The organism is Serratia sp. HMSC15F11, assembly GCF_001808215.1.
Classification (GTDB): Bacteria; Pseudomonadota; Gammaproteobacteria; order Enterobacterales; family Enterobacteriaceae; genus Serratia; species Serratia nevei.
In genome coordinates, this window is the sequence record NZ_KV792405.1 from 1 (window position 1) to 56,378 (window position 56,378).

54 protein-coding genes and 1 riboswitch (1 of these 55 running past the window's edge) are annotated in these 56,378 nt (G+C 60.1%); of the genes, 28 read left to right on the top strand and 26 right to left on the bottom strand.

Going from position 1 to position 56,378, the window contains the following annotated elements; translation table 11 throughout:
- Positions 1-77 precede the first annotated feature (77 nt).
- Both murI and btuB read right to left on the bottom strand, forming a co-directional pair.
- On the bottom strand, positions 78-941 hold the full coding sequence (gene murI, locus HMPREF3138_RS06100) for a glutamate racemase (RefSeq protein ID WP_025921004.1): 864 nt from the start codon (positions 939-941) through the stop codon (positions 78-80).
- A complete protein-coding gene (gene btuB / locus HMPREF3138_RS06105) occupies positions 886-2,763 on the bottom strand; it encodes a TonB-dependent vitamin B12 receptor BtuB (protein ID WP_038872712.1) in 1,878 nt (625 codons plus the stop codon). Before btuB ends, murI begins: the two co-directional genes overlap by 56 nt.
- A gap of 68 nt (positions 2,764-2,831) precedes the next feature.
- A riboswitch (cobalamin riboswitch) is annotated at positions 2,832-3,044 on the bottom strand.
- 122 nt (positions 3,045-3,166) lie between these two features.
- Here btuB and trmA point away from each other — a divergent pair.
- A complete protein-coding gene (gene trmA, locus HMPREF3138_RS06110; protein ID WP_038872710.1) occupies positions 3,167-4,270 on the top strand; it encodes a tRNA (uridine(54)-C5)-methyltransferase TrmA in 1,104 nt (367 codons plus the stop codon).
- A gap of 34 nt (positions 4,271-4,304) precedes the next feature.
- Here the strand turns inward: trmA and HMPREF3138_RS06115 are convergent, their stop codons facing one another.
- Together HMPREF3138_RS06115 and fabR are read right to left on the bottom strand one after the other, a co-directional pair.
- The gene (locus HMPREF3138_RS06115) at positions 4,305-4,676 is read right to left on the bottom strand and encodes a YijD family membrane protein (RefSeq protein WP_025304650.1); all 372 of its coding nucleotides are present in this window, start codon (positions 4,674-4,676) and stop codon (positions 4,305-4,307) included.
- A gap of 14 nt (positions 4,677-4,690) precedes the next feature.
- Entirely contained in the window at positions 4,691-5,323 is a 633-nt protein-coding gene (fabR, locus tag HMPREF3138_RS06120; protein WP_004931044.1) for an HTH-type transcriptional repressor FabR, read from the bottom strand.
- A gap of 218 nt (positions 5,324-5,541) precedes the next feature.
- Here fabR and sthA point away from each other — a divergent pair, with 218 nt between their 5' ends.
- The gene (gene sthA / locus HMPREF3138_RS06125) at positions 5,542-6,939 is read left to right on the top strand and encodes a Si-specific NAD(P)(+) transhydrogenase (RefSeq protein ID WP_004931047.1); all 1,398 of its coding nucleotides are present in this window, start codon (positions 5,542-5,544) and stop codon (positions 6,937-6,939) included.
- Here sthA and oxyR read toward each other — a convergent pair.
- On the bottom strand, positions 6,922-7,839 hold the full coding sequence (gene oxyR, locus HMPREF3138_RS06130) for a DNA-binding transcriptional regulator OxyR (protein ID WP_038872705.1): 918 nt from the start codon (positions 7,837-7,839) through the stop codon (positions 6,922-6,924). The two genes, sthA and oxyR, sit on opposite strands and share 18 nt — an antisense overlap.
- 151 nt (positions 7,840-7,990) lie before the next feature.
- On the opposite strand from oxyR, the gene HMPREF3138_RS06135 reads away from it, so the two are divergent.
- The 3 genes from HMPREF3138_RS06135 (at position 7,991) to HMPREF3138_RS06145 (ending at position 10,981) form a co-directional block, all read left to right on the top strand.
- Positions 7,991-8,722, top strand: coding sequence for a glutathione peroxidase (locus tag HMPREF3138_RS06135; RefSeq protein WP_019452251.1), 732 nt, complete (start codon positions 7,991-7,993; stop codon positions 8,720-8,722).
- Between the two features lie 72 nt (positions 8,723-8,794).
- Entirely contained in the window at positions 8,795-10,243 is a 1,449-nt protein-coding gene (locus tag HMPREF3138_RS06140; protein WP_038872702.1) for a dihydrolipoyl dehydrogenase, read from the top strand.
- A gap of 411 nt (positions 10,244-10,654) precedes the next feature.
- The gene (locus HMPREF3138_RS06145; protein WP_038872699.1) at positions 10,655-10,981 is read left to right on the top strand and encodes a type II toxin-antitoxin system HicB family antitoxin; all 327 of its coding nucleotides are present in this window, start codon (positions 10,655-10,657) and stop codon (positions 10,979-10,981) included.
- A 36-nt stretch (positions 10,982-11,017) separates the two neighbouring features.
- Here HMPREF3138_RS06145 and argH read toward each other — a convergent pair whose 3' ends face one another.
- The 4 genes from argH to argC all read right to left on the bottom strand — a co-directional run bounded on the left by argH (position 11,018) and on the right by argC (position 15,504).
- On the bottom strand, positions 11,018-12,391 hold the full coding sequence (gene argH, locus HMPREF3138_RS06150; RefSeq protein ID WP_038872696.1) for an argininosuccinate lyase: 1,374 nt from the start codon (positions 12,389-12,391) through the stop codon (positions 11,018-11,020).
- Between the two features lie 68 nt (positions 12,392-12,459).
- A complete protein-coding gene (locus tag HMPREF3138_RS06155) occupies positions 12,460-13,680 on the bottom strand; it encodes an argininosuccinate synthase (protein ID WP_019452247.1) in 1,221 nt (406 codons plus the stop codon).
- A 25-nt stretch (positions 13,681-13,705) separates the two neighbouring features.
- Positions 13,706-14,479 carry an acetylglutamate kinase gene (gene argB / locus HMPREF3138_RS06160; RefSeq protein ID WP_038872691.1) on the bottom strand — a complete coding sequence of 258 codons (774 nt, stop codon included), beginning with the start codon at positions 14,477-14,479 and terminating at the stop codon, positions 13,706-13,708.
- A gap of 20 nt (positions 14,480-14,499) precedes the next feature.
- Positions 14,500-15,504 carry an N-acetyl-gamma-glutamyl-phosphate reductase gene (gene argC / locus HMPREF3138_RS06165; RefSeq protein WP_038872689.1) on the bottom strand — a complete coding sequence of 335 codons (1,005 nt, stop codon included), beginning with the start codon at positions 15,502-15,504 and terminating at the stop codon, positions 14,500-14,502.
- Positions 15,505-15,720: 216 nt separating this feature from the next.
- Between argC and argE the strand changes: the two genes are divergently transcribed.
- Together argE and ppc are read left to right on the top strand one after the other, a co-directional pair.
- Positions 15,721-16,866, top strand: a complete 1,146-nt coding sequence (gene argE, locus HMPREF3138_RS06170) for an acetylornithine deacetylase (protein WP_015379410.1) — start codon at positions 15,721-15,723, stop codon at positions 16,864-16,866.
- Positions 16,867-17,124: 258 nt separating this feature from the next.
- Positions 17,125-19,761 (top strand): phosphoenolpyruvate carboxylase, encoded by a 2,637-nt coding sequence (ppc, locus tag HMPREF3138_RS06175; protein ID WP_038872687.1) that lies wholly within the window; start codon positions 17,125-17,127, stop codon positions 19,759-19,761.
- Positions 19,762-19,873: 112 nt separating this feature from the next.
- Here ppc and metF read toward each other — a convergent pair whose 3' ends face one another.
- The 3 genes from metF to metB all read right to left on the bottom strand — a co-directional run bounded on the left by metF (position 19,874) and on the right by metB (position 24,597).
- Positions 19,874-20,770 carry a methylenetetrahydrofolate reductase gene (gene metF, locus HMPREF3138_RS06180; RefSeq protein ID WP_033645217.1) on the bottom strand — a complete coding sequence of 299 codons (897 nt, stop codon included), beginning with the start codon at positions 20,768-20,770 and terminating at the stop codon, positions 19,874-19,876.
- 228 nt (positions 20,771-20,998) lie between these two features.
- A complete protein-coding gene (locus HMPREF3138_RS06185; RefSeq protein WP_038872682.1) occupies positions 20,999-23,434 on the bottom strand; it encodes a bifunctional aspartate kinase/homoserine dehydrogenase II in 2,436 nt (811 codons plus the stop codon).
- 2 nt (positions 23,435-23,436) lie between these two features.
- Complete coding sequence (gene metB, locus HMPREF3138_RS06190) at positions 23,437-24,597, bottom strand: cystathionine gamma-synthase (RefSeq protein WP_038872679.1); 1,161 nt, start codon at positions 24,595-24,597, stop codon at positions 23,437-23,439.
- Between the two features lie 304 nt (positions 24,598-24,901).
- On the opposite strand from metB, the gene metJ reads away from it, so the two are divergent.
- Complete coding sequence (metJ, locus tag HMPREF3138_RS06195; protein WP_004931076.1) at positions 24,902-25,219, top strand: met regulon transcriptional regulator MetJ; 318 nt, start codon at positions 24,902-24,904, stop codon at positions 25,217-25,219.
- A 77-nt stretch (positions 25,220-25,296) separates the two neighbouring features.
- Here the strand turns inward: metJ and rpmE are convergent, their stop codons facing one another.
- On the bottom strand, positions 25,297-25,512 hold the full coding sequence (rpmE, locus tag HMPREF3138_RS25180) for a 50S ribosomal protein L31 (protein WP_004931078.1): 216 nt from the start codon (positions 25,510-25,512) through the stop codon (positions 25,297-25,299).
- Between the two features lie 199 nt (positions 25,513-25,711).
- On the opposite strand from rpmE, the gene priA reads away from it, so the two are divergent.
- The 7 genes from priA to rraA all read left to right on the top strand — a co-directional run bounded on the left by priA (position 25,712) and on the right by rraA (position 33,783).
- Positions 25,712-27,907, top strand: a complete 2,196-nt coding sequence (priA, locus tag HMPREF3138_RS06200; protein WP_038872724.1) for a primosomal protein N' — start codon at positions 25,712-25,714, stop codon at positions 27,905-27,907.
- Positions 27,908-28,198: 291 nt separating this feature from the next.
- Positions 28,199-29,227, top strand: coding sequence for a DNA-binding transcriptional regulator CytR (gene cytR / locus HMPREF3138_RS06205; protein WP_038872675.1), 1,029 nt, complete (start codon positions 28,199-28,201; stop codon positions 29,225-29,227).
- A 65-nt stretch (positions 29,228-29,292) separates the two neighbouring features.
- A complete protein-coding gene (gene ftsN, locus HMPREF3138_RS06210) occupies positions 29,293-30,228 on the top strand; it encodes a cell division protein FtsN (protein ID WP_038872673.1) in 936 nt (311 codons plus the stop codon).
- A gap of 102 nt (positions 30,229-30,330) precedes the next feature.
- Entirely contained in the window at positions 30,331-30,861 is a 531-nt protein-coding gene (gene hslV / locus HMPREF3138_RS06215) for an ATP-dependent protease subunit HslV (protein WP_004931085.1), read from the top strand.
- 12 nt (positions 30,862-30,873) lie between these two features.
- Positions 30,874-32,208 carry an HslU--HslV peptidase ATPase subunit gene (hslU, locus tag HMPREF3138_RS06220; protein WP_038872670.1) on the top strand — a complete coding sequence of 445 codons (1,335 nt, stop codon included), beginning with the start codon at positions 30,874-30,876 and terminating at the stop codon, positions 32,206-32,208.
- A 96-nt stretch (positions 32,209-32,304) separates the two neighbouring features.
- Positions 32,305-33,222: a 1,4-dihydroxy-2-naphthoate polyprenyltransferase gene (locus HMPREF3138_RS06225; protein ID WP_038872667.1), complete on the top strand. Its 918-nt coding sequence runs from the start codon at positions 32,305-32,307 to the stop codon at positions 33,220-33,222.
- Between the two features lie 75 nt (positions 33,223-33,297).
- Complete coding sequence (rraA, locus tag HMPREF3138_RS06230; protein WP_038872664.1) at positions 33,298-33,783, top strand: ribonuclease E activity regulator RraA; 486 nt, start codon at positions 33,298-33,300, stop codon at positions 33,781-33,783.
- A 60-nt stretch (positions 33,784-33,843) separates the two neighbouring features.
- On the opposite strand, the gene zapB is transcribed toward rraA, so the two are convergent.
- Positions 33,844-34,083, bottom strand: a complete 240-nt coding sequence (gene zapB, locus HMPREF3138_RS06235) for a septal ring assembly protein ZapB (protein WP_004931092.1) — start codon at positions 34,081-34,083, stop codon at positions 33,844-33,846.
- Between the two features lie 525 nt (positions 34,084-34,608).
- Here zapB and HMPREF3138_RS06240 point away from each other — a divergent pair.
- The 3 genes from HMPREF3138_RS06240 to glpX all read left to right on the top strand — a co-directional run bounded on the left by HMPREF3138_RS06240 (position 34,609) and on the right by glpX (position 38,144).
- A complete protein-coding gene (locus HMPREF3138_RS06240) occupies positions 34,609-35,454 on the top strand; it encodes an MIP/aquaporin family protein (protein ID WP_038872721.1) in 846 nt (281 codons plus the stop codon).
- A gap of 42 nt (positions 35,455-35,496) precedes the next feature.
- Positions 35,497-37,005, top strand: coding sequence for a glycerol kinase GlpK (glpK, locus tag HMPREF3138_RS06245; protein ID WP_038872661.1), 1,509 nt, complete (start codon positions 35,497-35,499; stop codon positions 37,003-37,005).
- 128 nt (positions 37,006-37,133) lie between these two features.
- Positions 37,134-38,144, top strand: coding sequence for a class II fructose-bisphosphatase (glpX, locus tag HMPREF3138_RS06250; RefSeq protein ID WP_038872658.1), 1,011 nt, complete (start codon positions 37,134-37,136; stop codon positions 38,142-38,144).
- Between the two features lie 40 nt (positions 38,145-38,184).
- Here glpX and tehA read toward each other — a convergent pair whose 3' ends face one another.
- Together tehA and emrD are read right to left on the bottom strand one after the other, a co-directional pair.
- Complete coding sequence (tehA, locus tag HMPREF3138_RS06255) at positions 38,185-39,159, bottom strand: dicarboxylate transporter/tellurite-resistance protein TehA (RefSeq protein ID WP_038872655.1); 975 nt, start codon at positions 39,157-39,159, stop codon at positions 38,185-38,187.
- 134 nt (positions 39,160-39,293) lie between these two features.
- Positions 39,294-40,478, bottom strand: a complete 1,185-nt coding sequence (gene emrD, locus HMPREF3138_RS06260) for a multidrug efflux MFS transporter EmrD (protein WP_004931102.1) — start codon at positions 40,476-40,478, stop codon at positions 39,294-39,296.
- A 297-nt stretch (positions 40,479-40,775) separates the two neighbouring features.
- Between emrD and HMPREF3138_RS06265 the strand changes: the two genes are divergently transcribed.
- Both HMPREF3138_RS06265 and fpr read left to right on the top strand, forming a co-directional pair.
- The gene (locus tag HMPREF3138_RS06265; RefSeq protein ID WP_038872652.1) at positions 40,776-41,387 is read left to right on the top strand and encodes a helix-turn-helix transcriptional regulator; all 612 of its coding nucleotides are present in this window, start codon (positions 40,776-40,778) and stop codon (positions 41,385-41,387) included.
- A 3-nt stretch (positions 41,388-41,390) separates the two neighbouring features.
- Positions 41,391-42,137: a ferredoxin--NADP(+) reductase gene (fpr, locus tag HMPREF3138_RS06270; protein WP_038872649.1), complete on the top strand. Its 747-nt coding sequence runs from the start codon at positions 41,391-41,393 to the stop codon at positions 42,135-42,137.
- 11 nt (positions 42,138-42,148) lie between these two features.
- On the opposite strand, the gene HMPREF3138_RS06275 is transcribed toward fpr, so the two are convergent.
- A complete protein-coding gene (locus HMPREF3138_RS06275; RefSeq protein WP_038872646.1) occupies positions 42,149-42,568 on the bottom strand; it encodes a DUF805 domain-containing protein in 420 nt (139 codons plus the stop codon).
- A gap of 199 nt (positions 42,569-42,767) precedes the next feature.
- Here HMPREF3138_RS06275 and HMPREF3138_RS06280 point away from each other — a divergent pair, with 199 nt between their 5' ends.
- Positions 42,768-43,352 (top strand): DUF1454 family protein, encoded by a 585-nt coding sequence (locus tag HMPREF3138_RS06280; protein WP_038872643.1) that lies wholly within the window; start codon positions 42,768-42,770, stop codon positions 43,350-43,352.
- Between the two features lie 128 nt (positions 43,353-43,480).
- Complete coding sequence (gene tpiA / locus HMPREF3138_RS06285) at positions 43,481-44,248, top strand: triose-phosphate isomerase (protein ID WP_004931113.1); 768 nt, start codon at positions 43,481-43,483, stop codon at positions 44,246-44,248.
- Between the two features lie 65 nt (positions 44,249-44,313).
- Here the strand turns inward: tpiA and HMPREF3138_RS06290 are convergent, their stop codons facing one another.
- From HMPREF3138_RS06290 to cpxP, 4 genes are all read right to left on the bottom strand, one after another.
- Complete coding sequence (locus tag HMPREF3138_RS06290; protein ID WP_038872640.1) at positions 44,314-45,303, bottom strand: sulfate ABC transporter substrate-binding protein; 990 nt, start codon at positions 45,301-45,303, stop codon at positions 44,314-44,316.
- A 186-nt stretch (positions 45,304-45,489) separates the two neighbouring features.
- Positions 45,490-46,452, bottom strand: coding sequence for a 6-phosphofructokinase (gene pfkA, locus HMPREF3138_RS06295; protein WP_004931116.1), 963 nt, complete (start codon positions 46,450-46,452; stop codon positions 45,490-45,492).
- Positions 46,453-46,683: 231 nt separating this feature from the next.
- Positions 46,684-47,586, bottom strand: coding sequence for a CDF family cation-efflux transporter FieF (gene fieF, locus HMPREF3138_RS06300; RefSeq protein ID WP_038872638.1), 903 nt, complete (start codon positions 47,584-47,586; stop codon positions 46,684-46,686).
- A 132-nt stretch (positions 47,587-47,718) separates the two neighbouring features.
- Positions 47,719-48,198 carry a cell-envelope stress modulator CpxP gene (gene cpxP / locus HMPREF3138_RS06305; protein ID WP_004931122.1) on the bottom strand — a complete coding sequence of 160 codons (480 nt, stop codon included), beginning with the start codon at positions 48,196-48,198 and terminating at the stop codon, positions 47,719-47,721.
- 148 nt (positions 48,199-48,346) lie between these two features.
- Between cpxP and cpxR the strand changes: the two genes are divergently transcribed.
- The 5 genes from cpxR (at position 48,347) to HMPREF3138_RS06330 (ending at position 52,563) form a co-directional block, all read left to right on the top strand.
- Positions 48,347-49,045: an envelope stress response regulator transcription factor CpxR gene (gene cpxR, locus HMPREF3138_RS06310; protein WP_004931124.1), complete on the top strand. Its 699-nt coding sequence runs from the start codon at positions 48,347-48,349 to the stop codon at positions 49,043-49,045.
- Positions 49,042-50,436 (top strand): envelope stress sensor histidine kinase CpxA, encoded by a 1,395-nt coding sequence (gene cpxA / locus HMPREF3138_RS06315; protein WP_038872635.1) that lies wholly within the window; start codon positions 49,042-49,044, stop codon positions 50,434-50,436. Before cpxR ends, cpxA begins: the two co-directional genes overlap by 4 nt.
- Before the next feature lie 43 nt (positions 50,437-50,479).
- A complete protein-coding gene (gene trmL / locus HMPREF3138_RS06320; protein ID WP_004931130.1) occupies positions 50,480-50,953 on the top strand; it encodes a tRNA (uridine(34)/cytosine(34)/5-carboxymethylaminomethyluridine(34)-2'-O)-methyltransferase TrmL in 474 nt (157 codons plus the stop codon).
- A gap of 61 nt (positions 50,954-51,014) precedes the next feature.
- The gene (locus HMPREF3138_RS06325) at positions 51,015-51,788 is read left to right on the top strand and encodes a CHAD domain-containing protein (protein WP_038872632.1); all 774 of its coding nucleotides are present in this window, start codon (positions 51,015-51,017) and stop codon (positions 51,786-51,788) included.
- Positions 51,789-51,891: 103 nt separating this feature from the next.
- On the top strand, positions 51,892-52,563 hold the full coding sequence (locus HMPREF3138_RS06330) for a DUF3313 domain-containing protein (protein ID WP_038872629.1): 672 nt from the start codon (positions 51,892-51,894) through the stop codon (positions 52,561-52,563).
- A 61-nt stretch (positions 52,564-52,624) separates the two neighbouring features.
- On the opposite strand, the gene cysE is transcribed toward HMPREF3138_RS06330, so the two are convergent.
- From cysE to HMPREF3138_RS06355, 5 genes are all read right to left on the bottom strand, one after another.
- Positions 52,625-53,446, bottom strand: coding sequence for a serine O-acetyltransferase (gene cysE / locus HMPREF3138_RS06335; RefSeq protein ID WP_004931135.1), 822 nt, complete (start codon positions 53,444-53,446; stop codon positions 52,625-52,627).
- 103 nt (positions 53,447-53,549) lie between these two features.
- Positions 53,550-54,569 carry an NAD(P)H-dependent glycerol-3-phosphate dehydrogenase gene (gpsA, locus tag HMPREF3138_RS06340; protein ID WP_038872626.1) on the bottom strand — a complete coding sequence of 340 codons (1,020 nt, stop codon included), beginning with the start codon at positions 54,567-54,569 and terminating at the stop codon, positions 53,550-53,552.
- Positions 54,569-55,039, bottom strand: a complete 471-nt coding sequence (secB, locus tag HMPREF3138_RS06345) for a protein-export chaperone SecB (RefSeq protein ID WP_025304678.1) — start codon at positions 55,037-55,039, stop codon at positions 54,569-54,571. The genes gpsA and secB overlap by 1 nt, the downstream gene beginning before the upstream one ends.
- Before the next feature lie 57 nt (positions 55,040-55,096).
- Complete coding sequence (gene grxC / locus HMPREF3138_RS06350) at positions 55,097-55,345, bottom strand: glutaredoxin 3 (RefSeq protein ID WP_004931142.1); 249 nt, start codon at positions 55,343-55,345, stop codon at positions 55,097-55,099.
- Between the two features lie 28 nt (positions 55,346-55,373).
- On the bottom strand, positions 55,374-55,808 hold the full coding sequence (locus HMPREF3138_RS06355; RefSeq protein ID WP_038872623.1) for a rhodanese-like domain-containing protein: 435 nt from the start codon (positions 55,806-55,808) through the stop codon (positions 55,374-55,376).
- Between the two features lie 297 nt (positions 55,809-56,105).
- Here HMPREF3138_RS06355 and gpmM point away from each other — a divergent pair, with 297 nt between their 5' ends.
- On the top strand, positions 56,106-56,378 hold the beginning of the coding sequence (gene gpmM / locus HMPREF3138_RS06360; RefSeq protein WP_038872619.1) for a 2,3-bisphosphoglycerate-independent phosphoglycerate mutase. 1,272 nt of this gene lie beyond the right edge of the window; the window shows 273 of its 1,545 coding nt (coding positions 1-273); the start codon lies at positions 56,106-56,108; its stop codon lies off the right edge, out of view.

Below are 56,378 nucleotides of genomic sequence, written 5' to 3' on the forward strand. Positions count from 1 at the left end.
TATAGGGAGTTCTCGGCGGGCCGCAACCCCTATTTTCAATATTTTTTCCGACCGTTGAATGTTTAACCAAAACACCGTTAAAGCGGCAGTTTTTTCAACGATTTAAAGCCGTAGCCCTGCAAAACGGGCAATAAAGCGTCAGTATCTTCATTTAACGCCATGCAATACGCCAGATTCTCTTCCTGGCTCGAGACCAGATTTTCCTGCGTCGAGATGAGCCAGGCGGTACGACGGGCAATCGCCGCACCGGAATCCACCAGCCGGGTGCCTTCCGGCAGCACCTGCATCAGCTCTTCAGCTAATAGAGGGAAATGGGTGCAGCCCAGCACGACGGTATCCGGCGGCTCGCGCATGCTCAGCCACGGATGCAGGATCTTCTTCAGCACCGGCAGCGGCACGGCTTCACCGTGCAGCTTGGCCTCCGCCAGCTCCACCAGCTCTGAAGAGCCCAGCAGCTCAATCTTGCAGTCGGTAGCGAAACGGGAAATCAGTTCGTGGGTGTAGCTGCGCTGTACGGTGCCGCGGGTTGCCAACAGGCCGACAATGCCGTTAACGGTAAGACGGGCGGCGGGCTTGATGGCGGGCACCACGCCCACGACCGGGAAACTGAAACGCTCGCGCAGGGCCGGCAAGGAGACGGTGCTGGCAGTGTTACAGGCAATGACGACAATCGCCAGAGGATGCCGCTGCTGCACTGCACCGACAATCTCCAGCACGCGCTCAACGATAAACTCTTCGGACTTCTCACCGTAGGGGAACGCCACGTTGTCGAAAGCGTATATATAGTGGAGATCCGGCAGCAACTGCCGAATCTCCTGATATACCGACAGCCCACCGACGCCGGAATCGAAAACCAGCACCGTCGGGCGAGGTGTGGCGGTGCTGTTAGAAGGTATAGCTTCCAGTGAGGTAGTATTCTCTTCCTGGAGTAGCGTAGCCATAGGCCGTCTCATAATCTTTATCAAACAGGTTGGCAATTCTACCACGAACTGTCAGATGAGATGTGACCGGATACGAAACTGCGAGATCCCACAGGCTCACACCGCCAAGTTTAACCGTCGGGCTTGGATAAACGCCATAATCCTTGTCGTAGCGCTCACCCAGGTATTGATAGGTCACCGCCCAATCAAAGTCGTACAGCTGCCAATCCAGCTCATACTTCACCTGTTGTTTGGCGCGGCGCAGCAGCACTTCGTTGGTTTTAGCATTGCGTGGGTCGACATAATCGTAGCCAATCTGATGCGTCAACGGACCGGTTTCGAAAGAAGCGGTGGCCTCTACGCCCTTAATGGTCGCCTTACCGATATTGTAATAACGGTAACTCACCGGATCGCTGTCAATCAGGTTATCGATGTCATTGCGGTAGCCGGAAACGCGCCAGGTCAGCGGCCCGGTCAAACCTTCGAAGCCGCCTTCCCACTGTTTACTTTCTTCCGGCTTCAAGTTGCTATTGCCATAAGTGGTACTAAACAGCTGGTTCATGTTTGGCGCTTTAAACGCGGTGCCATAGGAAGCGATGAAGCGGTATCCTTCGATGAACTCCCAGGCTGCGCTGGTTTGCCACGTGCCGTGCCAACCGAACTCCGAATTATCGTCGCCGCGCGCGGCGGCCTCAAGCGTCACCGGCCCCACCAGTTGCTGCCCGGTCAGATAGATGCCGGTATTACGCTGGCTTCTCTCACGGCTGACGGACGCGGTGCCCGGTTTGATCTGTTGATCCTGCCAGTCGGCGCCCGCACTGACGGTGCCTTGAGCCACCTTGAAAGTATTGCCCCACTGCAGATTGTATTGCTCAGAATCATCCAGGCTGGAGGAAATCGCATACTGCCCTTTGCGCGGATCGTAATTGTAGTCTTTGCTGTGGCTATAGCTTCCCACTAACTGCGTGGCGTAAATCCCTTCCTGATAGCGCAGCCCGGTGTCCCAAGTTTGACTATACAGTTTGCGCGTATCCGGCAGCCCGGTGATATTGAAATTTTTATCGTAAGAATAAAAGCCGTCGTAGCCCGTACGGTTGTCGTAGCCATATCCACGCACAAAGCCGCTGATTTGCTCGTTGAACCGGTGCTGTACCGCCCCATATAGCGATTTACTCATGAAGCCGTCGCGATCGGGCTGCGGAATGCTGGTGTTGCCTTCAGCCACCACATCATACCCTTTGGTATAAGTGTAATTCCCTGCCACCGTCGCCACGGTGCTGTCGCCCAACGGCTGTTGGGTCGACGCGTCATAGGACTGATAGCCGTTGGAACCGACGCCTGCGGAGAGCGTAGTGCCGTTCTTTTCGCGGGTGGTGATGATGTTGACCACACCACCGATGGCGTCGGAACCGTACACCGCCGAGCGCGGGCCGCGAATGTATTCGACTTTCTGCACCAACGAAATCGGGATTTGGCTGAGATCGGAAGAGCCGCTGACGCCCGCCTGGTTAAGGCGAATGCCGTCGATCAATACCAAGACATGGCTGGAGTTGGTGCCGCGAATAAACAGTGAGCTCTTTTGCCCCAGCCCGCCGTTTTGGCCGATGTCCACGCCCGGCAAACGGCGCATCACGTCGGTCAGGCTCTTGGCCTGCCAACGATCGATATCGTTACGGGTGACGATGGAAGTCGGCGCCAGCACGGAAGAAACCGGCTGCGGGAAGCGGTTGGCGGTCACCACCAGGTTATCGCCACTCGTGGCTGTCGTGTTGTCTTGCGCCCATCCAGAAAAGGCCGTGACGGAGGAGACCACCGCCAGCAGCGTATTTTTTGTAATTGTCATGAGAAAAGCATCCAAACTTAATTGGCGGATGCCGCAGGATCATGGCCGGTAGTTCGCGACGGCCACGGACATTGCGACGTAACACCGGCAGGTCTTCGGGCTTGGGATTTGCGGGCCGCGGGCGCGACCGGCAACGGGCGATGACTTCCCATCCTGCAGTGGACAGTGTCTGCGTCGAAACGCTATCGCCGTGACTTCCCCTTACCGCTGCGCGTCAGCTCCGGATTCACACCGGATTCCCTTTTCACTCGCTGCTTGAGGCCGGACGGCAATGCTACGATCAATGCAAATAGATGTCTAGACTGCCATTAATGTTACAAATAATAAACGCGACAAAACTGGACTTCACGGGCTGATTCCCTACAATCCCCGCTGATCAAATTTGCCTGACGAGAAGAAACACATGACGCCCGAGAATTTGCCTATTGAACGTTACGATGACCAACTGGCGGAGAAAGTCGCCCGCCTGAAGACGTTGATGTCACCGTTCGCGGCGCCCGAGCCGGAAGTGTTCCGCTCGCCAGTCGACCACTACCGCATGCGCGCCGAATTCCGCATCTGGCACGACGCGGACGACATGTACCACATCATGTTCGATCAGCAGACCAAGCAGCGTATTCGCGTCGATCAATTCCCGGCCGCCAGCGAGCTGATCAACCGCCTGATGAGCGCCCTGATCGCCGCGCTGAAACCGGAACCGATCCTGCGTCACAAGCTGTTCCAGATCGATTATCTGTCGACGCAAAGCGGCAAAATCATCGCCTCGCTGCTGTACCACCGCAAGCTGGATGACGTTTGGCAACAGCGCGCCGAGCAGTTGCGCGATGAGCTGCGCGCGCAAGGTTTCGACCTGCAGCTAATCGGCCGGGCGTCGAAGACCAAAATCATGCTCGACCAGGATTATGTTGACGAAGTGCTGCCGGTCGCCGGCCGCGACATGATCTACCGCCAGGTGGAAAACAGCTTTACACAGCCCAACGCGGCCATGAACGTGCAAATGCTGGAATGGGCGCTGGCGGTGACCGCCGGTTCCAAAGGCGATTTGCTGGAGCTGTATTGCGGCAACGGCAACTTCTCGCTGGCGCTGGCGCGCAATTTCGAGCGCGTGCTGGCGACCGAGATCGCCAAACCGTCGGTGGCGGCGGCGCAATACAACATCGCTGCCAACCATATCGACAATGTGCAGATCATCCGCATGGCGGCGGAAGATTTTACCCAGGCGATGAACGGGGTGCGCGAATTCAACCGGTTGAAGGGCATCGATCTGAGCGGTTACAACTGCGAGACGATTTTCGTCGATCCACCGCGCAGCGGGCTGGACGATGAAACGGTGAAGATGGTGCAGGCCTACCCGCGCATTCTGTATATCTCATGCAACCCGGAAACGCTGTGCGCCAACCTTGAAACGCTGCAGGCCACCCACCGGGTCAGCCGTCTGGCGCTGTTCGATCAGTTCCCGTATACCCATCACATGGAATGCGGCGTGTTGCTGGAAAAGCGCTGCTGATACGACAGGGGCGCCATCATGGCGCCCCGTTTCATTACGATTCTTGAGTCGGCGCATCCGGCGCCTTACGCGCCTTCAGTTTCATCCCGATCCACAGCACCAGCGCCACGCAGATCACCGACGGCAGGAAGTTGGAGCCGATCTGCGGGTATTCGGCGCGCACGATGGCGCTGTACAACAGCAGCCCCAGCAGGAAACAGGCCGCCGCCAGCTTCGGCATGCCGTCCGGCATGGCGCGGTTCAGGTAACGCTGATGCAGGCAGTACACCGCCAGCACCAACGCGATCAGCGGGAAGATCGAAAACGGCACCACCGAGCTGAACAGCGCGGCAAAGGAACCGTTGATCGAAAGGCCGGCAATCAACGCCAGCAGTAAGGTGCCATTTTCACGGCCTGGTTTTTCCATCATTTTTTACCTTTTTATACGTGGGACACAGAAGCTTTTTCTTGTTCGCGACGATACCAGTAATACGCCCCTTTGGAGATCATCCGCAGCTGCAGCACCAGCCGTTCTTCCAGCTGCTGCCGCTGCTCGACGTCGATATCCAGCGCTTCCGCGCCGGCGCTGAACACGATGGTGACCATCGCTTCGGCCTGCGCTTCGGTAAAGCTGCGCGGCATGTGATTTTCCAACTCGAGGTAGTCCGCCAGTTCGGCGATGAAATGCTGGATCTCGCGCGCCACCGCCGCACGGAATGCCGCCGACGTGCCGGAACGCTCGCGCAGCAGCAGGCGGAAGGCGTTCGGGTTGTTGCCGATAAACTCCATAAAGGTGGACACCGAGGTGCGGATCACGCTGCCGCCTTTGGCGATGCGTTGGCGCGCCTGGCGCATCAACTGACGCAGCATCAGGCCGCTTTCATCCACCATGGTCAGCCCCAACTCGTCCACATCGCGGAAATGGCGATAAAACGACGTGGGCGCGATGCCCGCCTCGCGTGAAACTTCCCGCAGGCTCAGACTGGCGAAGCTGCGTTCGGCGCTCAGCTGGCTGAAAGCGGCTTCGATCAGGGAACGACGAGTCCGTTCTTTTTGTTGTGCTCTGACGCCCATATGCATATCCGGATAGGTTCCATTCTCTCAGTCTAACGCCCTAGACTCGGCAATATAGCAAATTTTATTGCAACAGCATTTATACTAACGCGCTCTATCACACTTCCGCCCTGAGCCGATTGTGCTTTGCCTCAAAAAGCCTAATGGTGATTGGGTGAGCAGCGCTATGATGTTAAGATACCGTTGTAATCTTGTATAAAAAAACAGGTCTCTCCTACATGCAACAGCACTATCAATTTGATGCCATTGTGATTGGCTCGGGCCCTGGTGGTGAAGGTGCCGCCATGGGGCTGGTGAAACAGGGCGCCCGCGTGGCCGTTATCGAACGGTACAACAACGTAGGCGGCGGATGTACCCACTGGGGCACCATCCCTTCCAAAGCCCTCCGCCACGCCGTCAGCCGCATTATCGAATTCAACCAGAACCCGCTTTACAACAACTCGCGCACGCTCAGCGCGACCTTCCCTGACATTTTACGCCACGCCGATAACGTCATCAGCCAGCAGACCCGCATGCGCCAAGGCTTCTATGAGCGGAACCAGTGCAAACTGTTCGCCGGCGACGCGCGCTTCATCGACGCCAACACCGTCAGCGTCAGCTACATGGACGGCACCCAGGACACCATCCGCGCCGACCACATCGTGATCGCCTGCGGCTCGCGCCCTTACCATCCGGCCAGCGTCGATTTCAATCACCCGCGCATCTACGACAGCGATTCCATTCTCGAGCTGAGCCATGAACCGCGCCACGTGATCATTTACGGCGCCGGGGTGATCGGCTGCGAATACGCGTCTATCTTCCGCGGTCTGAACGTCAAGGTCGATCTGATCAACACCCGCGATCGCCTGCTGGCGTTCCTCGATCAGGAGATGTCGGATTCGCTCTCTTACCACTTCTGGAACAACGGCGTGGTGATCCGCCACAACGAGGAGTTCGAGAAGATTGAAGGTACCGAAGACGGCGTGATCGTGCACCTGAAGTCCGGCAAAAAGGTGAAAGCGGACTGCCTGCTGTACGCCAACGGCCGTACCGGCAACACCGATTCGCTGGGGTTGGAAAACGTCGGCCTGGAATCGGACAGCCGCGGGCTACTGAAGGTGAACAGCATGTACCAAACCGCGCTGTCGCACATCTATGCGGTCGGTGACGTGATCGGCTATCCGAGCCTGGCTTCCGCCGCCTACGATCAGGGCCGCATCGCCGCGCAGGCGATCGCTTCCGGCGAAGCCAGCGGTCACTTAATCGAAGATATCCCGACCGGCATCTACACCATTCCGGAAATCAGCTCCGTCGGCAAAACCGAGCAGGAACTGACGGCGATGAAGGTGCCGTATGAAGTGGGCCGCGCCCAGTTCAAACATCTGGCGCGCGCGCAGATCGCCGGGATGAACGTCGGCAGCCTGAAGATCCTGTTCCATCGCGACACCCTGCAGATCCTCGGGATCCACTGCTTCGGCGAGCGTGCGGCGGAGATCATCCACATCGGTCAGGCGATCATGGAACAGAAAGGTGAAGGCAATACTATCGAGTATTTCGTTAATACGACCTTCAACTATCCGACCATGGCCGAAGCCTACCGGGTGGCGGCGCTTAACGGCTTAAACCGCCTGTTTTAACGCGCTGTCGATGTAGCCCTGCATGTGCTCGCGGATCGCTTCGGCCAACTGCTCATAACGGCTGCGCAATGGGGAACCGGGGCGATATACCAATGCGATGGTGCGCTTCGGTTCCGGCTTGTAGCAATCCAGATAGCAGACGCCGTCGCGTTCGCGCTGCGGCGGCACCGCCAGTGACGGCAGCAGGGTAATACCGCTGCCGGCCGCGACCATATTGCGCAGCGTTTCCAGACTGGTGGCGCGGAAGTGGGTATCCTCGTCCGCGCCCGCCTGGAAGCAGAAGCCCATCGCCTGATCGCGCAGGCAGTGGCCATCCTCCAGCATCAGCAGCTTCTCTCCCGCCAAATCCGGCATCGCCACGCGATCGCGCTGCGCCCACGGGTGATCGGAATACACCGCCAGCTTCATCGGTTCATCGAACAGAGGCACTTCGATAAACGCCTCGGTTTCCTTTACCAATGCCAGAATGGCGCAGTCCAGTTTGCCGCTGTCGAGCTGTGCCAGCAGTTGCTGGGTTTGCGCCTCGTGCAGGTACATTTCCAGTTTCGGGAAGGTTTTGTGCAGCGTCGGGATGATCTGCGGCAGCAGATAAGGCCCCACGGTCGGGATCAGGCCGATGTGCAGCGGCCCGGACATGGCTTCGCCCTGCTGGCTGGCCATCTCCTTCAATACTTTCACTTCGCGCAGCACGGTACGCGCCTGCTCCACCAGCAACAGACCCGCCTGGGTGAACAGCACCTTGCGGCTGGTGCGCTCGAGCAGCATGACGCCCAACTCGTCTTCCAGCTTGCGGATCTGCCCGCTCAGCGTGGGCTGGCTTACATGGCATGAATCGGCCGCACGGCGGAAGTGCCGGTGCTCGGCCAAGGCGACCAGATACTCTAAATCACGAATATTCATTGTTTCCCTCCATTCCATGATAGCTCATGGCGATAGATAAGATAGCAATGAGCGATTAGATCTATCAAGCCCCAGCGACAATAATGTGTCCCAACGAAGCGATATCGCGCTAAATGCTAAAAATTACTTTTCCTAATTAAGGGGTTAATCAATGTTTACCAGTCAAGAAGGCAAGAAAGTTCCTCAGGTTACTTTCCACACCCGTCAGGGCGACCAATGGATTGATGTGACCACTGATGACCTGTTCAAAAACAAAACGGTCATCGTGTTCTCGCTGCCGGGCGCGTTCACGCCGACCTGCTCTTCGAGCCATCTGCCGCGCTACAACGAGCTGTCCAGCGTATTCAAACAGCACGGCGTCGACGGCATTCTGTGCGTCTCGGTGAACGACACCTTCGTGATGAACGCCTGGAAAGCCGATCAGCATGCGGAAAACATCACCTTCGTGCCGGACGGCAACGGTGAATTCACCAAAGGCATGAACATGCTGGTCGAGAAAGCGGATCTGGGCTTTGGCCCACGTTCATGGCGCTACTCGATGCTGGTGCGCGACGGCGTGGTCGAGAAAATGTTCGTCGAACCGAACAAACCGGGCGACCCGTTTGAGGTGTCCGACGCAGACACCATGCTGAAATACCTGGCGCCGGAATTCAAAGTGCAGGAGTCGGTCTCCCTGTTCACCAAACCAGGCTGCCCATTCTGCGCCAAAGCCAAACAGATGCTGCAAGAGCGCGGCATTCAGTATGAAGAGATCGTGCTGGGCAAAGACGCCACCACCGTCAGCCTGCGCGCCGTCAGCGGCCGCGCCACGGTGCCGCAAGTGTTCATCGGCGGCCGTCACATCGGTGGCAGCGACGATCTGGAAACTTTCCTGTCAGCTTAATAAGTAATAACAAAGCCAACGTGAACTTTGGCGGGCTACGGCCCGCCCTTTTTTTACCTTTCAGGAGCGGATATGAAACTGTTGAACGTTGATGTCGCGGTCATCGGCGGCGGCACCGCAGGGCTCGGCGCCTATCGCGCGGCCAAACTGTCTACCCCCAGCGTGGTGATGATCGAAGGCGGGCCTTACGGCACCACCTGTGCGCGCGTTGGCTGTATGCCATCCAAGTTGTTGATCGCCGCTGCCGAAGCGGTGCATCAAATCGAACGCGCGCCGGGCTTTGGCGTGCACCCAACCGGTAAAACCCGCATCGACGGACGCGAAGTGATGGCGCGCGTCAAGCGCGAACGCGATCGCTTCGTCGGCTTCGTGCTGGAAGGCGTGGACGAGATCCCGGCCGGCGACAAAATTCAGGGCTATGCCCGGTTTATCGACGACAACACGCTGCAAGTCGATGAGCATACGCGCATCGTGGCGCAGCGCATCGTGATCGCCACCGGTTCCCGCCCCAGCTGGCCGGCGCCGTGGAGCGAACTGGGCGATCGTCTGATCGTCAATGACGACCTGTTCAACTGGGATGATTTGCCGCAGTCCGTAGCGGTATTCGGCCCCGGCGTCATCGGGCTCGAGCTGGGGCAAGCGCTGCACCGCCTCGGCGTCGACACCAAGGTCTTCGGCATCGGCGGCGCGGTCGGGCCGCTGACCGACAGCGCCGTGCGCGATTACGCTGCGAAGGCGCTGGGGGAAGAGTTCTACCTCGACGCCGACGTGAAGGTAGAGATGATGCAGCGCGAAGGCGACAAGGTGTTTATCCGCTATCGGGATCTGCAGGGCCAACCGCAGGAGATCCTGGTGGACTACGTGCTGGCCGCCACCGGCCGCCGCCCCAATGTCGATCGGCTGGGCCTCGAAAACACCGGCCTGCAGCTCGACGCTCGCGGCGTGCCGCTGGCCGACCGCCTGACGATGCAAACCAGCGTGCCGCATATTTTCATCGCCGGCGACGCCAGCAACCAACTGCCGCTGCTGCATGAGGCCAGCGACCAGGCACGCATCGCCGGTGCCAACGCCGGCAGCTTCCCGGAGATCAATCCGGGCCTGCGACGCAGCGCGATTTCGGTGGTGTTCTCCGATCCGCAGATCGCCATGGTCGGCTCAACCTTCCGCGAGCTGAGCGAGAAGTTCAGCGCCTGCGGCTGCTTTGAAGTGGGCAACGTCTCGTTTGAGAATCAGGGCCGCTCGCGAGTGATGCTGCGCAACAAAGGCATTCTGCACGTCTACGGCGAGCAAGGCACCGGCCGTTTCCTCGGCGCGGAAATGATCGGCCCGGACGCCGAACACATCGCACACCTGCTGGCCTGGGCGCACCAGCAGCAGATGACCGTCGATCAGATGCTGGACATGCCGTTCTATCATCCGGTGATCGAAGAAGGCTTGCGCACCGCGCTGCGCGATCTGCAGGCGAAACTCAAACTCGGCACGGCCGAAATCGAGCGCTGCCAGCGCTGCCCGGGCGAATAACGCCTCCTTCTCCGTTCACACCTACCGGGCCTTCAGGCCCGGTTTTTTTGCGCAGCGCTTTCCACATTTTCCTCCCTCCTCTTGCCTCACGGCCCTTCTGCGCTCATTTTTTATACTTCAACGTTGAAATGATACCAATAATGATACTAAAATGGAGGCGGCATGAACGAGATCAGGGATGACATCGCTGATTTGCAACAGCGGCAGAACAGCATCAAATTCGCCGAGATTAGCGAAAATCTGCGTGCGATGGTTTGGGCCGCCGCGCATAAAACGGTAGCAGCCATCACGTTTATCGCATGCCCTGGTCAGGCGATCCGCGCATCAATATCCAACGCGGCAACAACGGCGCAGCCAAGGCATATCAGGTTAAGCAGGTCATCGCCGCACTGGCCAGAATGGAGGAAGAACATGGAAAAGCATGAACACTATACCTATCGCATCACCTGGTCAGCGGAAGAACGTGAATATGTCGGGCTGTGCGCCGAATTCCCCTCGTTGTCCTGGCTGGCCGCCACGCGTACCGGCGCATTGGAGGGTATCGAGAAAGTGGTGAGCGAAACGATCGCCGATATGCTGACGCAAGGCGAAACGCCGCCGCAGGCGCTGGCGGAAAAGAACTTCAGCGGAAAACTGGTGTTGCGCATGACGCCGGAACAACATCGCCGGCTGGCGATCGGCGCGATGGAGGAAGGCGTGAGCCTGAACCGTTATCTGTGCGCACGCCTGGCGGGGTAAAGGTTCAAGGGCGGCGCCGGGCCGCCCTTGTCGTCGTCAGGCCAAACGCTGTTTCGCTGCGGCGATTGCCGTGGCCACCTGCTGCGGTGCGACGCCGCCTTTGGCCGCACGCTTGTCCAGGCAGGATTGCAACGCCAGGATCGGGTAAACGTCGTCACCGATCGTCGCGCTAAACTGCTGCAAATCCGCCAGCGGCAGCGCTTCCAGCGGTTTACCCTGGCGAATCGCTTCTACCACCGCCTCGCCGACGATGTGGTGCGCTTCGCGGAACGGCACGCCCTTGGCGACCAGGTAATCCGCCAGCTCTGTGGCATTGGCATAGCCCTGTTCCGCCGCTTCCTGACAGCGCGGGCGTTTCACCTGGATGCCGTCCAGCACCAGCGCCGCCATCTGCAGGCAGTCCATCCAGGTGTCGAGCGCGTCAAACAGCCCTTCTTTGTCTTCCTGCATGTCTTTGTTGTACGCCAGCGGCAGGCCTTTCAGCGTCATCATCATACCGGTCAGCGCGCCCTGTACGCGGCCGCATTTGCCGCGGATCAGCTCCAGCGCGTCCGGGTTTTTCTTCTGCGGCATCAGCGAAGAACCGGAGGTCACGCGGTCGGACAGCTCAACAAACGCCGCTTCGCCGCTGTTGAAGAAGATCAGATCTTCGGCGAAGCGCGACAGGTGCACCATGCTGATGGCGGCGTTGGACAGCAGCTCCAGCACGTGATCGCGATCGGATACGCTGTCCAGGCTGTTGCGGGTCGCCGAGGCGAAGCCCAGCCAGCCGGCCAGCTGCTCGCGATCGATAGGATAAGCGGTGCCGGCCAGCGCGCCGCTGCCCAGCGGGCTGACGTCCAGCCGTTTCAGGGTATCCTGCAGACGGCTCTCATCGCGCGCCAGCATCTCGACATAGGCCAGGCACCAGTGCGCGAAAGTCACCGGCTGCGCGCGTTGCAGGTGGGTATACCCCGGCATCACCGCATCCTGGTTGGCTTCGGCGGTCTCCACCAGCGCCTGCTGCAGCTGGACGATCGCCTGATGCAGGTCGCCGATCTGCTGTTTGCACCACAGCTTCAGATCGGTCGCGACCTGATCGTTGCGGCTGCGGCCGGTGTGGAGCTTCTTGCCCAAATCGCCGACCTTCTCGATCAGCTTCTGCTCCACCCAGCTGTGGATGTCTTCGGCATCGCTTTGGACGATCGCCAAAGGATCGGCCTGGACCTCCGTCAGTAGCGCATTCAGCGCCTGCTCCAGCTGCTGTTGCTCCGTTGCCGTCAACACGTTAACGGTCACCAGCGCCTTCGACCAGGCCACCGAGCCCACGATATCCTGCTCCGCCAGGCGATAATCGAACCGCAGCGAATCGTTGAGTTGCTTGAACCGCTGATCCGCCGCCTGAGTGAACCGTCCGCCCCAAAGTGCCATATCTTACTCCTGAATTTTTATGCGAAAGGGCGCAGCATGCTGCGCCCTTGCAGAGTCACGCCAATCGATTATTTATTCTTTTTCTCGTTCAACGCACGGATGCGTGAAGACAGAGAGAACAGGCGAATAAAGCCGCCCGCGTGGCTGTGATCGTAAACTTCGTCTTCGCCGAAAGTGGCGAACTCTTCGGAGTACAGGCTGTTGGCCGATTTCTTCTGGGTCGCCGTCACCTGGCCTTTGTACAGCTGCAGCACGACTTCGCCGTTCACCTCTTCCGCCAGCGCTTCGGCAGAAGCCTGCAGCGAGCGGCGCAGCGGCGCGAACCAGCGGCCGTCGTACACCACATAGGACATCTCCAGGCCCAGCTGCTCGCGCCATTTGAAGCTGTCGCGATCCAGCACCAGCTGTTCGACGGCGCGCAGCGCCGCCACCATGATGGTGCCCCCCGGGGTTTCATAACAGCCGCGGGATTTGATGCCCACCAGGCGGTTTTCCACGATGTCGATACGGCCAACGCCGTGCTTGGCACCCAGCGCGTTCAGGGTTTCCAGGCACTGGTACGGCGACAGCGCTTTACCGTTAACCGCAACAACGCGACCTTTCTCAACGGTAACGGTCACCTGCTCAGGCTGATCCGGCGCTTCCTGTGGATCGACGGTCCATACCCAGCAATCTTTGTTCGGCGCATTCCACGGGCTTTCCAGCACGCCGCCTTCGGTGGAGATGTGCCAGGCGTTTTCATCGCGGCTGTAGATCTTCTCCAACGATGCGGTGGTCGGGATGTTGCGCTCTTTCAGGTAATCCAGCAGCGCTTCACGGGAACGCAGGTTCCACTCACGCCACGGCGCCACCACTTTCAGCTGTGGCGCCAGTGCGGTGTAGGTGGTCTCGAAACGCACCTGGTCGTTGCCTTTGCCGGTCGCACCGTGGCACAGCGCGTCGGCGCCCACTTTCAACGCCAGCTCGACCTGCGCCTTGGCGATGATCGGCCGCGCCATCGACGTGCCCAGCAGGTAGCTGCCTTCGTACAGGGCGCCGGTCTGCAGCACCGGATAAACGTAATCGCGGATAAATTCTTCACGCAGATCCACCACGTGACATTCAGAGGCACCGGACTGCAGGGCTTTTTGCTCCACACCTTCCAGATCGCTGCGCTCCTGACCGATGTCCGCCACGAACGCCACCACTTCACAGCCGCCGTAGTTCTCTTTCAGCCATGGAATGATGGCCGAGGTATCCAGGCCGCCGGAGTACGCCAGAACGATTTTTTTGATGCCTTGGTTTTGCATGATCTATTCCTTTCTAATTCTAAAATTAAGCGAGGATCCGGGTGCCAATCGACACGCCGTTAAACAAAGCAGGAAGCTGATCGGCATGGCGCCAGCTGGCGATATCCACCGGGCGGCCGAGGGTGCGGGCCGCGTCGAGCGCCGCATTCACCTTCACCACCATACCATCGGTGATGATGCCTTGCGCGATCAGTTGTTCCGCTTTTTGCGCCGTCATTTCCGCAATGCGTTGCCCCTTGCCGTCGAGGATGCCACTGACGTCCGACAGCAGGATCAGATCCGCCCCCAGCGTCGCCGCCAGCGCCGTCGCCGCCTGATCGGCGTTCACGTTCATTAACTGCCCTTCGGCGGTGATGCCGATGGAGCTGACCACCGGCAGGTAGCCGGCGCTCAGCAGGGTATTGAGCAGCGCGGGCGAACCGGGCTGCGCGTTGCCGACGTGGCCCAATGCCGGATCGAGCGGGGTCACGACCGCGCTGCCGCCATCCGCCAGGCTCAGGCCGACGGCGTTGATTTGATGTTTAATCGCCCACGCCAGCAGCGTTTTGTTGGCGGTGCCGGCCAGCGCGCCGGTGATGATGTCGATCTGATCGGCCGGCGTGACCCGCAGGCCGTTCTTTTTCACCACCGGCAAAGAGAGCTGCTTCATCAGCTCGTCCACCACGCAGCCGCCGCCGTGCACGATCACCAGCGGGCGCTGATGCTGCTGCCGGTAGCTGTCCAGCGCGGTAAACAGACGCTCCAGCGCTTCTTCACTGTCTAATAACACGCCACCTAACTTGATAATTAACGGGTTCATTGCTGTTTACTCACGCTGGTTTAAAGGAGTGACTGGGTTTCCGGGAAGCCGAAACGGATATTCAGGCATTGCACCGCCTGCGCCGCCGCGCCTTTCAGCAGGTTGTCTTCCACCGCTACGGCGATCAGATGCTCGCCCTGCACCGCAAAACCGATGTCGCAGAACGGCAGCCCCACCACCGCTTTCAGCGCCGGCACGCCCTGGTCGTACAACCGCACCAGCGGCTTGTCGTCATAGGCGGCATGATAGGCGGCGGCGACGTCCTGCGCGGTCACGCCGGCCTTCAGGCGGCAGGTGATGGTTTCAAGGATGCCGCGCGGGAAATTGCCCAGGTGCGGCGTAAAGATGACCGGCACGCCCAGGTGCGCGGCGATCTCCGGCTGGTGCCGATGAGTGAAAATACCGTACGGCTGCAGGCTCACTTCGCAGAAGCTGGTGGTCATACTGGCCTTGCGCCCGGCGCCGCTGACGCCGCTGGTGGCGTTGATCACCGGCCACTGGTCGAGGTTCAGCAGCTGCTTCTCGATCAACGGCTTCAGCGCCAGCTGCGCCGCCGTCGGGTAACAGCCCGGCACGGCAATCAGCTGCGCCTGTTTGATCTTGTCGCTCTGCCACTCCGCCAGGCCGTATACCGCCTGCTCCAGCAGGGCGCCATGCTGATGTGCGAAACCGTAGTACTGGCTATAAAAACCGGCGTCCTGCACGCGGAAGGCGCCCGACAGATCGAACACCACGCAGCCCGCCGCCAGGAAGGCCGGTGCGATATCGTGGCTGACTTCATGGGCGGTGGCGAGGAACACCACGTCGATGCCCTGCGCCGCCTTGGCAACGTCGGTCAACGGCTGCAGCGGCAGATCGACGATGCCTTTCAACTGGGGATGGAGATCGGAAAGTAACTTTCCTGCATCTGCACTTTGCGCTGAAACCGCTAAAGCGGTTATGTTCATGTGTGGGTGGCGATTCAGGTAAGCCGTGAGCTCCGCTCCGGCGTAACCGCTGGCACCAACGATCAGCGTATTCAACATGTGGCCTTTCACCTTCTAAACTGACGTGCGGTCGCTTGCGACCCAGGTAACAGGGCTAGCCAGCGTTGTTGCGCCGTTCACCCACGGAGCCAAGCGTTGATGCTTTTATAAACATCCGGGTATCGGGTTCCCTTACGCGTCGGCTTACTGTATTTTTATTCAAAATAAATGCATGAATATTGATACTATCCTAACCAAAGGCTGTCAACAGTGAAGATGAAATTACCTCCATTTATTGAGCTGTACCGGGCGTTGATCGCCACTCCGTCGATCAGCGCCACCGATGCCGGCCTCGATCAGAGCAATGAGGCGTTAATCAACTTGCTGGCCGGATGGTTTGCCGACCTGGGCTTTCGCGTCGACGTACAGCCGGTGCCGGAGTCGCGCCACAAATTCAACCTGCTGGCCAGCATCGGCGAAGGCAGCGGCGGCCTGCTGCTGGCCGGCCACACTGATACGGTGCCTTACGACGAAGGCCGCTGGACGCGCGATCCCTTCACCCTGACCGAGCACGACAACAAGCTCTACGGGCTGGGCACCGCCGACATGAAAGGCTTCTTCGCCTTTATTCTGGATGCGGTGCGCGATATCGACGCGAGCAAGCTGACCAAGCCGTTGTACATTTTAGCCACCGCAGATGAAGAAACGACGATGGCCGGCGCGCGTTACTTCGCCGCCTCTACCGCCATTCGTCCGGATTTCGCCATCATCGGCGAGCCGACCTCGCTGCAGCCGGTGCGCGCGCACAAGGGCCACATGGCCAATGCCATTCGCATCGTCGGCCAGTCCGGCCATTCCAGCGATCCGGCGCGCGGCGTCAACGCCATCGATCTGATGCACGAATCCATCGGCCGCCTGATGGAGCTGCGCAAAACCCTGCAAGAGCGCTACAACAATCCGGCGTTCGCCGTGCCTTATCCCACCATGAACTTCGGCCATATCAGCGGCGGCGACGCGGCCAACCGCATCTGCGCCTGTTGCGAACTGCACCTGGATATCCGCCCGCTGCCCGGCATGACGCTCGACAACATCAACGAACTGATGCATCAGGCGCTGGAGCCGGTAAGCCAACGCTGGCCGGGCCGCCTGACCATCGAAGAGCTGCACGCGTCGGTGCCGGGCTACGAGTGCCCGACCGACCACCGCATGGTGGCGGTGATCGAGGAGCTGCTGGGCACCCGCACGCAGGTGGTCAACTACTGCACCGAAGCGCCGTTCGTGCAACAGGTATGCCCGACCCTGGTGCTCGGCCCCGGTTCCATCGATCAGGCCCACCAGCCGGACGAATACATCGACACCGCGTTTATCGAACCGACGCGCAAACTGCTGGGCCAGCTGGTCAATCACTTTTGCCGGCAATAAACCCGACATTTAACAGGGGAAATGTTTTATGCTTTCCCCTACCTCAAAATAAGTAGTAAACGGCTAAATAAGCCACGCTGATAACCGACGCGGCGTAATTAAATTTCAGAAAATTCGCCGATTTTGATGTTTTTTTGCTAAAAATAGTGTCAATTGACGATTGGACAGGAACGCGATGTGATCAGGCTGGCGGTCTGCGCCTGACGCGTGAAATTTATTTACAAGATAAAAATCATACAGAACTGGGTCAGGGGTTATATGAACGAACAATATTCGGCAATGCGCAGTAATGTCAGTATGCTCGGCAAATTGCTCGGCGATACCATCAAAGAAGCGCTGGGCGAGCATATTCTCGATCGCGTTGAGACCATCCGTAAGCTTTCCAAATCTTCACGCGCCGGCAACGAAGCGCATCGCCAGGAGCTGCTCTCCACCCTGCAGAACCTGTCCAACGACGAGTTGCTGCCGGTGGCGCGCGCCTTCAGCCAGTTCCTCAACCTGACCAACGTCGCCGAGCAGTACCACAGCATTTCGCCCAACGGCGAAGCCGCCAGCAACCCGGAAGCGCTGGCGCAGCTGTTCAGCCGCCTCAAAGACAAAAAGCTCAGCGACAAAGAGCTGCAGCACGCGGTGTCGCAACTTTCCATCGAGCTGGTGCTGACGGCGCACCCGACGGAGATCACCCGCCGCACCCTGATCCACAAGCTGGTGGAGGTCAACACCTGCCTCAGCCAGCTCGATCACAACGATCTGGCCGACTACGAGCGCAACAAGATCATGCGCCGCCTGCGCCAACTGGTGGCCCAGTCGTGGCACACCGATGAAATTCGCAAACATCGCCCCTCCCCGATCGACGAAGCCAAATGGGGCTTCGCGGTGGTAGAAAACAGCCTGTGGGAAGGCGTGCCGGCGTTCCTGCGCGAGTTCAACGAGCAGTTGGAAAACTCCATCAATTACAGCCTGCCGGCGGAAGCGGTGCCGGTGCGCTTCACCTCCTGGATGGGCGGCGACCGCGACGGCAACCCGAACGTGACCGCCGAAATCACCCGCCATGTGCTGCTGCTCAGCCGCTGGAAAGCCTGCGACCTGTTCACCCGCGATATCCAGGTGCTGGTCTCCGAGCTGTCGATGACCGAATGCACCCCGGAGCTGCGCGCCCGCGCCGGCGGTGACGAGGTGCAGGAACCGTACCGCGAAATCATGAAGCAGCTGCGCAGCCAGCTGATGAGCTCCCAGGCCTATCTGGAAGGCCGCCTGAAGGGCGAACGCGTGCTGAAGCCGCACGACCTGCTGGTGAACAACGAGCAGCTGTGGGAGCCGCTGTATGCCTGCTACCAATCGCTGCAGGCCTGCGGTATGGGCATCATCGCCAACGGTCAGCTGCTGGATACCCTGCGCCGCGTGCGCTGCTTCGGCGTACCGCTGGTGCGCATCGACGTGCGCCAGGAAAGCACCCGCCATACCGAAGCCATCGCCGAGCTGACCCGTTATCTGGGGCTGGGCGACTATGAAAGCTGGTCAGAAGCCGATAAACAGGCGTTCCTGATCCGCGAACTGAACTCCAAACGCCCGCTGGTGCCGCTGAAGTGGCAACCGAGCGCCGACACGCAGGAAGTGCTGGAAACCTGCCGGGTGATCGCCGAAGCGCCGCAGGGCTCGATTGCCGCCTACGTGATTTCGATGGCGCGCACGCCTTCCGACGTGCTGGCGGTACACCTGCTGCTGAAAGAGGCCGGCTGCCCGTTCGCGCTGCCCGTCGCTCCGCTGTTCGAAACCCTCGACGATCTGAACAACGCCGACGACGTGATGACCCAGTTGCTGAACATCGACTGGTATCGCGGCTTTATTCAGGGCAAACAGATGGTAATGATCGGCTACTCCGACTCGGCGAAAGACGCCGGCGTGATGGCCGCTTCCTGGGCACAGTACCGTGCGCAGGACGCCTTGATCAAAACCTGTGAAAAAGCCGGCGTGGCGCTGACGTTGTTCCATGGGCGCGGCGGCTCCATCGGCCGCGGCGGCGCACCGGCGCATGCGGCGCTGCTGTCGCAGCCGCCGGGCAGCCTGAAGGGCGGCCTGCGCGTCACCGAACAGGGCGAGATGATCCGCTTCAAATTCGGCCTGCCTGAAGTCACCATCAGCAGCCTGGCGCTGTATGCCGGGGCGATCCTCGAGGCCAACCTGCTGCCGCCGCCGGAACCGAAGAAAGAATGGCGGGCGTTGATGGACGATCTGTCCGAGACCTCCTGCCGGATGTATCGCGGCTACGTGCGTGAAAACCCGGACTTCGTGCCTTACTTCCGCGCGGCCACGCCGGAGCTGGAGCTGGGTAAACTGCCGCTGGGCTCACGCCCGGCCAAACGCAAGCCGAACGGCGGCGTGGAAAGCCTGCGCGCCATTCCGTGGATCTTCGCCTGGACGCAGAACCGCCTGATGCTGCCGGCCTGGCTCGGCGCCGGCGCCGGATTACAGGAAGCGGTGAAAGCCGGCAAGCAGGCGGAGCTGGAGGCGATGTGTCGCGACTGGCCGTTCTTCTCCACCCGCATCGCCATGCTGGAAATGGTGTTCGCCAAGGCCGACCTGTGGCTGGCGGAATACTACGATCAACGCCTGGTGGATAAATCGCTGTGGCCGCTGGGCCAACAGCTGCGCGATCAGCTGGAAAGCGACATCAAGGTGGTGCTGACCATCGCCAACGATGCGCACCTGATGGAAGACCTGCCGTGGATTGCCGAATCCATCGCGCTGCGCAACGTTTACACCGACCCGCTGAACGTCTTGCAGGCCGAGCTGCTGCACCGTTCGCGTCAGCAGGAACAGCCGGACGCCCGCGTCGAGCAGGCCCTGATGGTCACCATCGCCGGCGTCGCCGCCGGGATGCGCAACACCGGCTAGTGAGCCTACCTAATCGCGGCCCCGTTTATCGGGGCCGTTTTTTTATGCCTTTCCCCCACAAAAAAAGGGCGCCGCGGTAAAGCGACGCCCATTTTTCAATGGGACAAGCCTGTCAGGCTGCGGCCACCGGGCGCACGCCCAGCGTGTGGCAGATCGCGTAACTCATCTCTGCACGGTTCAGCGTATAGAAGTGGAAATCTTTCACCCCTTCGCGGCTGAGGATCTTCACCATGTCCATGGCGATGTTGGCACCGACCATTTTGCGGGTCTCCGCATCGTCGTCCAGCCCTTCGAACATGCTGGTCATCCAGCTTGGCACCCGCACGTTGGTCATGGTGGCGAAGCGCTGCAGCTGCTTGAAGTTGGACACCGGCAGAATGCCCGGCACGATTTCCACGTCGATACCGGCGGCGACGCAGCGGTCGCGGAAGCGCAGGTAGCTCTCAACGTCGAAGAAGAACTGGGTGATGGCGCGGCTGGCGCCGGCGTCGATCTTGCGCTTCAGGTTAATCAAATCGGCCTGGGCGCTCTTCGCCTCCGGGTGCACTTCCGGGTAGGCAGCGACGGAAATGTCGAAGTCGCCCACGTCTTTCAGCAGCGCCACCAGATCGGTCGCGTACATTTCCGGCTTGCCGCCGCCCGGCGGCAGATCGCCGCGCAGCGCCACGATATGGCGGATGCCGCTGTTCCAGTAATCGGTCGCGATGTCGCGCAGCTGCGCCGGGCTGGCGTCGATGCAGGTCAGGTGCGGCGCCGCCTCAAGGCCAGTGCGCTCCTTGATACCCTTGATGATGCTGTGGGTGCGATCGCGCTCGCCGGAGTTGGCACCGTAGGTGACGGAAACGAATTTGGGTTTGAGGATGCTCAGACGATCGATCGACTGCCACAGGGTCTCTTCCATCTCGCTGGTGCGCGGCGGGAAGAACTCGAATGATACGTTAATCTGGCCGTTCAACTCCGCCAGACTCTGATTCAGCGCTTCCCGCTGGTTTGCGTGGAAAAAGCTCATACCCTGCTCACCTCTTATCGATCACTGTTTTTATTTCATTTTTATGAGCATCTATACGTTTAGACGTCTAGATAGAAAATGCCGCATGTTGGCTAAAGAGTCAACAGGAAAATGAGGGGAATAAGATGATTAATCTTCACCCGCTCAACGAGGGAATTTCATGACGGCGGCAGGGATAAGTATGGCAGGAAAAGCAAAGGGGCGCGGTGAACCCGCGCCCGCAGAGGACTAAAGCAGCTGTGCCAGCCGGTTAAGGTCTGACTGGATCGCGCCGGCGGTCACGTCGCGGCCGGCGCCCGGCCCGCGGATCACCAGCGGATTATCGCGATACCAGCGGCTTTCGATGGCGAACACGTTGTCGCACGGCAGCAGCGAGGCCAGCGGATGCTCAGGACGCACCGCCTCCACGCCGACCCGCGCCTTACCGTTGGCATCGAAACGCGCCACGTGACGCAACACCAGGCCCATTTCGCTGGCGGCCTCAAAGCGCTGCTGCATCTGTTGGTTCAGCGCCTCGCCGTTCTCGAAGAACTGATCGACGGAGCCCAGCTCGCAGCCCGCCGGCACCAGCGACTCGACCCGCACCTGGTTCGGTTCGATGTCGTAGCCCGCTTCGCGCGCCAGGATCACCAGCTTGCGCATCACGTCCTGACCGGAGAGATCGACCCGCGGATCCGGTTCGGTCAGCCCCTGCTGCCAGGCCTGATCCACCAGTTCGGTAAACGGCACCGTGCCGTCATACTGCAAGAACAGCCAGGAAAGCGTGCCGGAGAAGATGCCGCTGATTGCCAAAATACTGTCGCCGCTGTCGCGCAGATCGCGCACCGTATGGTTGACCGGCAGCCCGGCGCCGACGGTGGCGTTATACAGCCAGTGGCGGCCGGTTTTGGCGAAGGCGTCGCGAATTTGGCGATAGGTATCGCTGCACGAGGCACCCGCCAGCTTGTTGGCGCTGATCACGTGGAAACCGTAGCTGGCGAAATCCAGATACTGCCCGGCCAGTTCTTCGCTGGCGGTCACATCGAGCACCACCAGATCGTCGAACGGGTGTGCGCGCATCCACAAGAACAGCGACTCTTCGTCAAGTTCCTGCGCTTCGTCCTCAAAGAACGCCAATGCACGGCTGGCATCCAGCCCGTCGTAGTTCAGCAGGCTGCGGCGGCTGTCCACCACCCCCGCCAGGATAAATTCGAAACCGCTGCGCGCGGAGATATTGGTCTGCTCACGGGCGAACAGCTCCAGCCAACGCGACCCGATGTTGCCCTTGCCGAACAGCACCAGACCGATGCGCTTCTCGGCACGGAACAGGCTTTGGTGCAGCCCCTGAATCAGCAGCGCGGTCGGCCCCTGGCGCAATACCGCCACCAGGCTGATGCCATCTTCAGCCTGCCAGATAAACTCGACCGGCTGATCTTTCAGTTGCTGATAGAAACGGTGGCTGTGCAGCGGGTTCTTGCATACCCCGGCGCCGACCATCGCCACCAGCGCCAACCCTTCGCGCAGGTGCAGTTCACCCGGCAGCGCCGAGGCCTGCAGGGTCGCCAGCGCGCTGTTGACCACCTCGGAGGTGTAGCACAGCTGTATCCGATTGCGGTCAGGATGGATGCCCACCGCCAGCGGTTTGATCTGTGCGCGCTTGAGCACCAGATCCAATTCTTTCTGCGCCAGTTTGAAGTCGTGCTGAGCGGCGACGTGCAGCTCAATCAGACACACGTCATCGTGGCTGGTGACAATCTTGGCGCCGGTGCCGGACGCCAATACGCGCTCGATGCGCGTCGAGCCCTGCTCCGGCTGGTAGCTGCAGCGCAGCTGAAGATCGATATCGCTGCCGGAGACCGGCTGCAGGGTGCGGGTATGCAGCACCGGCGCCGCCAGGCGCGCCAGCTCGCTGGCTTCATCCAGGCGCAGCAGCGGCAGCAGGCAGGCGTCTTTCACCTTGCGAGGGTCGGCGCTGTACACCCCGGCCACGTCGCTCCAGATGGTGACGCGCGCCGCGCCGGCCAACGCGCCGACCTGAGTGGCAGAGTAGTCGCTGCCGTTGCGCCCCAACAGCACGGTTTCCCCGGCGTCGTTGCGCGAAATGAAGCCGGTCACCACCAGGCGCTTGCCCGGATGTTGGGCCAACAATTGTTGCAGCAGCGGATAAGAACGGCCTTCATCCACCTGCGGCTGCGCGGCGCGCTCGGCGCGCAGGAAATCACGCGCATCCAGCCAGGCCGCCTGCATATCCAGGTGGTTGAGCACCGCCGCCATCAGGCGCGCCGACCAGATCTCGCCGTGCCCGACCACTTCGGCATAGCACACCTCGTCGACTTTGCCGTCCAGCAACACCGCCAGACGTTCCAGATCCTGAATGAACTCGGCGATCAGCGGCTCGGCGCTTTCCGCCGGCAGCAGGCCGCCGATAAGATCGCTGTGATAGCGGCGCAACGTCTGCTGCACCTGGTGCGCAGACAGGCGATCGCTCTGGCTGAGCTTCAGCCAGTTGATCAACTGGTTGGTGGTACTGCCGGCGGCCGATACCACCATCATGTCGCCCGGCTGGCTGTATTCCGCCATAATCCCGGCCACACGCAGATAACACTTCACATCCGCCAGACTGCTGCCGCCAAACTTGTGCAGTTGACGCCCGCTCACCGGCCCTGCTACAGCAATTGCATTCATGCTTACCTCGTTGCCGCCGCCTGGAAAGCGCGTTCCAGATCGGCAATCAAATCTTCACTGTCTTCAATACCCACGGAAATGCGCAGCAGGCTCTCGGAGATGCCGGCCGCTGTCCGTGCCTCCGCCGCCATGCCGGCGTGGGTCATGGTCGCTGCATGCGAGATCAGGCTTTCTACGCCGCCCAGCGATTCTGCCAGAGTAAACAGCTCAAGGGCAGAGAGAAAACGGCGCAGCACCGCTTCATCGCCGTCCAGTTCAAAACTCAGCATCGCGCCGGAGCCGCGCTGCTGCCGGCGGGCGATCTCATGCCCCGGGTTTTCCGGTAGGGAAGGATGATACAGCTTTTTCACCAGCGGTTGCTGCTGTAAATAGCCGACAATCGCTTCGGCGTTTTGCTGCGCCGCCTTGATGCGCGGCGACAGCGTGCGCATGCCGCGCAGCAGCAGATAGCTGTCGAACGCGCCGCCGGTCACGCCGATATTGTTCGCCCACCAGGCCAATTCGACCGCCAGCTCGGGATCTTTAGCAATCACCGCGCCGGCCACCACGTCCGAATGCCCATTCAGGTATTTGGTGCAAGAATGGACCACCAGATCGGCACCGAGTTCGATCGGCTGTTGCAGGGCCGGGCTGAGGAAGGTGTTGTCCACCACCGTCAACGCGCCCGCCGCGTGTGCGGCGGTGCAGATCGCCGCAATGTCCACCACGCGCAGCAGCGGATTGCTGGGGCTTTCAATCAGCACCAGCTTCGGCTTTTGCGCCAGCGCCTGCTGCAGGGCGGCTTCATTACCCTGATCGACGAACAGCACGCGATAGGCGCCGCGCTTGCTCAGGCTGTCGAACAACCGATAGCTGCCGCCGTAGCAGTCGTGCGGCGCCACCAGCAGATCGCCCGGCTTCAGCAGCACGGTGGTCACCAGATGGATCGCCGACATCCCGCTGCCGGTCATCACCGCGCCGGCGCCGCCTTCCAGCTCCGCCAACGCGCGTTGCACCACGTCGCGCGTCGGGTTGCCGCGGCGCGAGTAATCATGGGCTCGGGGTTGGTTGAAGTCGGTAAAGTTATAGGTGCTGGACAGATGAATCGGCGGGACAACGCAGCCATACTGTTCGTCGTCGTTCAGGCCGCTGCGTACGGCAATCGTGGCTGGTTTACGCGTCATGGGCTCGCTCGGCTCTCGGTTCGGTGAATGAGGCCTAAAGAGTAATCGCAGGATTGATAGACGTCAATACATCTGGACATCTAAACTTCTCTGCGTATAGATTGAGCAATGGCACAATACCCGCTAAAATTATGCCGATATGACATGACGATAAGATGTTAAGCCACAATGTCCGCCCGAGGCGGGGCATTCAGTGACCCTGGTCGCGTAAAATTGACATTTATTTAGTGAGAACAGTGAAGATCGGGCATAATTGGCCGGTTTTTAGAATTTTGTAATTTTTCTGACAAAGTTAAGGTGTCCCATGGCTGAGTGGAACGGCGAGTATGTCAGCCCTTACGCTGAACACGGTAAAAAAAGCGAGCAAGTCAAAAAGATCACGGTATCCATTCCGCTGAAGGTCCTGAAAATCCTCACCGACGAACGGACCCGTCGCCAGGTGAACAACCTGCGCCACGCCACCAACAGCGAACTGCTGTGCGAAGCGTTTCTGCATGCCTTTACCGGCCAGCCGCTGCCGAACGATGAAGACCTGCGCAAAGAGCGCAGCGATGAAATCCCGGAAGCCGCAAAAGCGTTGATGCGCGAACTGGGTGTCGATCCCGATACCTGGGAATATTGAGAACCGTCCGGCGAACGCCGGCGGCAGAAACGAAAAAAGGCGCCAAAGGCGCCTTTTTCATCGGACGATAAGAAATCTTATTTCTTAGCGCCTGGTACGCTGAAACGCTTGTTGAAGCGGTCAACGCGGCCACCGGTAGCAACATCACGCTGCTTGCCAGTGTAGAACGGGTGGCATGCGCCACAAACGTCCAGGTTCAGATCGTGGCCCACGGTGGAGCGGATCTTCATCACGTTACCGCAAGAGCAGTTAGCAGTAACTTCTTCGTATTTTGGGTGGATACCTTGTTTCATGGGAAACCTCAGTTAAGGCCGTGTCGCTATCCAGCCCTGTTTCGCCAGACACCACACGTGGTTGATAATAGAATTTTGGTATCGAATTATACCAAAGGCGGCAAATTATACAGCATTAGTCGAGGCGCGCAATCGGAACCGTACATTTGCCGATGCGCCGTGTAAACTGATGCCCACTTTTTTCAATTTGGATGAGATCATGCCCGTCGTACACGTTGCCTTGCCGGTCCCCCTCGCCCGCACCTTCGACTATCTGCTGCCGCCCGGCATGCAGCCGGTGGCCGGCGCGCGCGTGGGCGTGCCCTGGGGCAGGCAGCATGCGATCGGCATCGTCACCGGCTGCAGCGACACCAGCGAACTGCCGCTGGACAAGCTCAAACCGATCGACAGCGTGATCGACGCCGAGTCGCTGTTCTCCCCTAGCCTGTGGCGCATCCTGCGCTGGGCCAGCGATTACTATCACTACCCCATTGGCGAAGTGCTGTTCCATGCGCTGCCGATCCTGCTGCGGCAAGGCAAACCGGCCGAGGCCGCGCCGCTGTGGCAATGGTTCGCCACCGAAGAGGGGCGCGCCACCCCGCCCGAAAGCCTGAAACGCGCGCCGAAACAGCAGCAGGCGCTGGCGGCGCTGTTGCAACGCCCGGTCTATCGCCACCAGGTCAGCCAGCTGGAGCTGACGGAAAGCGCCCTGCAGGCGCTGCGCGCCAAAGGGCTGATCGATCTGCGCGCTCAGGTCGCGGATACGCACGACTGGCGCCCCAACTTTGCGGTGCTCGGCGAGCGGCTGCGGCTGAACACCGAACAGGCTACCGCCGTCGGGGCGATCAGAAGCGAGGATGAGCAGTTCGCCGCCTGGCTGCTGGCCGGGGTGACCGGCTCCGGCAAGACCGAGGTCTACCTCAGCGTGCTGGAGAACGTGCTGGCCAAAGGCCGGCAGGCGCTGGTGCTGGTGCCGGAAATCGGCCTGACACCGCAAACCATCGCCCGCTTTCGCGAGCGCTTCAACGCGCCGGTAGACGTACTGCACTCCGGCCTGAACGACAGCGAGCGGCTGGCGGTTTGGCTACGCGCGCGCAGCGGCGAAGCCGCCATCGTCATCGGCACCCGCTCAGCGCTGTTCACGCCGTTCCGTCAGCTGGGCGTGATCATCATCGACGAAGAGCACGACAGCTCTTATAAGCAGCAGGAAGGCTGGCGCTACCACGCCCGCGATCTGGCGGTGTTCCGCGCCCGGGAAGAGGACATCCCGATGGTGATGGGCTCCGCGACCCCGGCATTGGAAACGCTGCACAACGTGCAGCTGGGCAAATATCGCCAGTTAAAGCTCACCCAGCGCGCAGGCAACGCCAAACCGGCGGCGCAGCATCTGATCGATCTGAAAGGGTTGCCGCTGAAGGTCGGCCTGTCGCAGCCGCTGCTGAAGAGCATGCAGCACCATTTAAAAGCCGGCAATCAGGTGATGCTGTTCCTCAACCGCCGCGGTTACGCCCCGGCGCTGCTGTGCCACGAGTGCGGCTGGATCGCCGAGTGCCAGCGCTGCGATCACTATTACACCTTCCACCAGCATCAGCGCCAGCTGCGCTGCCACCACTGCGACAGCCAGCGGCCGGTGCCGCACCAGTGCCCGCAGTGCGGCTCGACCCACCTGGTGTCGGTCGGCGTCGGCACCGAACAGCTGGAACATGAGCTGGCACCGCTGTTCCCCGATACGCCGATCACCCGCATCGATCGCGACACCACCAGCCGTAAAGGCGCGCTGGAGCAGCACCTGGCGGATATCCATCGCGGCGAAGCGCGCATTCTGATCGGCACGCAGATGCTGGCCAAGGGCCACCATTTTCCCGACGTCACCCTGGTGGCGTTGCTGGACGTGGACGGCGCGCTGTTCTCCGCCGACTTCCGCTCCGCCGAGCGTTTCGCTCAGCTGTATACCCAGGTCTCCGGGCGGGCCGGCCGGGCGGGCAAGCAGGGGGAAGTGCTGCTGCAAACCCACCATCCGGAGCACCCGCTGCTGCAGGTGCTGCTGCAACAGGGTTATGACGCCTTCGCCAAACAGACGCTGGCGGAGCGCAACAGCGTGTTTCTGCCGCCTTACACCAGCCACATCATCGTGCGCGCCGAAGATCACGACAACCAGCAGGCCCCGCTGTTCCTGCAGCAGCTGCGTAACCTGCTGGAAGCCAGCCCGCTGAAGGACGATTCGCTGTGGGTGATGGGCCCGGTGCCGGCGCTGCAGTCCAAACGCGGCGGCCGTTTCCGCTGGCAGCTGCTGCTGCAGCACCCGACGCGGCGCGTCCTGCAACAGCTGATGAAAAGCTCGCTGCCGCTGATCGGCACCCTGCCGCAAACGCGCAAGGTGAAATGGACGCTGGATGTCGATCCGATCGACAGCTGATCCCGGAAAAGTCCGATTTAGCTGCCGCAGTGCAAACGTTTACCCTTGAAATTGCGAGCGAACGCTAAAAAACCTTCTCAGGTCACATTTTTTATGCAAATTAGGTAACAAAGGCGGGGCGTATTCTGTTTAGAATGTCTGCGAGGGCAAATTTTGTCGCCACATCGCAGCGCGACGGAGTGCCCGAACGCGAGTGGCGCTCAATGACAACAATCTCGCCACCGCATGCCGGACATTGTGAGCAAACAGCAGTAGTGGCGTCGGCATGGGGCTGACGCAAGGAGAAAGGCGTTGGAACACAAGAAAGAGTTATCCATGGCGACCATGAAAGACGTCGCCGAAATGGCGGGCGTTTCAACGGCTACCGTATCGCGTGCGCTGATGAACCCGGAAAAGGTGTCAACGCCGACGCGCCAGAAAGTGGAACAGGCCGTCCTGGCCGTGGGTTATTCTCCTCATGCTCTGTCACGCAATATCAAGCGCAACGAATCCCGCACCATCCTGGTGATCGTGCCCGACATCTGCGATCCGTTCTTCGCCGATGTGATCCAGGGGATCGAACAGACCGCCGCCCAACAAGGCTATCTGGTGCTGATCGGCGACTGCGCGCAGCAAAACCAGCAAGAGCGCACCTTCGTCAATCTGATCATCACCAAGCAGATCGACGGCATGCTGCTGCTGGGCTCCAACCTGCCGTTCGACGCCAGCAAGGAAGAACAGCGCAACCTGCCGCCAATGGTGATGGCCAACGAGTTCGCCCCCGAGCTGGAACTGCCGACGGTGCACATCGACAACCTGACCGCCGCCTTTGAAGCCGTGCATTATTTGCATCAATTGGGCCACCGGCAGATCGCCTGCGTCGCCGGGCCGGAACAGATGCCGCTGAGCCATTATCGGCTGCAGGGTTACGTTCAAGCGCTACGTCGTAATGGCATTACCGTCGAAAGCAGCTATATTACCCGGGGTGATTTTACCTACGAAGCCGGCGCGCAAGCGCTGACGGCGCTGATGGCGCAGCCGAAACCGCCAACGGCGGTATTCTGCCACAGCGACGTCATGGCGATCGGCGTGCTGTCCCAGGCGAAGAAAATGGGGCTGCGGATACCGCAGGATCTGTCGATCGTCGGCTTTGACGACCTCAAGCTGGCGCAGTATTGCGATCCGCCGCTGACCACGGTGGCGCAGCCGCGCTTCCAGATCGGCCAGCAGGCGATGTTGTTGCTGCTGGAGCAGTTGAACGGCCAGACGGTGGCCAGCGGCTCCCGGCTATTGGACAGTGAATTGATTATCAGAGGCAGCACCGCTGCCCCGAAACGCTAGTCAAATATTTTAGGGTTCAGTAACATGACGGACTTATCCTCTCATCAGGACACAGCGGAATAATAGTGGCACAAAAAGACTATGTAAGCCGTGGGCGCGCAGCAGGAGCTAAGCGTAAAACCCCCAGCCGTAAAAAACGCAGTTCTCCGAAGGTTTCCAAAACCGTGCTGGCGTTAGCCGCCGCGTTGCTGGTTGTCTTTGTCGGTGGCCTCTATTTCATTACGCACAACAAGCCGGAAGACGCGCCGTTGTTGCCTGCGCACACCACGCGCCCCGGCAACGGCCTGCCGCCGAAGCCGGAAGAGCGCTGGCGCTACATCAAAGAGCTGGAAAACCGGCAGATCGGCGTGCAAACCCCGACCGAACCGACGGCCGGCGGCGAGCTCAATTCCAAAACTCAGCTGACCGCCGAACAGCGGCAGCTGCTGGAGCAGATGCAGGCCGATATGCAGCAGCGCCCGACGCAGCTGAACGAAGTGCCGTATAACGATCCGGGCCAGGCCAACGCGCGCAGCACCCGCCAGCAGCAGCAGATGCAACAACAGCAAATGCAGCAGCAGCCGGTACAGCAACAGCAGCAGGTCAGCCAGCCGCCGCGCAACCCGTTCAGCAACGGGGCCACTACCGCGCCGGTGCAGCAGCACCCGCAGCCAAAACCGACTGTCCAGCAACCGGTGCAGGTGAAACAGCCGGAGCCGAAGCCGCAACCGAAGCCGGAGCCCAAACCGGAAGTGAAGCAGGAAACGGCCAAGCAGGAAACCAAACCGGAATCGAAACAGAAGTGGATGGTGCAATGCGGTTCGTTCCGCGCCACCGATCAGGCTGAATCCGTGCGTGCGCGCCTGGCGTTCGAAGGCATCGAGAGCCGCATCACCGCCGGCGGCGGTTGGAATCGCGTGGTACTCGGCCCATACAGCAGCCGCGCCGCCGCGGACAAAACCCTTTCGCGCCTGAAAGGCGTCGGCATGTCGAGTTGCATTCCCCTCTCCGTTGGGGGTTGAAAAGCGTCAATCCCCCCCCATCTATACTCTCAATATGCCTCGTAGCGTCTGCGAAAGCAGGCGCTGCGGGGACTTCTTTCCGTCTTTAACGAGGGTCTGCTCGTGACAACAATTGTAAGCGTACGCCGCAACGGCCAGGTCGTCATCGGTGGTGATGGCCAGGCAACCCTGGGTAATACGGTGATGAAGGGTAACGTCAAGAAAGTGCGTCGCCTGTATAACGACAAAGTGATCGCCGGTTTCGCCGGTGGCACCGCTGACGCCTTCACGCTGTTTGAACTGTTTGAACGCAAACTGGAAATGCATCAGGGCCACCTGGTGAAAGCCGCCGTCGAGCTGGCGAAAGACTGGCGCACCGACCGCATGCTGCGCAAGCTCGAAGCGCTGCTGGCGGTCGCCGATGAAACCGCCTCGCTGATCATCACCGGCAACGGCGATGTGGTGCAGCCGGAAAACGATCTGATCGCCATCGGCTCCGGCGGCCCGTACGCCCAGGCCGCAGCCCGCGCCATGTTGGAAAATACCGAGCTGAGCGCCCGCGACATCGTTGAGAAATCCCTCAACATCGCCGGCGACATCTGTATTTACACCAACCATTTCCACACCATTGAAGAATTGCCTTCCAAAGCGTAAGGATCGAATACCATGTCTGAAATGACCCCGCGCGAGATCGTCAGCGAACTGGACAGCTATATCATTGGCCAAAACAAGGCCAAACGCGCTGTCGCCATTGCCCTGCGCAACCGCTGGCGCCGGATGCAGCTCAACGAGATGCTGCGTCACGAAGTGACCCCGAAAAACATTCTGATGATCGGCCCGACCGGCGTCGGTAAAACCGAAATCGCCCGTCGTCTGGCGAAGCTGGCCAACGCGCCGTTCATCAAGGTTGAAGCCACCAAGTTCACCGAAGTGGGCTATGTGGGCAAAGAAGTGGATTCCATCATCCGCGATCTGACCGATGCCGCCATCAAAATGGTGCGCATGCAGTCGATCGAGAAAAACCGCACCCATGCCGAAGAGTTGGCCGAAGAGCGCATTCTCGACGTGCTGATCCCGCCGGCCAAGAACAACTGGGGCCAGCCGGAAGAGCATCAGGAGCCGTCTGCCGCTCGCCAGGCATTCCGTAAGAAACTGCGCGAAGGCCAGCTGGACGACAAAGAGATCGAAATCGATCTGGCCGCGGCGCCGATGGGCGTGGAAATCATGGCGCCTCCGGGCATGGAAGAGATGACCAACCAGCTGCAATCGATGTTCCAGAACCTCGGCGGCCAGAAGCAAAAGCCGCGCAAGGTGAAGATCAAAGAAGCCTTCAAGCTGCTGGTGGAAGAAGAAGCCGCCAAGCTGGTGAACCCGGAAGAGCTGAAAGAGCAGGCGATCGAAGCGGTTGAACAGCACGGCATCGTGTTTATCGACGAGATCGACAAAATCTGTAAGCGCGGCGGCCAGAGCTCCGGCCCGGACGTCTCGCGCGAAGGCGTGCAGCGCGATCTGCTGCCGCTGGTGGAAGGCTGCACCGTGTCGACCAAGCACGGTATGGTGAAGACCGACCACATCCTGTTCATCGCTTCCGGCGCGTTCCAGACCGCCAATCCGTCGGATCTGATCCCGGAACTGCAGGGCCGTCTGCCGATCCGCGTTGAGCTGCAGGCGCTGACCACCGAAGACTTCGAGCGCATCCTGACCGAGCCGAGCGCGTCGCTGACCGAGCAGTACAAAGCGCTGATGGGCACCGAAGGCGTCAACATCGAGTTCACCGCCGACGGCATCCGCCGCATCGCCGAAGCCGCGTGGCAGGTCAACGAAAGCACCGAGAACATCGGCGCGCGTCGTCTGCACACCGTGCTGGAACGTCTGATGGAAGATATTTCCTACGATGCGAGTGAAATTAATGGCCAATCCATTACAATTGATGCGGATTACGTGCGCAGTCATCTGGATGAACTGGTGGCGGATGAAGATTTGAGTCGTTTTATCCTATAATCGCTCAATCATTGTCTTGTCAGTCATCTGTGTGGGAGGCATTGCCTCCCACAATTATTTCTAACGGACACCGCAACTCACTGACAGAAGCGAAACATGAGCTCATCAACCTCCACCACCCCGATCTCCGCCTGGCTGGAAAGTCTACGCCCCCGCACCCTGCCGCTGGCCTTTGCCTCCATCGTGGTCGGCTCGGCCATCGCCGCCTGGCACGGCAGCCTGAAACCTGAAGTGGCGCTGCTGGCGCTGTTGACCGCCGGCCTGCTGCAGATCCTCTCCAACCTGGCGAACGACTACGGCGATGCGGTCAAAGGCAGCGATAAAGAAGATCGCATCGGGCCGTTGCGCGGCATGCAAAAAGGCATGATCACCCAGGCACAGATGAAACGGGCGCTGGTGGTGACGGTGGTGCTGATCGCCCTCGCCGGCTGTTCGCTGATCGCCGTCGCCTGCGAACAACCCAGCGACGTAGTAGGCTTCCTGGTGCTGGGCGGGCTGTCTATCGTGGCGGCCATCACCTATACCGTCGGCAACAAGCCCTACGGGTATTTGGGGCTGGGCGACATCTCGGTGCTGGTGTTCTTCGGCTGGCTGAGCGTGGCCGGCACCTACTATCTGCAAACGCACACCTTCGACAGCGTCGTGATGCTGCCGGCCACCGCCTGTGGCCTGCTGGCGACGGCGGTGCTCAACATCAACAATCTGCGCGATATCGAGAGCGATCGCGAGAACGGTAAGAACACGCTGGCGGTGCGTCTCGGCCCGCACAAGGCGCGCATTTACCATGCCCTACTGCTCGGCGGCGCGGTGCTGTGTTTCGCGCTGTTTACACTGTTCAATCTCCACAGCCCGTGGGGCTGGCTGTTCGTGCTGGCGATCCCGCTGTTGGTGCGCCACGGCCTGCGCGTGCTGCGCGATCCGACGCCGGTCGGCATGCGGCTGATGCTGGAACACATGGTCAAGGCGGCGTTGCTGGCCAACCTGCTGTTCGCCATCGGCGTGGCGCTCAGTTAAAAACTGATGATTTTGCCAACAGGGCGAATAAAGGGATATACTGAACATTCCAGCGGCAAACAGACGTAAAATCCTATGAAATACGATACTTCCGAACTTTGCGACATCTATCATGAAGAGGTGAACGTTGTTGAACCTCTGTTCTCCAATTTTGGCGGGCGTACTTCATTTGGCGGGCAGATCACCACGGTGAAATGCTTTGAGGATAACGGCCTGTTGTTCGATCTGCTTGAAGAAAACGGCCGCGGCCGCGTGCTGTTGGTCGACGGCGGCGGTTCGGTTCGCCGGGCGCTGATCAACGCCGAACTGGCGCGCCTGGCCGCCCAGAACGAATGGGAAGGCATCGTGGTGTACGGCGCGGTGCGTCAGGTGGACGATCTGGAAGAGCTCGACATCGGCATTCAGGCAATGGCGGCGATCCCGGTGGGTGCCGTGAGCGAAGGCGTGGGCGAAAGCGATATCCGCGTCAACTTCGGTGGCGTCACCTTCTTCTCCGGCGATCACCTGTATGCCGACAACACCGGCATCATCCTCTCCGAAGACCCGCTCGACATCGAGTGATTTTCGGTCATGAAAAAGGGCGCCTAAGGCGCCCTTTTCGTTGCTGCATGGCGTGAGGAATCAGACCTCTTCCATTTTGCCCAGCAGAGCACGCAGGCGATCTTGCCATACGTGCTGTTCTTCTTTCAGCTGTTGGTTTTCGCGCACCAGCGCTTCGTGGTTGCCGGAGGCAGCCTGAACTTCCTGCGACAGAGAGTTGTTTTTGTCTTTCAGCTCTTCAATTTCCATCTGCAACAAGGTGATGGTATCAATCGCCTGCTGTACTTTTGCTTCCAGTTTCTCAAATACTTCAAATGACATGCTTCAGTCCCCTCATGATAGCAAGGCGTACATCTATAAGTAGCGGCCGCAACGTCGGCTGCAGCTACTGCGAATATTGCATCGCGCTCAGTGACGCGCGCCGTTACGGAAGGCGCGCCAGTCTCGATTCGTTAAAAACGATTGTAAGTAGCCAGTCTCCGCCTGTCTAGCAACATACCGGATCATCGCGCAGTCTGTTGCAATTTTCCTGCCCCCACCATCAGCAAAAACTGAAAATCCCCGCCGCCACCGCCGCGAGTTGTTAACAACCCTCGCCAAACCACTGGTCAGATCACACTTTTATGGCTCAGAAAGAACACTAAACGACGCGAAATCGCTCAATTTTATGACGCGCCACACACATTTTGATTTCGCTATTTCTCGTTTATGTTCGTTAACGATAAATTTACATCACGTCCTTATTCAATAATTGGACGAGATGAAAAAAAACTGTGCCCATAGGCCGGATGTATACCCAACTGAGCCTATAAACCAACAACCGCCGTTTTGCAGGACAACAACATTATGAGCCAAACCACCAGTCCGACATTAAAAGGCCAGTGCATCGCCGAGTTCCTCGGCACGGCGCTGCTGATCTTCTTTGGCGTAGGCTGCGTTGCCGCGCTGAAACTGGCGGGCGCCAGCTTCGGCCAGTGGGAAATCAGCATCATTTGGGGCCTGGGCGTCGCCATGGCCATCTATCTGACCGCCGCCATTTCCGGCGCGCATCTCAACCCTGCGGTCACCCTCGCTCTGTGGCTGTTCGCCTGCTTCGACGGGCGCAAAGTGGTGCCTTACATCATTGCGCAGGTCGCCGGTGCCTTCTGCGCCGCTGCCCTGGTCTATGGGCTGTACTACAACCTGTTCTTCGACTTCGAAGCGGCTCACCACATGGTGCGCGGCAGCAACGAAAGCCTCGAACTGGCGGGCATCTTCTCGACTTACCCTAACGCGCACATCTCCGTCGGCCAGGCCTTCCTGGTAGAAACGGTGATCGCCGCCATTCTGATGTGCCTGATCCTGGCACTGACCGACGACGGCAACGGCATTCCGCGCGGCCCGCTGGCCCCGCTGCTGATCGGTATTCTGATTGCCGTGATCGGCGCCTCCATGGGACCATTGACCGGCTTTGCGTTGAACCCGGCGCGTGACTTCGGGCCGAAACTGTTCGCCTACCTGGCCGGCTGGGGCAAAGTCGCCTTCACCGGCGCACGCGACATCCCGTACTTCCTGGTGCCGATCTTCGCCCCTATCGTCGGCTGTGGCCTGGGCGCTTTCGGTTACCGCGCGCTGATTGGCCGCCACCTGCCGTGCGACGTCTGCGTGACGGAAGAAGAGCCTGATGCCAAGACCCAGCAGCGCAAAGCGTGATGGGTGCAGTTTTACACGGTTAACAACAGCAGGATAATTACCATGACTGTAGAAAAAAAATACATTGTCGCACTCGACCAAGGGACCACCAGCTCACGCGCCGTCGTGCTCGATCACGACGCCAACATCGTTGCGGTATCGCAGCGCGAATTCCCGCAGATCTATCCAAAGGCCGGCTGGGTTGAGCACGACCCGATGGAGATCTGGGCGTCGCAAAGCTCGACGCTGGTAGAAGTGCTGGCGAAAGCCGACATCAATTCCGATCAGATCGCCGGCATTGGCATCACCAACCAGCGCGAAACCACCATCGTCTGGGAAAAAGAGACCGGCAAGCCAATTTACAACGCCATCGTCTGGCAGTGCCGCCGCACCGCCGACATCTGCGAGAAGCTCAAGCGCGACGGGCTGGAAGAGTACATCCGTCACAACACCGGCCTGGTGGTTGACCCGTACTTCTCCGGCACCAAGGTGAAGTGGATCCTGGACAACGTCGAAGGCGCCCGCGAGCGCGCCAAGCGCGGCGAACTGCTGTTCGGCACCGTCGATACCTGGCTGGTGTGGAAAATGACCCAGGGGCGCGTACACGTTACCGATTACACCAACGCCTCACGCACCATGATGTTCAACATCCACGAGCTGGACTGGGATGAGCGCATGCTGGAAGTGCTGGATATCCCGCGCGCCATGCTGCCGAAAGTCCGTCCTTCCTCCGAGGTGTACGGCCAGACCAACATCGGCGGTAAAGGCGGCACGCGTATTCCTATCGCCGGTATCGCCGGTGACCAGCAGGCAGCGCTGTACGGCCAGCTGTGCGTTCAACCGGGCATGGCGAAGAACACCTACGGCACCGGCTGCTTCCTGCTGATGAACACCGGCAAAGAAGCGGTACGCTCGAAAAACGGCCTGCTGACCACCATCGCCTGCGGCCCGCGCGGCGAAGTGAACTATGCGCTGGAAGGCGCAGTGTTCATCGGCGGTGCGTCTATCCAGTGGTTGCGCGATGAGCTGAAACTGATCAGCGACGCCGCCGACTCCGAATACTTCGCCACCAAGGTGAAAGACAGCAACGGCGTCTATGTGGTGCCGGCCTTCACCGGCCTGGGCGCCCCTTACTGGGATCCGTATGCCCGCGGCGCCATCTTCGGCCTGACCCGTGGCGCCAACAGCAACCACATCATCCGCGCCACGCTGGAATCCATCGCCTTCCAGACCCGTGACGTGCTGGACGCCATGCAGGCCGACGCCAACACCCGCCTGCAATCGCTGCGCGTGGACGGCGGCGCGGTCGCCAACAACTTCCTGATGCAGTTCCAGTCCGATATCCTCGGCACCCGCGTAGAGCGTCCTGAAGTGCGTGAATCGACGGCGCTGGGTGCCGCGTTCCTGGCAGGCCTGGCCATCGGCTACTGGAACGATCTGGATGAAGTGAAGAGCAAAGCGGTGATTGAGCGCGAATTCCGCCCAAGCATCGAAACCACCGAACGCAACTACCGCTACAGCGGCTGGAAAAAAGCGGTGGCTCGTGCTCAGGCATGGGAAGATCACGAGTAATCCCGAAGCTGCCGTTTCTCCAACAAGCGCTGCCTGCGGGCGGCGCTTTTTTTTGCTCCGCCCCGCCGCCACCACGCTGTGATAGACTTTGCCGATATTTTCTTCCCTTTCTCACTGACAGGTTTGCCATGAAACGTGAATTAGCCATCGAATTTTCCCGCGTTACCGAAGCCGCCGCGCTGGCGGGCTACAAATGGCTGGGACGCGGCGACAAGAACGCCGCCGACGGTGCGGCGGTCCACGCCATGCGCATCATGCTCAACAAAGTGGATATCGATGGCCGCATCGTGATCGGCGAAGGCGAGATCGACGAAGCACCGATGCTGTATATCGGCGAACAGGTCGGCACCGGCCAGGGCGACGCGGTCGACATCGCGGTCGATCCGATCGAAGGCACCCGCATGACCGCCATGGGCCAGTCCAATGCGTTGGCCGTATTGGCGGTGGGCGATCGCGGCACCTTCCTGCACGCGCCGGACATGTACATGGAGAAGCTGGTGGTCGGCCCGGCGGCGCGCGGCGCCATCGATCTCGACCTGCCGCTGGCGGAGAATCTGCAGAACATCGCCGCACAGCTGGGCAAACCGCTGTCGCAGCTGACGGTGATCGTCTTGGCCAAACCGCGCCACGACGGCGTCATCGCGCAGATGCAACAGCTGGGCGTGCGGGTGTTCGCCATTCCTGACGGCGACGTGGCGGCCTCCATTCTCACCTGCATGCCGGAAAGCGAGGTCGATGTGATGTATGGCATCGGCGGCGCGCCGGAAGGGGTGATCTCAGCCGCGGTGATCCGCGCGCTGGACGGCGACATGCAGGCGCGTTTGCTGCCGCGCCATGAGGTGAAAGGCGACAGCGCCGAGAACCGCCGCATCGGCGAACAGGAGCTGGCGCGCTGCCGGGAAATGGGTATCGAGGCCGGTCAGGTGCTGCGCATGGACCAGATGGCGCGCAACGACAACGTGATCTTCTCCGCCACCGGCATCACCAAGGGCGATCTGCTGGAGGGCATCAGCCGCCAGGGCAACATGGCCACGACCGAAACCCTGCTGATCCGCGGCAAGTCGCGCACCATCCGCCGCATCCGTTCGACCCACTATCTGGATCGCAAAGACCCGGCGCTGCACGAGTTTTTGCTGTAAGCCGACAGGAGACCGCCCCCAGCAGCCGCTGAGGGCGGGTTCATCCCGCCACCGGCGTTTTGGCGGGCAGCAGTTTCCCACGCAACAGCAGCCACAGCGTCTTCACCATCAGGCCGATGAGCAGCAGGTTAGCCAACGCGAACAGCCCCCAGGCCAGCACTTGCATATCTGCCCCGCGCTGGCCCTGCAACAACCGCAGCGACGCGTTCGCCATCGCCGATAAGCCGAACGAGAAAGCCCACATGCCCGGGCTGAAGCCACCGGCAAAAAACCAACGCACCAACCTGAACATAAAAAACAGCTGCAGCAGGCCGTAGCCCAACAGGATTAAGGCGAACGTATCGAAGTCGTTGCCATTGACGCATAACCACGCGTAGCAGGCGACAAAAGCCGGAGCCAGCTGAATACCGATAACGCCGCGGGCGGCGGCCGGCAGCGCGGCCTTGGTACGCAGACGGTGGATGATGGCGGGTTCGAGGGTCAGCCATGAAATCAAACCGGCGCCAAGAAACATCATGCCGATATCAGGGTGGCCGGCGGTGCCAAACGCCATCGCGCAGATAAAGTTAGCGGCCACCGTCGGCAGGTAGAATCCCGGCGTCGTGGCCTCCGACGCGAACTCGCCGCGCCACAACGGCGCACAGCGCCAGGCCGAGAAGATGAGCTGGCCGACGGAGCCCGCGACCATCAGCCCATTCGCCAGCGGCAGGCTGTAGGGGGGCAGACCGATGGACACCAACACGCCGCCTGCCGGAAGCAGGCTGATAAAACTGAACTGAGTGTTGTTGCGAAACTCGTCACGCACCGCGCGTGGGTCAATCAGGCAGCGGCAGAGATAGATCAGCGCCAACGCCAGCCAGATAGCACTGCCGAGAAAGATGAGCGACTCACCCAGCCAGCCGGGCCCATAGCCGAGCGTGGCGGCGTATCGCCAGGCGCTGCCGAGGCCGAAAACCCCCAGAACCATCCCAAAGAAGCCGATGGGAACACGTTGAATGAACTGCAGTGATGACATAGCGAATAACCCGGAAAAATACTGTCGGTAAAGTGTATGCCGATCGCCTCAGCGCAGTAATAACCTGGGTCAAACCGGCGGCAGGACCTTAGTCGTCTTGCAAGACTAAGGCCTGCGCCGGTTCAGGAAGAGGGTTATGCGGTATGCCCCTGATGTTGCATCCGGTTGGACAGCGGCCACCAGCACAGCAGGATCAGCAGCGCCATCGCGAACATCAGCAATCCGAGGCTGAACTGCCCGGTTTGCGGCAGCATGGCAGAAAGCCAGGTCGCGAGACCCGATCCCATGTTCTGCATGCCGCCCACCAGCGCGCCCGCCGCGCCGGCCAGGTAAGGGAACGGCTCCATCGCCCCGGTGGTGGCCAGCGGGAACAGCATGCCGGCGCCGAAGAAGAACAGCGCGGCCGGCACGATCAGCGTCCAGATGTTCATCACGCCGAACCAGCCCGGGATCCACATCATCGCCCCCGCCAGCAGGCAGCTAATCACCGAATGCCACATCAGCGTATGGAAGGTCTTGCCGTCGCGCCCGGCGTACCAGGCGCCGAAAAACGCCGCCGGGATCGGCAGAATGAACAGGATGCTGACGGTCAGACCGCTCAGCCCCAACACGCCGCCCATCAACACGCCGCAGCTGGCCTCGAATACCGCAATCCCCGCCAGCGCGCCGATCAGCATCACCAGATAGCAGCTGAAGGTGCTGTCGCCCAGCAGCTGGCGAAAACTGGCCAGCATGCGGCGTTTTTCCGTCTGCACCGGGCGGGTCTCCGGCAACCAGCGAAACATGGCGAAGGCGACGCAGGCGCACAGCGCCAGCAGGAAGGCGTAACAGGCGCGCCAGCCGAACACCATCGCCAATGCGCCGCCGATCACCGGCGCCAACAGCGGGCTAACCAGAATCCCCATGTTCAGCAGGCTGTTGGCGTAGCGCAGCGCGGTGCCGGCATACAGATCGCGCGGCATGGTGCGCGCCATCACGCCCGCCACGCCGGTGCCCATGCCCTGAATCGCGCTGGCGGCGACCAGCATCGTCAGGTTGGTGGACAGCAGCGCGCCCAGCGCACCGACCAGGAAGATCATCATGCCGGTCAGGATCACCGGACGACGCCCGATACGATCCGATATCGGCCCGTAAATCAGCTGGGAGAAACCGTAGGTCAGCAGATATGCCGCCATCACCCGTTGCACGGCGCCGGTGCGAACCGACAGATCGTGGGCGATATCAGCAATCACGGGAACATAAATGGTTTGCGCCATCTGGCCGACGGCGACCAACAGGATAAGCATCACCAGCAGGTGAAAATTCTCTAGTTTTCTCATTATCTTCGTTAACGTTTCAACTCGTCACAGCGTCCCGGTATGGCCGTTGCAGCAGCCAGAACGGCGAGCAGCCCTCTATGGCGGCATAAACTAATCAAATCTGATTTTTTTAGCGAGTTTCAGGCAGATATTGATCCAGGTCACACTGGCAGCAAACCCGACCAGGCTCGTAAATTAAACTGTACGCCTAACGCTTTGGAGTTAAAAATAGCGCCCTTGCAGTAGCCGCGCTTTAGCATTTAATCGATAATTCTTTTCATCAACTTGAAATAAAATAACACCATAGGGATTTGGTTCATGAAAACACCTGAGCTGATTTTATTGCAGTTAAAGGCTCTCGGCCCGCACTCGGCCAAAATGCTGGCAGAGCGTCTGGACATCACGCCGATGGGCATCCGACAACATCTGCAATCCCTGGAAAAACGTGAGTTGGTTTGTTACGAAGAAGCGCGCAGCAAGGTCGGCCGCCCGACGCGCTACTGGTCACTGACCGAGCGAGGGCACGCCTTTGCCGCCGCCGATCAGGAGCGGCTGCGGGCATCCGCGCTGCAGCTGTTTGGCGGCGCCGGGGTGGAACCGTTGCTCAGCGCGCGCGAAGAGCAGCTTTATCTGCGTTATGCCGAAGAGCTGTCCGCCGAGCGCAGCCATCAGGACCGGTTAGCCCGCCTGGTGCGCCTGAGGCAACACGACGGTTACATGGCCGAATTGTTCGACCACCCGCACGGCGCGCTGTTGGTGGAAAACCACTGCCCGATTGGCGTGGCCGGTTCCAGCTGCAGCAGCCTGTGCAATTCCGAGCTGCAGCTGTTTCACCGCCTGTTCGGCAACGACTACCGGGTAGAGCGCACCGCGCACGCCATTTCCGGCTCACGACATTGTGCTTATTTGATTCGACCACGGGAGCTTTAGAGTATGGCTGAATGGGTAAACGGCAAGGTTACGCAGGTAAAACAATGGACCGACGGGCTGCTCAGCCTGGTGGTCAATGCCCCCATCGATCCTTTCACCGCCGGGCAATTTGCCAAGCTGGCGCTGGAGATCGACGGCGAACGGGTGCAACGCGCCTACTCCTACGTCAATGCCCCCGACGACGCCAATCTGGAGTTCTATCTGGTCACCGTGCCGGAAGGCAAACTGAGCCCGCGCCTCAGCCAGCTGCAGCCGGGCTCGGACGTGATGGTAACCAAAGAAGCGGCCGGCTTCTTCGTGCTGGACGAGGTGCCCGACTGCGATACGCTATGGATGCTGGCGACCGGCACCGCCATCGGCCCCTATTTATCGATTCTGCAGCAGGGCGCCGGCCTGGAGCGCTTCAACAACCTGGTGCTGGTGCACGCCGCGCGCTTTGCGCGTGACCTGAGCTACCTGCCGCTGATGCAGCAACTGCAGCAACGCTACAACGGCAAGCTGCGCATCCAGACCGTCGTCAGCCGCGAAGAGGCGCCAGGCTCATTGACCGGCCGCGTACCGGCGCTGATCGAGGACGGCCGGCTGGAAGCGGCGATCGGTTTGACTATCGACGCCGAAACCAGCCACGTGATGCTGTGCGGCAACCCGCAAATGGTGCGGGATACCCAGCAAACGCTGAAAGACCACCGCCAGATGCGCAAGCACCTGCGCCGCAAGCCGGGCCACATCACCAGCGAACACTACTGGTAACCCGGCGAGGGTCAGCGGAACTTCACCGGTTCGGCTTCCGGGCCGAACCGGTTATCTCCCGGCGTGCCGACGAAGGCACCCAGATCGATCATCATCATCACGATAATCAGCGTCGGAATGAAACGCCCGACGCCCCATTGCCAGATCGGCGCCAGCATCTGCCAGTTCCCCGCCGCCAGCATCCACGCCAGAATCAGCAGCAGCGCCCACCAGCCGGCCTTGTTGCGATCGTGCAGGCGCTTGACCAGCACCGCCGCCGTCGGCCACAGCAGCGCCACGATAAAGAAGGCGATGGATTGGATGGCGACCAGCTGATAATTGGCCAGCGTAAACGCCGCCGCCATCAGCGCCAACCACAGCCCCATCCAAATCCAGAAGTCGCGCCGCCCGATGCGGCCCCTAAAAGAAAAACACCACTGTTGTAACGTCATCGATTCCTGCGCTCTAAGCCTGCCCATATTCTGCGCCGCAGTGTAACATAGGCGCTGCCGGGCCGAGTTTTCCGCCTCGCATAACGCGGTGCGCCGCACAGCTTTCTCGTCAGCGAACCGATAATGGCGTGGGATCTTTGACAAGCCCCGCAGGTTATCGCTTTAATCGGAGCCATCTTTGTCCTTGATGCCATACGCCATGCTGAGAAAAACCCTCGTCATCGCCTGCCTGCTGCAGGTGGCCGCCAGCGCCTGGGCCGATCCGCCGCCCGCCGATGCGACGCCCGCCGCACCTTACCTGCTGGCCGGGGCACCGACGTTCGATCTGACGGTGGTCAAATTCCGCGAAAAATACAACCGCGATAACCCGAAGCTGCCGATTGGCGAATTCCGCGCCATTCCCGCCACCGAAGACGATTCGCCGCTGCTGACGCGCGCCGCCAGCAAACTCAACGAAAACCTGTACGCCTCCACCGCGCTGGAGAAAGGCACCGGTAAAATCAAAACGTTGCAGATCACTCACCTGCCGCTGCAGCAGGCCAATGAAGAAAAAGCCGCGCGTGCCATCGCCATCAGCTATATGGCGGCGCTGATGCGCCAGTTCGAACCGGCGTTGACGGTGGAACAGAGCCAGAACAAGGTGAACAACCTGCTGGAAAAAGGCAAAGGGTCGCGCTTTTACCAACAGCAGGTCGGCGCCATTCGCTATGTCGTCTCGGACAACGGCGATAAAGGCGTAACCTTCGCGGTTGAACCGATTAAGCTGGCGCTTTCCGAGCCGTAACGGCGCGGCATTTAATGACGAAAAGCAAAGCCTTCGCGCTTAATGATCTCTATACTGTTGGGCAGGTAAACTGCCGGTCCGGCAGTTGTCATTTCGACTCTCGCGTTTTCTAGTTGGAGGAAAAAAACATGCGTCATCCATTAGTTATGGGTAACTGGAAGCTTAACGGCAGCACCCACATGGTCAACGAACTGATCGCCGGCCTGCGCAATGAGCTGAGCAGCGTTGACGGCTGTGGCGTCGCCATCGCCCCGCCGGTGATGTATCTGGATCAGGCCAAGCACGCGCTGGCCGGCAGCCGCATCGCGCTGGGCGCGCAGAACGTGGACGTTAACCTGTCCGGCGCCTTCACCGGTGAAGTTTCCGCCAACATGCTGAAAGACGTCGGTGCCCAGTACATCATCATCGGCCACTCCGAGCGTCGCACCTACCACAAAGAAAGCGACGAAGTCATCGCCGAGAAATTCGCCGTGCTGAAAGAAGCCGGCCTGATCCCGGTGCTGTGCATCGGTGAAACCGAAGCGGAAAACGCTGCGGGCAAAACTGAAGAAGTGTGCGCGCGCCAGATCGACGCCGTGCTGAAAACGCTGGGCGCACCGGCGATGAAAGGCACCGTGATCGCCTATGAGCCGGTCTGGGCCATCGGTACCGGTAAGTCCGCTACCCCTGCGCAAGCGCAGGCCGTGCACAAATTTATCCGTGACCACATCGCCAAACACGATGCCGCGGTTGCCGCTGAAATCATCATCCAGTACGGCGGCTCGGTGAACGACAAGAACGCCGCAGAGCTGTTCTCTCAGCCGGACATCGACGGCGCGCTGGTTGGCGGCGCCTCGCTGAAAGCCGACGCTTTCGCCGTGATCGTCAAAGCCGCTGCCGCAGCGAAAAAAGCCTGATTGCCTTAGGCTTGCCATAAAAAAACCCCGGCTTGCCGGGGTTTTTTATTGCCGCTCAGCCGGCATCAGCGTTTGCTGATCTCATCGAACACGCCGCCGGTGGCGAAGTGCACCTTCTGCGCTTCGGTCCAGCCGCCGAAGGTGTCATCCACGGTGAACAGCTTCAGCTGTGGGAACTGCCCGGCGAACTTGGCCGCCACCGCCGCATCGCGCGGACGGTAATAGTGCTGTGCCGCGATGGTCTGCCCTTCCGGCGAATACAGATACTTCAGGTAGGCGGTCGCCACATCGCGGGTACCGCGTTTATCGACCACCTTATCCACTACCGACACCGTCGGTTCGGCCAGGATCGATTCACTCGGGGTGATAATCTCGAACTTGTCTTTGCCCAGCTCTTTCTCCGCCAGCAACGCTTCGTTTTCCCAGGCGATCAGTACGTCGCCGATGCCGCGCTCAACGAAGGTGTTGGTCGAGCCGCGCGCGCCGGAATCCAGCACTTCGACGTTCTTGTACAGGTTTTTGACGAACTCCTGCGCCTTGGCCTTATCGTTGTTGTTGTGGTGCAACGCGTAGCCCCAGGCGGCCAGGTAGTTCCAGCGGGCACCGCCGGAGGTTTTCGGGTTCGGGGTGATCACCGACACGCCCGGCTTGAGCAAATCGGGCCAGTCGTGAATTTGTTTCGGGTTGCCTTTGCGCACCAGGAAGACGATGGTCGAGGTGTAAGGCGCCGAGTTGTCCGGCAGGCGTTTGATCCAGTCTTTCTCGATACGCCCGCGTTCGGCGATGGCGTCGACGTCATAGGCCAATGCCAGCGTCACCACGTCGGCCTCGATACCGTTGATCACCGAAGTCGCCTGTTTGCCGGAGCCACCATGCGACTGGCGCACCGTCACCTTGTCGCCGGTTTCCGCCTGATAGTGCTTGCTGAATGCCGTGTTGTAAGCCTGATAGAACTCACGCGTCGGATCGTAGGACACGTTCAGCAATTGAATATCCTTCGCCATGGCGCCGGACGCCAACAGCACCAATGTCAGACCTACACCCCATTTACGCATCGACAGGCTCTCCCAGAAAATTAAGCGCAACCTCAATCGGTTGATTTAGCATCAGAGCCTGCCAGAAACTTTCCCGGCAATTAAAGAATAAAAAATTTTGGGATAGATGATTCCGGAATATATCGCCGACGGGCATAAAAAAGCCCCCGCGAGCGGAGGCTTTTCTGTCGTGCGGTGAGCGGCGTATCAGTACAGTTTTTTCGCCGTTTCCAGCCAGTCGCCCTTGAACGGACGCTTCATGTTTTCGATCGCGTCGATGATGTCGTGGTGCACCATTTTTTCGTTCTGGATACCGACGCAGCGGCCACCGTAGCCCTGCAGCAGCAGCTCGATGGCGTAGGCGCCCATGCGCGAGGCCAGGATGCGATCGTAGGCAACCGGCGAACCGCCGCGTTGAATGTGGCCCAGCACGGTGGCGCGGGTTTCACGCTTGGTTTCCTGCTCGATGTGGCGCGCCAGCTCATCGATGTCGCAGATGTGCTCGGTGATCGCCACGATGGCGTGTTTTTTACCCTTGGCGATACCGGCCTTGATTTCGCACACCAGATCTTCGCGGTTGAATTCGATTTCAGGCAGCACGATGAATTCGCAACCGCCGGCAATCGCCGCCGCCAGCGTCAGATCGCCGCAGTAACGGCCCATTACTTCCACGATGGAGATACGCTGGTGCGAAGAGGAGGTATCGCGCAGGCGGTCGATCGCTTCCACCACGGTTTCCAGCGCGGTGAAGTAACCGATGGTGTAGTCGGTGCCGGCAACGTCGTTATCGATGGTGCCCGGCAGACCGATGCACGGGAAGCCTTCTTCCGTCAGGCGTTTGGCGCCCATGTAGGAACCGTCGCCGCCGATCACCACCAGCGCGTCGATGCCGCGATTCTTCAGGTTTTCAATCGCCTTGGCGCGCACGTTTTCATCCCTGAACTCCGGGAAGCGGGCCGAGCCGAGGAAGGTGCCGCCGCGGTTGATCATATCGGACACGCTATAGCGGTCCAGCTGCTCCATGCGATCTTCGTACAAGCCAAGGTAGCCATCGTAAATACCAAAAACTTCCAGACCTTCTGAAAGCGCAGAACGCACAACGCCGCGGATTGCAGCGTTCATACCCGGCGAATCACCGCCGCTCGTCAGTACACCGATTTTCTTGATCATGACTACCTCTGAACTGTGTAGATGCAATTTCTTAAGAATTCTGTCTCCGCCGATCGTCTTGAAACCTCTCCGGCTGCAGAAAACCAGCTTTACGGCTTATTGCTGGATATTATATCAAAAACACCCAGCTGAATTGATTCAAGTCACGCAATATAACGGTAAAAACACCGCATGGCACGCTGAGCTAACTCAGATATTCATGATAAAACTTCGATCTGTGCCTCTATCTGATTATAGCTCCCAATGCCCCTGCCTACCCGGCGGCACCACGGAGCACGGATCCAGGTGAATAATGACGTCCGCCCCCGCAAAACGGTGCAGCAGCGCCTGTTCCACCTGGTCGGCCAACCGGTGTGCCTCGCGCAGCGGCAGCGTATCTTCCATCTCCAGATGCAGCTGGATAAAGCGCGTCGGCCCCGACTGCCGCGTGCGCAGATCGTGCGCGCCTTTCACCCCGGGCCAGGAAGAAACCACCTCGACAATCACCTGGCGTTCGTCATCTGGCAACGCCCGATCCAACAGCGACTGCACCGCTTCGTAGCCCATGCGCAGCGCGCTATACAGGATGTAAACGCCGATGCCCAGCGCGAACAACGCGTCCGCCCGCCGGAAGCCGTACCAGCTTAGCCCAAGAGCGATAAGAATAGCACCATTCATCATGACATCTGACTGATAATGCAGCATATCTGCGCGCACGGCCTGACTACGGGTTTTTCTGACCACCCAACGTTGGTAGGTGACCAGAATCAGGGTGCTGATCAGCGCGATCACCGTCACGACGACCCCAATGCCGGGATCGCGCAGCGTTTGCGGCGCATACAGATGCTGGAAGCCGGTGAGGAACAGAAACAGGGCGGAGCCGGAAATAAACATGCTTTGCGCCAGCGCCGCCAGCGACTCCGCTTTGCCGTGGCCAAAGGTGTGCTCGGCATCGGCCGGCTGCAGCGAATAGCGCACCACCAGAAGGTTGGTCAGCGAGGCGGCAATATCGACCAACGAATCCACCAGCGCCGCCAGCAAGCTGACCGAACCGGTGTGGTACCAGGCGACGATTTTGATCAACAGCAGCGACGACGCCAGTGCGGTAGCGGCTAACGCAGCGGACTTTACCATGCGTGCATAGCGCTGTTCCATGAAGGGATCCCGGTCAAAAGGTGTGGCGCTCAATATAGCGAAATGTCGGATAAAAAAAACCCCGCCATCATGGCGGGGAAGACAGGGATGGTGTCTATGGCAAGGAAAAACAGGGGACTACTCAGTCGTACTTCACTTCTGGGCAGAAGCTTGCTGCAAACCAGAAATTTGTTGCTCCATCTGCTGCATACGCTGCTGATGTTTCTGGTCTAAAACACTTTTTTGCTCTGGCGTCAGCAGGTTATACATTTGGTTGCGCACCCGGGCCATTTCGACCTGGCGCTTGACCTGCTGTTGGGCCATCTTTTCCGCCTGGGCATACACGGCGGCTTCGTCAAATTTCTCTGCGGTCACCAGTTTATGCATGGCTTCCATTTCAGCTACATTGACACCAGGCAGATCGTGCCGGGCCTGGCGCATCAAATCGCGCATTTGCTGGCGCTGCTGTTCACTGAGGCTGACACCGTCGAACATATGGTGCTGGCCGGGTATTCGGGTCATCGCGTCGTTGCCGGGAGGTTGGGCTGTGTCCGGTATAGTGTCGGCAGCGAAGGCAGCGGTCGAACCAATTGCCAGCAGTGATGCCATAACTAATGCGGTCACCTTACGCATTTCAACTCCTCAAGCTTTCTCACTTTGCGAATCAACGAGGAGCAGTGTACCGCTACACCTGAAAACCTGCGTCAGTGCATGTAAAACTACGTAAAGTCATGGAATGGCAACAGTTGATGACGTATTTTGCGTCTGGAGGTAAATCATAATGAACAAGATTCTGTTAGTTGACGACGACCGCGAGTTGACCTCGCTGTTAAAAGAACTGCTTGAAATGGAAGGTTTTAATATCGTCGTCGCGCACGATGGCGAGCAGGCGTTGTCGCTGCTGGACAGCTCCGTCGATCTGCTGCTGCTCGACATCATGATGCCGAAGAAAAACGGCATCGATACGCTGAAAGAACTGCGCCAACATCACCAGACGCCGGTCATCATGCTGACCGCGCGCGGCAGCGAACTGGACCGCGTGCTGGGCCTGGAGCTGGGCGCCGATGATTATCTGCCGAAACCCTTCAACGATCGCGAACTGGTCGCGCGCATTCGCGCCATTCTGCGCCGTTCCAACTGGAGCGAACAGCAGCAGCAGGTCGACAGCGGCGCCCCGACGCTGGACGTCGATGGCCTGCAGCTCAACCCCGGCCGCCAGGAGGCCAGCTTCGACGGCCAGGTACTGGATCTGACCGGCACCGAATTCACCCTGCTTTACCTGCTGGCGCAGCATCTCGGCCAGGTTGTGTCGCGCGAACTGCTGAGCCAGGAAGTGCTGGGCAAACGCCTGACCCCGTTCGATCGCGCCATCGACATGCACATTTCCAACCTGCGGCGTAAGCTGCCGGATCGCAAAGACGGGCATCCGTGGTTCAAAACCCTGCGCGGGCGGGGTTATTTGATGGTATCTGCAACATGATCAACAGTTTGACGGCACGCATCTTCGCCATTTTCTGGTTCACGTTAGCCCTGGTGCTAATGCTGGTGCTGATGGTGCCCAAGCTCGACTCCCGCCAAATGACCTCGCTGCTCGACAGCGAGCAGCGGCAGGGGTTGATGCTGGAACAGCACGTCGAGGCCGAGTTGCAAAACGATCCGGCCAACGATCTGATGTGGTGGCGCCGCCTGTTCCGCGCCATCGACAAATGGGCGCCACCGGGCCAACGCCTGCTGCTGGTCACCAGCGAAGGCCGGGTGATCGGCGCGCAGCGCAATGAAATGCAGATCGTCCGCAACTTCATCGGCCAATCCGATAATTCAGATCATCCGAAGAAGAAAAAGTACGGCCGCGTCGAGCTGGTCGGGCCGTTCGCGGTACGCGACGGCGAAGACAACTACCAGCTGTACCTGATCCGCCCCGCCAACAGCCCGCAATCCGATTTCATCAACCTGATGTTCGACCGGCCGCTGCTGCTGCTGATCGTCACCATGCTGATCAGCGCCCCGCTGCTGCTGTGGCTGGCCTGGAGCCTGGCGAAACCGGCGCGCAAGCTGAAGAACGCCGCCGATGACGTGGCGCGTGGCAACCTGAAGCAGCATCCGGAACTGGAAGCCGGCCCGCAGGAGTTTCTGGCCACCGGCGCCAGCTTCAACCAGATGGTCAGCGCGCTGGAGCGCATGATGAACGCGCAGCAACGGCTGATCTCGGACATCTCGCACGAGCTGCGCACGCCGCTGACGCGCCTGCAGCTGGCCACCGCGCTGATGCGCCGCCGCCATGGTGAAGGCCACGAGCTGGCGCGCATCGAAACCGAAGCGCAGCGGCTGGATTCGATGATCAACGATCTGCTGGCGCTGTCGCGCGGGCAGCAAAAAGGCGAGCTGGCGCGCGAGCAGCTGAAGGCCAACGACCTGTGGGCCGACGTGCTGGACAATGCTCGTTTCGAAGCGGAACAGATGGGCAAGCAGTTGGAGATCACCGCGCCGCCCGGCCCTTGGACGCTGTTCGGCAACGCGAGTGCGCTGGACAGCGCGTTGGAAAACATCGTGCGCAACGCCCTGCGTTATTCGCACACCCGCATTGCCGTGGCGTTCAGCGCCGACAATCAGGGCGTGACCATCCAGGTTGACGACGACGGCCCCGGCGTCAGTACCGAAGACCGCGAGCAGATCTTCCGTCCGTTCTACCGCACCGATGAAGCGCGCGACCGCGAATCCGGCGGCACCGGCCTCGGCCTGGCGATCGTCGAAGCGGCGGTCAACCAGCATCGCGGCTGGGTGAAGGCCGAAGACAGCCCGCTTGGCGGCCTGAGGTTGGTGCTGTGGCTACCGCTGCATCATCAACGTTTGTCGACTAAGACAGAACAGTAAGAGTTTGCTATCCTGCGCCCCTCGTTCACGAGGGGCCTGCAACATGCTGAACATCGTTTTATTTGAACCCGAAATTCCACCCAACACCGGCAATATCATCCGCCTGTGTGCCAATACCGGCTTTAACCTGCACCTGATCGAACCGCTGGGATTCCCGTGGGACGACAAGCGCCTGCGCCGCGCCGGGTTGGACTACCATGAGTTCACCCGCGTCAGCCGCCATGCCGATTACGCCGCCTTTCTCGCCGCCGAAAACCCACAGCGGCTGTTTGCCCTGACCACCAAAGGCACGCCGGCGCACAGCGCCGTCAGCTATCAGGCCGGCGACTACCTGCTGTTCGGCCCGGAAACGCGCGGGTTGCCCGCCGACATCCTCGATGCGCTGCCTGCGCAGCAAAAAATCCGCATCCCGATGCAGGCGCAAAGCCGCAGCATGAACCTGTCGAATGCCGTATCGGTGGTAGTGTATGAGGCCTGGCGGCAGCTGGACTATGCCGGCGCGCTGATCAAGGCATAATCCGCGACGACGCGCCATACTGGAAGCATCATCGCTGCGATGTTCTCTCCAGGAACGGCACATGGCTTTCATCGAGGATATTGTCACCCAGCTTCGCCGCCTCGAGACGGCGCTGAACGAGGCGCTGCTGCGGCTGCAGCAGGCGCAAGACAGCGAAGCGCTGCACGACCTGCGCGTCTGTCTGCGCCGCATTCGCAGCCTGTTGCGCCCGTTGCGCGGCTGCCCCGGCGCAACGCGGCTCGATCGAGCCGCCGCCGAGTTAGGGCGGCTCACGACGCCGCTGCGCGATCTCGAGGTGCTGATCGCCGAACTGGCACGCCATCGCCTCGATTGGCAGGCCAACGTGCGCCGGAGCGATCTTCAGGCTCGCTGCCGTCAACTGCTCACCCATCCGCAGCTCATCGACTTTCCCTCGCTGTTGCACGCCTGGCCGCGCCGCTTCCGCCGCACCGCGCGACGCACCGCCAAATACCGCCTGAACCGACGCCTGCAACGCCAGCAACGGCAACTGCGCCGGGCATTGGCCGATACCGGCTACGATCGCCACCGTCTGCGGCTGTTGATAAAACGCCTGCGTTACGCCGCCGAAGCCTATCCGCAACGCCTTCCCCTCTCTCCCGAAGCGACGGCGTGCCTCAAAGCGGCGCAAAACGCCCTCGGCGACTGGCACGATCGGGAGGTCTGGTGCCTGCAGGCCGAGCATCAGGCGGATCTCTGGCCGTTGTTGCCCCTATGGCAAGTTGAGCAACGCCAGGCGCTGGCCAGAGCGGATACCCTACTCGCCGCCTTATCACCGGCGCTGGCGGCGAAAACCGGCGGCGCATCACGATCCTGAAAAAAGGCCGCGGCAGGGCACGCCCGGCCCCGAAAATGCCCGATGAGGCACAGATAATGCGCTATGTTTTGTAAGGGTAATCACCACTCATCTAGGAAACCATATGAAGAAACAACGCTTGAGCGTTGCCATGGCGGTTCTGGCAGCGGGCCTGTTGCTGGCGGGCTGTTCGTCCAAAGTCACCCAAACGTCTCAATATTCGGGCTTCTTGTCCGATTACAGCAAACTGCAGGAAACCACCTCGCCAAGCGGCCATAAAACGCTGCGCTGGATAGATCCAAACTACAAGGAATCCAACTACCGCGGCCTCTATTTCCAACCGGTGGTCTATTTCCCGGCGGAAAAACCGACCACGCGCGTCAGCCAGGACACGCTGAACAAAATCAAGGCGTATGCGACCCAGCGGATTAAAGCCGCGTTGCAGAACCGCTTCACCATTCTGCCCAGCCCGGCAGGCTCACGTGTGTTGGTAGCCAAACTCGCCATCACCGCCGTTTCCGCCGAAAACGAAGACATGAAGTTCTATGAGGTGGTACCGGTCGCGGCGGTCGTTGCCAGCACCATGGCGGCTACCGGGCACCGGACGCAAAATACCGCGCTGTATATCGAAGGCGAGCTGATCGACCAGGATACCGGTAAAACGGTGATGGAAGTGGTACGCAAGGCTTACGGCAAAACCGTCAACAACGACAGCACGCCGGTCACGGCGGATGACGTCAAGGCGGCGATCGACGACATCGTTACCGATATCACCAACTTCCCGAAACAGGGCTGACCGCCGCCTGAAAAACACAGGGGGAGCCGAAGCTCCCCCTGAATGGCTGCGCAGACGGCACTCAAATGCCGTCGCCGTACTCAAAGCCGTGATTGGTGCCGTTGAAGTATTGGTCCATATCCATCGACGGCGTATCGCTCTCCGGACGCCCGACGATGCGCGCCGGCACGCCGGCGGCGGTGGTGTGCGGCGGTATCGCCTGCAAGACCACCGAACCCGCGCCGATCTTCGCGCCCTTGCCCACTTCGATATTGCCGAGAATTTTGGCGCCGGCGCCAATCATCACCCCTTCGCGAATTTTCGGGTGACGGTCGCCGCTGGTTTTACCGGTACCGCCCAGGGTGACCGACTGCAGGATAGAGACGTTGTTCTCCACCACCGCCGTTTCACCGATCACGATGCCGGTGGCGTGGTCGAGCATGATGCCGCAGCCGATGGTCGCCGCCGGGTGGATGTCCACGCCGAAGGCAACGGAAATTTGATTTTGCAGGTAGATAGCCAGCGCTTGCCGCCCTTGCTGCCACAGCCAGTGACCGATACGGTAAGCCTGCAGCGCATGGAACCCTTTCAGGTAAAGCAGCGGCGTGGAGTATTTATCGACCGCCGGGTCGCGCAGCCGCACCGCAAGGATATCGCGCGCCGCCGAAACGATCATCTGGTTGTCGGACTTGTAGGCCTCTTCCACCACCTCGCGCACCGCGATGGCGGGCATGATCGGCGTCGCCAGCTTGTTGGCCAGCATATAGCTGAGCGCGCTGCCCAGATTCTCGTGCTTGAGCAACGTCGCATGGAAAAAGCTGGCCAGCATCGGTTCACAATCAGCCAGTGCTCGCGCTTCTGATTTAATGCTGTTCCAGACCTGCTCCAACTCTTCTGACGACATCACATTCCCCTCTGCCTTGCCAAACGGGCCGCTTCGCACGGTAGCGCGAAGCGGCCCAGGTCATTTGCGGGGTCAGCACGCTGCCCCGGCATATCGTTTTATGTCACGCGCTGGGTTTTTCGTCCTTTCGGGCTCGCCCCAGCAGGCTCAGCGCCGCTTCGCGGGCGTCTTTATGGCAGTAAAGCACCTGATAAATCTGTTCGGTGATCGGCATTTCCACGCCGTGCCGCTGCGCCAGCGCCAACACCTCTTTGGTATTGCGATAGCCCTCGACCACCTGGCCGATGCTGTCCTGCGCTTCCTGTACGCCTTTGCCCTGCCCCAGCATAATACCGAAGCGGCGGTTGCGCGATTGGTTGTCCGTGCAGGTTAGCACCAGATCCCCCAGCCCCGCCATGCCCATGAACGTCGAAGGATCGGCGCCCAGCGCAGAACCCAGACGGCTCATTTCCGCCAGCCCGCGTGTAATCAACGCGGTGCGGGCGTTGGCGCCGAAACCGATGCCGTCGGACATGCCGGCGCCGATGGCGATCACGTTCTTCACCGCGCCGCCAAGCTGCACGCCGATGAAGTCGGGATTGCTATAGACGCGGAAGCTCTTGCCGCAGTGCAGCAGCTGTTGCAGATCGTCGGCGAACTGCGCATCGGTCGCCGCCAGCGCGATCGCCGTCGGCAGGCCGGCGGCCAGCTCTTTGGCGAACGTCGGCCCGGAGAGCACCGCCAGCGGGATCGTCTCGCCCAACGCCTCACGCGCCACGTCCTGCAGCAACCGGCCGGTTTCCGCTTCCAGCCCCTTGGTGGCCCACACGATGCGGGCGTCCGGGCGCAGATGCGGCTTCAGCTGGCGCAGCACGTCGCCGAACACGTGGCTCGGCACCACCACCAGCACGTCGCGGCTGGCCGCCAGCGCACGCGCCAAATCGGCTTCAAGCAGCAGGGTATCGGGGAAGGGAACGTCGGGCAGAAACGCCTGATTGCAGCGATCTTGCTGCAACGTTTGAATTTGCGCGGGGTTGTGCCCCCACAGCACCACGGAGTGGCCGTTACGCGCCAGCGTAATGGCCAATGCGGTGCCGTACGAGCCGGCACCGATGACAGTCATTGAAGCATTGACGGTGTTCATCAGGCATCCTGATGTGGTGCGGCACCTTCGCCTTCCGCCTGCTGCTGCAGATAGTTCATGAACAGCGCGTCAAAGTTGACCGGTGCCAGGTTCAGCTGCGGGAATGTGCCGCGGGAAACCAGGCTGGTGATGCACTCGCGCGCATACGGGAACAGGATGTTCGGGCAGTATGCACCCAGGCAATGCGCCAGCTGCGTGCCTTCGATGCCTGCTACCGAGAAGATGCCCGCCTGTTGCACTTCGCACAGGAACGCAGTTTCTTCGCCCAGGCTCGCCGTCACGGTTACGCGCAGTACCACTTCATACACTTCGTCAGCCAGCTGGCTGGACGCGGTATCCAGATCAAGTTTAACTTCCGGCTGCCATTCCTGCTGGAAAACCTGCGGCGCATTCGGCGCTTCGAAGGAGATGTCCTTGGTATAAATACGTTGGATCTGGAAAGCCATTTCGGTGCTGTTTTGTTCTGACATGTGAGTAATACCCTTGGTTAAACGTCCTTATTGACACTCGGTGAACCGGCAAGCTGCTTAAAGCAGCGGATCCAGGCCGCCGCGAGCATCGAGTTCATATAAATCATCGCAGCCGCCGATATGCCGGCCGTCGATGAAAATCTGCGGCACCGTGGTGCGCCCGCTGCGCTCGATCATCACTTCGCGCTTGGCGTTATCGCCGTCGATGGCGATCTCGTTAAACGCCGCGCCCTTGCTGTTCAACAGCGCCTTGGCGCGATGGCAGAACGGACAGGTCGCTTTGGTGTAGATATCAATGTTAGCCATGGATTGCCACCTCAAATAGGTTAAACGGTTACTTACCGCGCACCAGCGGCAGGTTTTCTCCGCTCCAGCCGGAAATGCCGTCTTTCAGCATAGTCACCTTTTCAAAACCGGCCTTGCTCAGGTTCTCCGCCGGCTCGCGGGAGGCGGTGCCGTTGGCGCACACGACAATGATCGGCTGCGCTTTGTGTTTTTCCAGCTCGCCCAGGCTGCCGTTTTTGATTTCGCTGGCGGTCAGGTTGATGGCGTTGGCCAGGTGACCACGGCGGAAATCGTCGCGGCTGCGGGTGTCGACCACCACGGCTTCTTCTTTGTTGATCAGGCGAATAGCTTCACCGCGGGCGATCTCTTTAACCTTGGAGAAACGGCTTTTGAAGGTCATGACGATCACGGCGACCAGCAGAGCGATCCAAGCCAGGCTCAGAATAGGGTGTCTGCTTACGAATGGCATAATTTCTTGCAGCATGGGGTGTAACAACTCCCGTCAGTTAAGGGATAAATAAGTCAAGGTTCCAGAGTATACCTGCCGAGTGCAGCAAATACAGCCAATAAGCAAGCGCGATTGTAGAAACTGCGGGCTGCGCTGAGAAATTCCCGACGTCAGAGCATAAAAGCCCGCGCGATTCGCCGCAACCTTGATCTCTTTGGGCTATTTATCGCCGCCGGCGGTGTAAAATCAGCCGGTTTTTCGAGGGCGAATAGCCATGCCTGCGGCGGGCGCATGGCTATTCGCAGCTTAAAAAGTTCATAAGAGGTCAATGCAATGTCGAGCAACAAAAAACCGATGGTACTGGTGATCCTGGACGGTTACGGCCATCGTGAAGAGCGGCAGGACAACGCGATCCTGAACGCCGGCACTCCGGTGATGGATCGCCTGTGGCGAGAGCAGCCGCATACGCTGATCGCCGCTTCCGGGCTGGATGTCGGCCTGCCCGATGGGCAAATGGGCAACTCTGAAGTCGGCCACGTCAACCTGGGCGCCGGCCGCATCGTGTACCAGGATCTGACCCGGCTGGACAAAGCGATCGCCGACGGC

Coding starts and splice junctions, on each gene's coding strand:
- murI (WP_025921004.1), bottom strand. CDS start 941: ATGGCTACGCTACTCCAGGAAGAGAATACTACCTCACTGGAAGCTATA.
- btuB (WP_038872712.1), bottom strand. CDS start 2,763: ATGACAATTACAAAAAATACGCTGCTGGCGGTGGTCTCCTCCGTCACG.
- trmA (WP_038872710.1), top strand. CDS start 3,167: ATGACGCCCGAGAATTTGCCTATTGAACGTTACGATGACCAACTGGCG.
- HMPREF3138_RS06115 (WP_025304650.1), bottom strand. CDS start 4,676: ATGGAAAAACCAGGCCGTGAAAATGGCACCTTACTGCTGGCGTTGATT.
- fabR (WP_004931044.1), bottom strand. CDS start 5,323: ATGGGCGTCAGAGCACAACAAAAAGAACGGACTCGTCGTTCCCTGATC.
- sthA (WP_004931047.1), top strand. CDS start 5,542: ATGCAACAGCACTATCAATTTGATGCCATTGTGATTGGCTCGGGCCCT.
- oxyR (WP_038872705.1), bottom strand. CDS start 7,839: ATGAATATTCGTGATTTAGAGTATCTGGTCGCCTTGGCCGAGCACCGG.
- HMPREF3138_RS06135 (WP_019452251.1), top strand. CDS start 7,991: ATGTTTACCAGTCAAGAAGGCAAGAAAGTTCCTCAGGTTACTTTCCAC.
- HMPREF3138_RS06140 (WP_038872702.1), top strand. CDS start 8,795: ATGAAACTGTTGAACGTTGATGTCGCGGTCATCGGCGGCGGCACCGCA.
- HMPREF3138_RS06145 (WP_038872699.1), top strand. CDS start 10,655: ATGGAAAAGCATGAACACTATACCTATCGCATCACCTGGTCAGCGGAA.
- argH (WP_038872696.1), bottom strand. CDS start 12,391: ATGGCACTTTGGGGCGGACGGTTCACTCAGGCGGCGGATCAGCGGTTC.
- HMPREF3138_RS06155 (WP_019452247.1), bottom strand. CDS start 13,680: ATGCAAAACCAAGGCATCAAAAAAATCGTTCTGGCGTACTCCGGCGGC.
- argB (WP_038872691.1), bottom strand. CDS start 14,479: ATGAACCCGTTAATTATCAAGTTAGGTGGCGTGTTATTAGACAGTGAA.
- argC (WP_038872689.1), bottom strand. CDS start 15,504: ATGTTGAATACGCTGATCGTTGGTGCCAGCGGTTACGCCGGAGCGGAG.
- argE (WP_015379410.1), top strand. CDS start 15,721: ATGAAATTACCTCCATTTATTGAGCTGTACCGGGCGTTGATCGCCACT.
- ppc (WP_038872687.1), top strand. CDS start 17,125: ATGAACGAACAATATTCGGCAATGCGCAGTAATGTCAGTATGCTCGGC.
- metF (WP_033645217.1), bottom strand. CDS start 20,770: ATGAGCTTTTTCCACGCAAACCAGCGGGAAGCGCTGAATCAGAGTCTG.
- HMPREF3138_RS06185 (WP_038872682.1), bottom strand. CDS start 23,434: ATGAATGCAATTGCTGTAGCAGGGCCGGTGAGCGGGCGTCAACTGCAC.
- metB (WP_038872679.1), bottom strand. CDS start 24,597: ATGACGCGTAAACCAGCCACGATTGCCGTACGCAGCGGCCTGAACGAC.
- metJ (WP_004931076.1), top strand. CDS start 24,902: ATGGCTGAGTGGAACGGCGAGTATGTCAGCCCTTACGCTGAACACGGT.
- rpmE (WP_004931078.1), bottom strand. CDS start 25,512: ATGAAACAAGGTATCCACCCAAAATACGAAGAAGTTACTGCTAACTGC.
- priA (WP_038872724.1), top strand. CDS start 25,712: ATGCCCGTCGTACACGTTGCCTTGCCGGTCCCCCTCGCCCGCACCTTC.
- hslU (WP_038872670.1), top strand. CDS start 30,874: ATGTCTGAAATGACCCCGCGCGAGATCGTCAGCGAACTGGACAGCTAT.
- HMPREF3138_RS06225 (WP_038872667.1), top strand. CDS start 32,305: ATGAGCTCATCAACCTCCACCACCCCGATCTCCGCCTGGCTGGAAAGT.
- rraA (WP_038872664.1), top strand. CDS start 33,298: ATGAAATACGATACTTCCGAACTTTGCGACATCTATCATGAAGAGGTG.
- zapB (WP_004931092.1), bottom strand. CDS start 34,083: ATGTCATTTGAAGTATTTGAGAAACTGGAAGCAAAAGTACAGCAGGCG.
- HMPREF3138_RS06240 (WP_038872721.1), top strand. CDS start 34,609: ATGAGCCAAACCACCAGTCCGACATTAAAAGGCCAGTGCATCGCCGAG.
- glpK (WP_038872661.1), top strand. CDS start 35,497: ATGACTGTAGAAAAAAAATACATTGTCGCACTCGACCAAGGGACCACC.
- glpX (WP_038872658.1), top strand. CDS start 37,134: ATGAAACGTGAATTAGCCATCGAATTTTCCCGCGTTACCGAAGCCGCC.
- tehA (WP_038872655.1), bottom strand. CDS start 39,159: ATGTCATCACTGCAGTTCATTCAACGTGTTCCCATCGGCTTCTTTGGG.
- emrD (WP_004931102.1), bottom strand. CDS start 40,478: ATGAGAAAACTAGAGAATTTTCACCTGCTGGTGATGCTTATCCTGTTG.
- HMPREF3138_RS06265 (WP_038872652.1), top strand. CDS start 40,776: ATGAAAACACCTGAGCTGATTTTATTGCAGTTAAAGGCTCTCGGCCCG.
- fpr (WP_038872649.1), top strand. CDS start 41,391: ATGGCTGAATGGGTAAACGGCAAGGTTACGCAGGTAAAACAATGGACC.
- HMPREF3138_RS06275 (WP_038872646.1), bottom strand. CDS start 42,568: ATGACGTTACAACAGTGGTGTTTTTCTTTTAGGGGCCGCATCGGGCGG.
- HMPREF3138_RS06280 (WP_038872643.1), top strand. CDS start 42,768: ATGCTGAGAAAAACCCTCGTCATCGCCTGCCTGCTGCAGGTGGCCGCC.
- tpiA (WP_004931113.1), top strand. CDS start 43,481: ATGCGTCATCCATTAGTTATGGGTAACTGGAAGCTTAACGGCAGCACC.
- HMPREF3138_RS06290 (WP_038872640.1), bottom strand. CDS start 45,303: ATGCGTAAATGGGGTGTAGGTCTGACATTGGTGCTGTTGGCGTCCGGC.
- pfkA (WP_004931116.1), bottom strand. CDS start 46,452: ATGATCAAGAAAATCGGTGTACTGACGAGCGGCGGTGATTCGCCGGGT.
- fieF (WP_038872638.1), bottom strand. CDS start 47,586: ATGGAACAGCGCTATGCACGCATGGTAAAGTCCGCTGCGTTAGCCGCT.
- cpxP (WP_004931122.1), bottom strand. CDS start 48,198: ATGCGTAAGGTGACCGCATTAGTTATGGCATCACTGCTGGCAATTGGT.
- cpxR (WP_004931124.1), top strand. CDS start 48,347: ATGAACAAGATTCTGTTAGTTGACGACGACCGCGAGTTGACCTCGCTG.
- cpxA (WP_038872635.1), top strand. CDS start 49,042: ATGATCAACAGTTTGACGGCACGCATCTTCGCCATTTTCTGGTTCACG.
- trmL (WP_004931130.1), top strand. CDS start 50,480: ATGCTGAACATCGTTTTATTTGAACCCGAAATTCCACCCAACACCGGC.
- HMPREF3138_RS06325 (WP_038872632.1), top strand. CDS start 51,015: ATGGCTTTCATCGAGGATATTGTCACCCAGCTTCGCCGCCTCGAGACG.
- HMPREF3138_RS06330 (WP_038872629.1), top strand. CDS start 51,892: ATGAAGAAACAACGCTTGAGCGTTGCCATGGCGGTTCTGGCAGCGGGC.
- cysE (WP_004931135.1), bottom strand. CDS start 53,446: ATGTCGTCAGAAGAGTTGGAGCAGGTCTGGAACAGCATTAAATCAGAA.
- gpsA (WP_038872626.1), bottom strand. CDS start 54,569: ATGAACACCGTCAATGCTTCAATGACTGTCATCGGTGCCGGCTCGTAC.
- secB (WP_025304678.1), bottom strand. CDS start 55,039: ATGTCAGAACAAAACAGCACCGAAATGGCTTTCCAGATCCAACGTATT.
- grxC (WP_004931142.1), bottom strand. CDS start 55,345: ATGGCTAACATTGATATCTACACCAAAGCGACCTGTCCGTTCTGCCAT.
- HMPREF3138_RS06355 (WP_038872623.1), bottom strand. CDS start 55,808: ATGCTGCAAGAAATTATGCCATTCGTAAGCAGACACCCTATTCTGAGC.